The 45,607-nt window shown below is 71.7% G+C and carries 40 protein-coding genes, 3 pseudogenes and 1 riboswitch; of the genes and pseudogenes, 31 read left to right on the top strand and 12 right to left on the bottom strand.

Features of this window, described 5'->3' with window-relative positions:
* The 11 genes and pseudogenes from lepB (ACFXB5_RS14040) to ACFXB5_RS13990 form a co-directional block, all read left to right on the top strand.
* Nucleotides 1–830, top strand: an 830-nt coding sequence (gene lepB, locus ACFXB5_RS14040; RefSeq protein ID WP_385206741.1) for a signal peptidase I, incomplete at its 5' end; no start/stop codon positions are given.
* Nucleotides 823–1,524: pseudogene (lepB, locus tag ACFXB5_RS14035) on the top strand (signal peptidase I); the annotation flags it as partial. The gene lepB (ACFXB5_RS14040) and the pseudogene lepB (ACFXB5_RS14035), both read left to right, overlap by 8 nt.
* Before the next feature lie 277 nt (nt 1,525–1,801).
* A complete protein-coding gene (gene lepB / locus ACFXB5_RS14030) occupies nt 1,802–2,896 on the top strand; it encodes a signal peptidase I (RefSeq protein WP_385206738.1) in 1,095 nt (364 codons plus the stop codon).
* Nucleotides 2,897–2,992: 96 nt separating this feature from the next.
* Nucleotides 2,993–3,763, top strand: a complete 771-nt coding sequence (gene lepB, locus ACFXB5_RS14025; RefSeq protein WP_385206734.1) for a signal peptidase I — start codon at nt 2,993–2,995, stop codon at nt 3,761–3,763.
* Nucleotides 3,756–4,286: an NUDIX hydrolase gene (locus ACFXB5_RS14020; RefSeq protein ID WP_385206732.1), complete on the top strand. Its 531-nt coding sequence runs from the start codon at nt 3,756–3,758 to the stop codon at nt 4,284–4,286. Before lepB (ACFXB5_RS14025) ends, ACFXB5_RS14020 begins: the two co-directional genes overlap by 8 nt.
* A gap of 39 nt (nt 4,287–4,325) precedes the next feature.
* On the top strand, nt 4,326–4,634 hold the full coding sequence (locus ACFXB5_RS14015; RefSeq protein WP_009714730.1) for a DUF2469 domain-containing protein: 309 nt from the start codon (nt 4,326–4,328) through the stop codon (nt 4,632–4,634).
* A gap of 178 nt (nt 4,635–4,812) precedes the next feature.
* Nucleotides 4,813–5,172 carry a YraN family protein gene (locus tag ACFXB5_RS14010; RefSeq protein WP_201850838.1) on the top strand — a complete coding sequence of 120 codons (360 nt, stop codon included), beginning with the start codon at nt 4,813–4,815 and terminating at the stop codon, nt 5,170–5,172.
* Nucleotides 5,172–6,794 carry a YifB family Mg chelatase-like AAA ATPase gene (locus tag ACFXB5_RS14005; protein ID WP_385206728.1) on the top strand — a complete coding sequence of 541 codons (1,623 nt, stop codon included), beginning with the start codon at nt 5,172–5,174 and terminating at the stop codon, nt 6,792–6,794. The genes ACFXB5_RS14010 and ACFXB5_RS14005 overlap by 1 nt, the downstream gene beginning before the upstream one ends.
* Nucleotides 6,794–8,164, top strand: coding sequence for a DNA-processing protein DprA (gene dprA / locus ACFXB5_RS14000; protein WP_385206725.1), 1,371 nt, complete (start codon nt 6,794–6,796; stop codon nt 8,162–8,164). Before ACFXB5_RS14005 ends, dprA begins: the two co-directional genes overlap by 1 nt.
* 129 nt (nt 8,165–8,293) lie before the next feature.
* Nucleotides 8,294–9,127, top strand: coding sequence for an RNA polymerase sigma factor WhiG (gene whiG, locus ACFXB5_RS13995; RefSeq protein WP_020868137.1), 834 nt, complete (start codon nt 8,294–8,296; stop codon nt 9,125–9,127).
* 93 nt (nt 9,128–9,220) lie between these two features.
* Complete coding sequence (locus ACFXB5_RS13990; protein ID WP_385206769.1) at nt 9,221–9,760, top strand: TetR/AcrR family transcriptional regulator; 540 nt, start codon at nt 9,221–9,223, stop codon at nt 9,758–9,760.
* 345 nt (nt 9,761–10,105) lie between these two features.
* On the opposite strand, the pseudogene ACFXB5_RS13985 reads toward ACFXB5_RS13990, so the two are convergent.
* A pseudogene (locus ACFXB5_RS13985) lies at nt 10,106–10,567 on the bottom strand (peptidoglycan DD-metalloendopeptidase family protein); the annotation flags it as partial.
* Between the two features lie 377 nt (nt 10,568–10,944).
* Between ACFXB5_RS13985 and rpsB the strand changes: the two are divergent.
* The 9 genes from rpsB to ACFXB5_RS13940 all read left to right on the top strand — a co-directional run bounded on the left by rpsB (nt 10,945) and on the right by ACFXB5_RS13940 (nt 20,799).
* Complete coding sequence (gene rpsB / locus ACFXB5_RS13980; RefSeq protein ID WP_385206722.1) at nt 10,945–11,907, top strand: 30S ribosomal protein S2; 963 nt, start codon at nt 10,945–10,947, stop codon at nt 11,905–11,907.
* 110 nt (nt 11,908–12,017) lie between these two features.
* Complete coding sequence (tsf, locus tag ACFXB5_RS13975; protein ID WP_385206719.1) at nt 12,018–12,854, top strand: translation elongation factor Ts; 837 nt, start codon at nt 12,018–12,020, stop codon at nt 12,852–12,854.
* A 155-nt stretch (nt 12,855–13,009) separates the two neighbouring features.
* Entirely contained in the window at nt 13,010–13,792 is a 783-nt protein-coding gene (pyrH, locus tag ACFXB5_RS13970) for a UMP kinase (RefSeq protein WP_020868133.1), read from the top strand.
* Between the two features lie 104 nt (nt 13,793–13,896).
* Nucleotides 13,897–14,454: a ribosome recycling factor gene (gene frr / locus ACFXB5_RS13965; RefSeq protein WP_385206715.1), complete on the top strand. Its 558-nt coding sequence runs from the start codon at nt 13,897–13,899 to the stop codon at nt 14,452–14,454.
* Nucleotides 14,454–15,626: a phosphatidate cytidylyltransferase gene (locus ACFXB5_RS13960; protein WP_385206712.1), complete on the top strand. Its 1,173-nt coding sequence runs from the start codon at nt 14,454–14,456 to the stop codon at nt 15,624–15,626. Before frr ends, ACFXB5_RS13960 begins: the two co-directional genes overlap by 1 nt.
* A gap of 72 nt (nt 15,627–15,698) precedes the next feature.
* Complete coding sequence (gene rlmN, locus ACFXB5_RS13955; RefSeq protein ID WP_385206709.1) at nt 15,699–16,805, top strand: 23S rRNA (adenine(2503)-C(2))-methyltransferase RlmN; 1,107 nt, start codon at nt 15,699–15,701, stop codon at nt 16,803–16,805.
* Nucleotides 16,806–16,878: 73 nt separating this feature from the next.
* A riboswitch (TPP riboswitch) is annotated at nt 16,879–16,983 on the top strand.
* On the top strand, nt 16,979–18,052 hold the full coding sequence (locus ACFXB5_RS13950; protein WP_385206707.1) for a thiamine ABC transporter substrate binding subunit: 1,074 nt from the start codon (nt 16,979–16,981) through the stop codon (nt 18,050–18,052). Its footprint overlaps the riboswitch before it by 5 nt.
* A 95-nt stretch (nt 18,053–18,147) precedes the next feature.
* Nucleotides 18,148–19,761: an ABC transporter permease gene (locus tag ACFXB5_RS13945; RefSeq protein WP_385206766.1), complete on the top strand. Its 1,614-nt coding sequence runs from the start codon at nt 18,148–18,150 to the stop codon at nt 19,759–19,761.
* On the top strand, nt 19,762–20,799 hold the full coding sequence (locus tag ACFXB5_RS13940) for an ABC transporter ATP-binding protein (protein WP_385206704.1): 1,038 nt from the start codon (nt 19,762–19,764) through the stop codon (nt 20,797–20,799). It abuts the gene before it with no gap.
* Nucleotides 20,800–20,861: 62 nt separating this feature from the next.
* Here the strand turns inward: ACFXB5_RS13940 and ACFXB5_RS13935 are convergent, their stop codons facing one another.
* From ACFXB5_RS13935 to ACFXB5_RS13915, 5 genes are all read right to left on the bottom strand, one after another.
* On the bottom strand, nt 20,862–21,959 hold the full coding sequence (locus ACFXB5_RS13935; protein WP_385206702.1) for an LOG family protein: 1,098 nt from the start codon (nt 21,957–21,959) through the stop codon (nt 20,862–20,864).
* 105 nt (nt 21,960–22,064) lie between these two features.
* Nucleotides 22,065–23,321 (bottom strand): hypothetical protein, encoded by a 1,257-nt coding sequence (locus ACFXB5_RS13930; protein WP_385206699.1) that lies wholly within the window; start codon nt 23,319–23,321, stop codon nt 22,065–22,067.
* Nucleotides 23,303–24,028: an ABC transporter ATP-binding protein gene (locus ACFXB5_RS13925; RefSeq protein ID WP_385206696.1), complete on the bottom strand. Its 726-nt coding sequence runs from the start codon at nt 24,026–24,028 to the stop codon at nt 23,303–23,305. Before ACFXB5_RS13925 ends, ACFXB5_RS13930 begins: the two co-directional genes overlap by 19 nt.
* A gap of 142 nt (nt 24,029–24,170) precedes the next feature.
* Nucleotides 24,171–25,886, bottom strand: a complete 1,716-nt coding sequence (locus ACFXB5_RS13920) for a thiamine pyrophosphate-binding protein (RefSeq protein ID WP_385206691.1) — start codon at nt 25,884–25,886, stop codon at nt 24,171–24,173.
* A gap of 53 nt (nt 25,887–25,939) precedes the next feature.
* Nucleotides 25,940–27,415: a sodium:solute symporter gene (locus ACFXB5_RS13915; protein ID WP_385206689.1), complete on the bottom strand. Its 1,476-nt coding sequence runs from the start codon at nt 27,413–27,415 to the stop codon at nt 25,940–25,942.
* A gap of 242 nt (nt 27,416–27,657) precedes the next feature.
* Here ACFXB5_RS13915 and ACFXB5_RS13910 point away from each other — a divergent pair, with 242 nt between their 5' ends.
* Nucleotides 27,658–29,298, top strand: coding sequence for a PucR family transcriptional regulator (locus tag ACFXB5_RS13910; RefSeq protein WP_385206686.1), 1,641 nt, complete (start codon nt 27,658–27,660; stop codon nt 29,296–29,298).
* A 106-nt stretch (nt 29,299–29,404) separates the two neighbouring features.
* Here the strand turns inward: ACFXB5_RS13910 and ACFXB5_RS13905 are convergent, their stop codons facing one another.
* Together ACFXB5_RS13905 and ACFXB5_RS13900 are read right to left on the bottom strand one after the other, a co-directional pair.
* On the bottom strand, nt 29,405–30,766 hold the full coding sequence (locus tag ACFXB5_RS13905; protein ID WP_385206683.1) for an aspartate aminotransferase family protein: 1,362 nt from the start codon (nt 30,764–30,766) through the stop codon (nt 29,405–29,407).
* Between the two features lie 2 nt (nt 30,767–30,768).
* On the bottom strand, nt 30,769–31,242 hold the full coding sequence (locus ACFXB5_RS13900; RefSeq protein WP_020868121.1) for an Lrp/AsnC family transcriptional regulator: 474 nt from the start codon (nt 31,240–31,242) through the stop codon (nt 30,769–30,771).
* A gap of 178 nt (nt 31,243–31,420) precedes the next feature.
* Here ACFXB5_RS13900 and ACFXB5_RS13895 point away from each other — a divergent pair, with 178 nt between their 5' ends.
* Nucleotides 31,421–32,872: a gamma-aminobutyraldehyde dehydrogenase gene (locus ACFXB5_RS13895; protein ID WP_385206680.1), complete on the top strand. Its 1,452-nt coding sequence runs from the start codon at nt 31,421–31,423 to the stop codon at nt 32,870–32,872.
* A gap of 121 nt (nt 32,873–32,993) precedes the next feature.
* Here ACFXB5_RS13895 and ACFXB5_RS13890 read toward each other — a convergent pair whose 3' ends face one another.
* Together ACFXB5_RS13890 and ACFXB5_RS13885 are read right to left on the bottom strand one after the other, a co-directional pair.
* On the bottom strand, nt 32,994–33,701 hold the full coding sequence (locus tag ACFXB5_RS13890; protein ID WP_385206678.1) for a glycerophosphodiester phosphodiesterase: 708 nt from the start codon (nt 33,699–33,701) through the stop codon (nt 32,994–32,996).
* Nucleotides 33,698–34,720: an adenosine deaminase gene (locus ACFXB5_RS13885; RefSeq protein ID WP_385206676.1), complete on the bottom strand. Its 1,023-nt coding sequence runs from the start codon at nt 34,718–34,720 to the stop codon at nt 33,698–33,700. The genes ACFXB5_RS13890 and ACFXB5_RS13885 overlap by 4 nt, the downstream gene beginning before the upstream one ends.
* Nucleotides 34,721–34,831: 111 nt before the next feature.
* On the opposite strand from ACFXB5_RS13885, the gene ACFXB5_RS13880 reads away from it, so the two are divergent.
* Entirely contained in the window at nt 34,832–35,944 is a 1,113-nt protein-coding gene (locus ACFXB5_RS13880) for a hypothetical protein (protein WP_385206674.1), read from the top strand.
* On the opposite strand, the gene ACFXB5_RS13875 is transcribed toward ACFXB5_RS13880, so the two are convergent.
* Nucleotides 35,884–36,519, bottom strand: coding sequence for an NADAR family protein (locus tag ACFXB5_RS13875; protein ID WP_385206764.1), 636 nt, complete (start codon nt 36,517–36,519; stop codon nt 35,884–35,886). The two genes, ACFXB5_RS13880 and ACFXB5_RS13875, sit on opposite strands and share 61 nt — an antisense overlap.
* A gap of 137 nt (nt 36,520–36,656) precedes the next feature.
* On the opposite strand from ACFXB5_RS13875, the gene ACFXB5_RS13870 reads away from it, so the two are divergent.
* From ACFXB5_RS13870 to ACFXB5_RS13840, 7 genes are all read left to right on the top strand, one after another.
* Nucleotides 36,657–37,091, top strand: coding sequence for a DUF4190 domain-containing protein (locus tag ACFXB5_RS13870; protein ID WP_385206672.1), 435 nt, complete (start codon nt 36,657–36,659; stop codon nt 37,089–37,091).
* A gap of 275 nt (nt 37,092–37,366) precedes the next feature.
* Nucleotides 37,367–38,887: a gamma-aminobutyraldehyde dehydrogenase gene (locus ACFXB5_RS13865; protein ID WP_385206669.1), complete on the top strand. Its 1,521-nt coding sequence runs from the start codon at nt 37,367–37,369 to the stop codon at nt 38,885–38,887.
* 80 nt (nt 38,888–38,967) lie between these two features.
* Nucleotides 38,968–40,215, top strand: coding sequence for a spermidine/putrescine ABC transporter substrate-binding protein (locus tag ACFXB5_RS13860; RefSeq protein WP_385206666.1), 1,248 nt, complete (start codon nt 38,968–38,970; stop codon nt 40,213–40,215).
* 21 nt (nt 40,216–40,236) lie between these two features.
* Nucleotides 40,237–41,388, top strand: a complete 1,152-nt coding sequence (locus ACFXB5_RS13855) for an ABC transporter ATP-binding protein (RefSeq protein ID WP_385206664.1) — start codon at nt 40,237–40,239, stop codon at nt 41,386–41,388.
* Nucleotides 41,385–42,452, top strand: a complete 1,068-nt coding sequence (locus tag ACFXB5_RS13850) for an ABC transporter permease (protein ID WP_385206661.1) — start codon at nt 41,385–41,387, stop codon at nt 42,450–42,452. Before ACFXB5_RS13855 ends, ACFXB5_RS13850 begins: the two co-directional genes overlap by 4 nt.
* Nucleotides 42,449–43,246 carry an ABC transporter permease gene (locus ACFXB5_RS13845; RefSeq protein ID WP_201850789.1) on the top strand — a complete coding sequence of 266 codons (798 nt, stop codon included), beginning with the start codon at nt 42,449–42,451 and terminating at the stop codon, nt 43,244–43,246. Before ACFXB5_RS13850 ends, ACFXB5_RS13845 begins: the two co-directional genes overlap by 4 nt.
* Nucleotides 43,247–43,251: 5 nt before the next feature.
* On the top strand, nt 43,252–44,700 hold the full coding sequence (locus tag ACFXB5_RS13840) for an NAD(P)/FAD-dependent oxidoreductase (protein WP_385206658.1): 1,449 nt from the start codon (nt 43,252–43,254) through the stop codon (nt 44,698–44,700).
* Between the two features lie 278 nt (nt 44,701–44,978).
* On the opposite strand, the pseudogene ACFXB5_RS13835 reads toward ACFXB5_RS13840, so the two are convergent.
* A pseudogene (locus ACFXB5_RS13835) lies at nt 44,979–45,236 on the bottom strand (phosphatase PAP2 family protein); the annotation flags it as partial.
* Between ACFXB5_RS13835 and ACFXB5_RS13830 the strand changes: the two are divergent.
* Nucleotides 45,202–45,429 (top strand): hypothetical protein, encoded by a 228-nt coding sequence (locus ACFXB5_RS13830; protein WP_385206772.1) that lies wholly within the window; start codon nt 45,202–45,204, stop codon nt 45,427–45,429. The pseudogene ACFXB5_RS13835 and the gene ACFXB5_RS13830 sit on opposite strands and share 35 nt — an antisense overlap.
* Nucleotides 45,430–45,607 lie beyond the last annotated feature (178 nt).

The raw sequence follows: 45,607 nt of genomic DNA, 5'->3' as shown, positions 1-45,607 counted from the left end.
GCGCCCCCCCCCCCCGCCCGCGCCGGCCGCGCCCGCCCCCCCCGCGGCCGCGCTCTTCGCATGCCTCCGCGCGGGCCGGGGAGCCCCCGTCCGCCGGTCGGCTGCCGCGCAGGCCGGCCTGGGGCCGGCTGACCGGTGGCGGGCGGTGGCGGCGGGCTGCGCTGCTCGCGACCGCCTGTGCCGCCTTCGTGCTGCTGGTGAGCGGCTTTGTGCTGCAGCCGTTCCTGATCCCCAGCGGTTCCATGGAGAGCACCCTCCGCCCTGGGGACCGGGTGCTTGTGAACAAGCTCGCCTACCGTTTCGGGGACGATCCGCGCCGCGGCGACGTTGTCGTGTTCGACGGAGCCGGCTCCTTCGGCGAGGAGGAGCCGTCCGGGAATCCGGTGACGGGTCTGCTGCGCAAGGCGGCCGCGGCGGTCGGGCTGGCCGAACCGGCCGAGTCCGACTACGTCAAGCGCGTGGTGGGCATCGGTGGTGACCGGGTCACCTGCTGCGACGAGCGGGGGAGGATCGAGGTGAACGGTCAGCCGGTGGACGAGGACTATCTGCGCCCCGGGGACAGCCCCTCGCGGGTGCGCTTCGACATCGCCGTGCCCGAAGGACGGCTGTGGGTGATGGGCGACCACCGCGACGCCTCCCGGGACTCACGCGACTATCTGGGCGCCCCGGGCGGGGGCACGGTCCCCGTCGACAAGGTGGTCGGCCGCGCCGAATGGATCGGCTGGCCGTTCGGCCGCTGGTCCGGCGTACCCCGGACGGACGCCTTCACGAGCGTGCCCGCGGCGCCCGGCCGCATACCGTCCGCTGCACCCGGTGGTGCCCATGGGTAAGCGTGGGCGTCCTCGTGCCAGGGCGCACCAGGCCGCTCCGCCCGCCGACGTCGACCTGGGCACTCCCCGTCCGCCGGGCGAGCGCCGGGTGGGCGGCCGCGCGGAGCGGCGCAAGATCCAGCGCCGCATCAAGCGCAGGCGGCGCCGTTCGGCCGTCAAGGAGATACCGATCCTGGTGGGCGTTGCGCTGGTGATCGCGCTCGTCCTGAAGACCTTCCTGGTGCAGGCGTTCGTCATTCCGTCCGGCTCGATGGAGCAGACCATCCGGATCGGCGACCGGGTGCTGGTGGACAAGTTCACCCCGTGGTTCGGCTCGAAGCCGGAGCGCGGTGATGTGGTGGTGTTCAAGGACCCCGGGGGGTGGCTGGACGACGAGCGGAAGCCGCCCAAGGACGACCCGCCGGTCATCAAGCAGGGCAAGGAGTTCCTGACCTTCATCGGGCTGCTGCCGTCCTCCGACGAGCAGGACCTGATCAAGCGGGTGGTCGCGGTGGGCGGCGACACGGTGGAGTGCTGCGATACGAACGGTAAGGTCACCGTCAACGGGACGCCGCTGAACGAACCGTATCTGCATCCGGGCAATCCGCCGTCGCAGAAGCAGTTCAAGGTGACGGTCCCTCAGGGGCGGATGTTCGTGATGGGTGATCACCGATCCAACTCGGCGGACTCCCGGGTCCATCTGGACGAGCCGTACCAGGGCACGGTGCCGGACAACATGGTGGTCGGCCGCGCCGTGGTGATCGCTTGGCCGTTCGGGCACATGCGGCGGCTCGAGGAACCGGGCACCTACGCCTCGGTGAAGGACGCGCCGAGTGGGGCGACACAGGCCGAGGGCTCGGCACATAGGCTGTCCCCCATGGATCAGCAAGGAATGGTCCAGCTCCCGACCCCTGCGGAACTCCCGCTCGTTATGGGAGTGGTGATCCTGCGCCGTTCGTGGGGCAGGCGGCAGTCAGTCGTGAGGAGTGGATGTGGGGGATTTGGCGGTCGGCGCACGATCCGGTCACGAAGAGCCCGAGAGGCAGCCCGGGACGGGGGCGGAGCACCCCACGGACGGGGCGGACGAGGCGCCCGCAGCCGGTGCACCCACGAACGGGGCGGCTGCCGCGCCCAGGGCGTCGGAACCGCACGGAGCCGATGGCGGGCCGGAACCCTCCGATCCCCAGGACGGTCCCGGCGCGGCTGATCCGTCCGGGCCCGGGGACGAGGCGTCGAAGCCGGGCCCCGGGAAGCCCGGCGGGCCCAGGAAGCTCGGCAGGCCCAAGAAGGTGCGCTCCTTCTGGAAGGAGCTGCCGATCCTGGTCATCATCGCGCTGGCTCTGGCGCTGCTGATCAAGACCTTCCTGGTGCAGGCGTTCTCGATCCCGTCCGACTCGATGCAGGACACCCTGCAGCGCGGCGACCGGGTGCTGGTGGACAAGCTCACCCCGTGGTTCGGCTCCGAGCCGGAGCGCGGCGAGGTGGTCGTCTTCCACGACCCGGGCGGCTGGCTCGGCGAGTCGCAGACCCAGAGCTCCGGCCCGGTCGCCGAGGGCATCCAGAAGGCGCTCAGCTTCATCGGGCTGATGCCGTCGGCGGAGGAGAAGGACCTGATCAAGCGGGTCATCGCGGTTGGCGGGGACACCGTCTCCTGCAAGCGCGGCGGCAAGGTGATGGTCAATGGCAAGCCGCTGGACGAGCCGTACATCTTCCCCGGGAACACCCCCTGCGACGAGAAGCCGTTCGGCCCGATCAAGGTGCCCGATGGCCGGATCTGGGTGATGGGCGACCACCGGCAGGACTCGCTGGACTCCCGCTACCACCAGAACCTGAACAACGGCACGGTCTCGGTGGACGATGTCGTCGGGCGCGCGATCGTCATCGCCTGGCCGATCAACCGCTGGACCACCCTGCCGGTGCCGAGCACCTTCGACCAGCCGGGTCTGAGCGCGGCCGCCGCGGTGGCCCCCTCGGCCCTGGGGTTCGCTGGTGCGCTGCCGATCGTGCTGTGGCGCCGCCGCCGACTGATCGCCAAGGTCCGTACGGAGGCCGAGAGTCGGCCGGAGCGGTTGACCGCTGACTGCTGACGGGGCCGGTACCGCCGGGTAAGGTGCGGTTCCGTGTGCCCCGGGGCACACGGAACCTGATCTTCTACGTCTGTTGCGTACGGCGGGAGCACTGGAATGAGCGGAGCCCAAGGGGTGGGGGGCGGCAAGCCGCGGCGCACGCCCGGCAGCGTGCTGTCCGGGCTGGCGGTGGCCGTCGGCTGTGTGCTGTTCCTCGGCGGCTTCGTCTGGGGCGCGCTGCTCTACAAGCCGTACACGGTCCCCACCGACTCCATGACGCCGACGATCGGCAAGGGCGCCCGGGTGCTGGCGGAGCGGGTCGACGGCGGCGACGTGCGCCGCGGCGATGTGGTGGTCTTCCGCGACCAGGTGTGGGGCGACCTGCCCATGGTGAAGCGGGTCATCGGGGTCGGCGGCGACCGGGTCGAGTGCTGTGACAAGCAGGGCCGGCTGCGGGTGAACGGCAAGGTCCTCGAGGAACCGTATCTGCGCTCGGAGGAGCAGGCGTCCTCCTCGGTCTTCTCCACCACCGTGCCCAAGAACCGGCTGTTCCTGATGGGCGACCATCGCAGCGACTCCCTGGACTCCCGGGTGCACCTCACCGACGAGGCGGGCGGCGCCGTGGAGCGCGGCGCGGTGGACGCCCGGGTGGACGCCACCGCCTGGCCGCTGGGGTCCTGGGGGACCGTGGGGCGGCCCGATGCCTTCAAGGCGCTGCCGGGCGGGATCTCGCAGCCGGGGCCGCTGGGACCGATCCTGATCGCGGTCATCGTGGGCGCGGTGCTGATCCTGGCGGGCGCGGCCCATGGGCCGATCGCCCGGCGCAGGCCGGGCGGCGGCGCACGGCGGGATCAGGCGGCGAAGGGGAAGGTGACCGCGAGTGGCTGAGGGGCCCGGCGGAGCCGGGCGGACCGGCACGGACGAGCGACGGCTGCGGAAGGTCGCCCGGGTGGTGCTGCTGGACCCGCAGGACCGGATCCTGCTGCTGCACGGCTTCGAGCCGGACGATCCCTCGTCCACCTGGTGGTTCACCCCGGGTGGCGGCCTGGAGGGCGAGGAGAGCCGTGAGGAGGCCGCGCTCCGGGAGCTCGCGGAGGAGACCGGGATCACCGATGTGCGGCTCGGCCCACTGCTGTGGCGGCGGATCTGCTCCTTCCCGTTCGCCGGCCGGCGCTGGGACCAGGACGAGTGGTACTACCTGTGTCGTACCCAACAGACCCCGGCGCGGGCCGGCGGCGGGCTGACGGAGCTGGAGCGGCGGAGCGTGGCCGGTCTGCGCTGGTGGACGGCGGATGAGCTGGCCACGGCCACCGAGCCGGTGTATCCGACACGGCTGGCGGAGCTGTTGCGTACGCTGCTCGTCGAGGGACCCCCGACTGCACCGGTGATCCTGGAGACTGAGCGCGTCTGACGCACAATGGGGGGACGCACGGCTGAAGGGGAACATGCCATGAGCGCCGAGGACCTCGAGAAGTACGAGACCGAGATGGAGCTGAAGCTCTACCGGGAGTACCGCGATGTCGTCGGTCTGTTCAAATATGTGATCGAGACCGAGCGCCGCTTCTATCTCACCAACGACTACGAGATGCAGGTGCACTCGGTCCAGGGTGAGGTCTTCTTCGAGGTGTCGATGGCTGACGCCTGGGTCTGGGACATGTATCGCCCGGCCCGTTTTGTGAAGCAGGTGCGGGTTCTCACGTTCAAGGACGTGAATATCGAGGAGCTGAACAAGAGCGACCTCGATCTCCCGGGCGGCTGACTGCGTCTTCCGGGAGGCTGACCCCGCCTTTCGGGCGACTGACCCCAATCTTTCGGGTGGCTGACTCAACCTTCCGGGTGGCTGAGTTTTCCACAGCCGGACGGCTGTCCACAGGAATGCTCCAAGATCCCTGAGCGGGGCGCGGGGGCGTCACAGTCGGTGCCGGAGGTGGTGCCGAATGAACGCCCGAGGAGCGCTGGGCCGCTACGGCGAGGATGTGGCGGTCCGCACATTGGCGGAAGCCGGGATGACCGTCCTGGAGCGCAATTGGCGATGCCGGGACGGCGAGATCGACATCGTCGCGCTCGACGCCGGAGCGCTGGTGGTGTGCGAGGTCAAGACGCGCCGCGAGGGTGGTTACGAGCATCCGATGGCGGCCGTCGGACCGGACAAGACCGAGCGGCTGCGGTGGCTGGCGGAGCGCTGGCTCGAGCGGCACGGCGGCCCGCCGCCGGGCGGGGTGCGGATCGATGTGGTGGGCGTGGTGCTGCCCCGGCGGGGCGCGCCCGTGGTCGAGCATGTGCGAGGGGTGGCCTGATGGGGTTCGCCCGCACCTGCTCGGTGGCGCTGGTCGGGGTCGAGGGCGTGGTGGTGGAGGTCCAGGCCGATCTGGAGCCGGGAGTGGCCGCCTTCACCCTCGTCGGGCTGCCCGACAAGAGCCTGGTGGAGAGCCGGGACCGGGTCCGCGCGGCCGTGGTCAATTCCGGCGGCGAATGGCCGCAGAGGAAGCTCACGGTCGGACTCAGCCCGGCATCCGTCCCCAAGGGCGGCAGCGGCTTCGACCTGGCCGTGGCCTGCGCGGTGCTCGGCGCGGCCGAGCGCGTGGACCCACGTGAGATCGCCGATCTGATGATGATCGGGGAGCTGGGGCTGGACGGCCGGGTGCGGCCGGTCCGCGGGGTGCTGCCCGCCGTGCTCGCCGCCTCCGAGGCGGGCTACCGCCAGGTCGTGGTCCCCGAGCAGACGGCGGCGGAGGCGGCCCTGGTGCCGGGCGTCTCGGTGCTGGGCGTGCGGAGCCTGCGCCAGCTGATCGCGGTGCTGACGGACGAGCCGGTGCCCGAGGAGGAGGAGCCCCAGGAGCTGGGCCGCCCCGATCCGATGCTGGCGGGGCTCACCGTGCCCGGCGCCGGTATGGGCACCAGTGTCGCCGCGGTGCCCGGGGCCGGGGCGGGGCGGCCCGATCTGGCCGAGGTAGCGGGGCAGCGGGCCGCGCGCACCGCCCTGGAGGTCGCGGCCGCGGGCGGGCACCACCTCTTCCTGAACGGCCCTCCGGGCGCCGGGAAGACCATGCTGGCCGAGCGGCTGCCCGGACTGCTGCCGCCGCTCACCCAGCAGGAGGCCCTGGAGGTCACCGCGGTCCACTCGGTCGCCGGGGTCCTCCCGCCGGGGCAGCCCCTGGTGGAGACCCCGCCGTACTGCGCCCCGCATCACTCGGCGACCATGGCCGCGCTCGTCGGCGGGGGCAACGGCCTGCCCCGCCCCGGCGCGGTCTCGCTCGCCCACCGCGGACTGCTCTTCCTGGACGAGGCTCCCGAGTTCAGCGGGAAGGCGCTGGACGCCCTGCGGCAGCCCCTGGAGTCGGGGCATGTGGTGGTCGCCCGGTCCGCCGGGATGATGCGGATGCCGGCGCGCTTCCTGCTGATGCTGGCGGCCAACCCCTGCCCTTGCGGGCGCCACGGTCTGATGGGCGACGTCTGCGAGTGCTCGCCCGCCACGGTCCGCCGCTATCAGGCACGGCTGTCGGGACCGCTGCTGGACCGGGTGGACCTGCGGGTCCGCGTCGAGGCGGTGAGCCGGACCGAGCTCACCGGGGCGCGTGCCGGGGCGGAGAGCAGCGCGTCCGTCGCGGCCCGGGTCCGGGAGGCCCGGGAGCGGTCCGCCGCCCGACTCCACGGCACGCCCTGGCGGCTGAACAGTGAGGTGCCGGGCCATGAGCTGCGCACCCGCTGGCAGCCGTCCTCCGGGGCGCTGCGCGAGGCCGAGCGCGATATGGAGCGCGGGCTGCTCACCGCCCGGGGCCTCGACCGGGTGCTGAGGGTCGCCTGGACCGTCGCCGACCTGGCCGGGCACGACCGGCCCATGGCACCGGACATCGCCCAGGCGCTGCAGCTGCGCACCGGGATCAGCCGCGGGGTGCCGGTCGCGGCGGGGGAGTGCTGATGTCGGCTCCTTCGACGGGTAGCGGCGGCGCCGTTCCCGCGCTGTTCTCCGAGCCTGGGCAGGGGCAGGGCGGCTGGGATGAGGGACAGGGGCTGACCGAGCGGCCGGGCGCCTGCGACGAAGGGCAGGGGCTCCCCGAGCGGCGGGCCACCCCGGACGAGGGGCAGGAGTTCGCTGAGCGGCGGGGCGTTCCGGACGAGGAGCGGCTGGCGCGGGCGGCGCTCACCCGGCTCGTGGAGCCCGGGGACGAGACCGTGGGGCGCTGGCTGCGCCGTATGGGGCCGGTGGCGCTGTGGCGGGCGCTCACCGGGAAGGGCAAGCCCCCGCCCGGGGCCACCGGGGAGCGGCTGGCCGGATGTGCCCTCCGGGCGGCCGGGGTGGACCCGGTCGGCGACCTCGCGCTGATCGCCCGGTGTGGCGGACGGTTCATCTGCCCCGGGGATCTGGACTGGCCCGGTCAGCTCGACGATCTCGGTGACGCTCGCCCGGTCGGGTTATGGGTGCGCGGCCGGGCCGACTTGCGGATGTGGGCGCTGCGCTCGGTCGCCGTGGTGGGCGCGCGGGCCTGTAGTGACTACGGCGCGCATGTCGCGGCATCCCTCGGCACGGGGCTTGCCGAGCGGGGCTGGGTGGTCGTCTCCGGGGCGGCCCACGGCGTGGACGGCGCGGCTCACCGAGGGGCGCTCGCCGCGGGCGGGGCCACCATCGCGGTGCTCGCCTCCGGTGTGGACGTCCCCTATCCGCGAGCGCACGCCGAGTTGATCGGGCGCATCGCGGAACAGGGCCTGGTGCTGGCCGAGTTACCACCCGGAGCGCATCCGACGCGCCCCAGATTCGTGCTCCGCAACCGGGTCATCGCCGCGCTCACCCGCGGCACGGTCGTGGTCGAGGCCCAGTACCGCAGCGGATCGCTGGTCACCGCGCGCCGGGCACAACAGCTCGGGCGATCCACCATGGGAGTGCCCGGACCGGTGACCAGCGGGCTCTCGGCCGGGGTGCATGAACTGCTGCGCGGCGAGGCCGTTCTGGTCACCGACGCCGCCGAAGTGGCCGAGCTCATCGGCGGCATCGGAGACCTCGCCCCGGAGCGGCGTGGGCCGCTGGTCGAGCGGGACCTGCTCGATCCCGTGACGGCACGGGTGCTGGAAGCGTTGTCGGCACGGGGCGGCAACCACCTGCGGGATGTGGCCCGGGAATCCGGGACCGGCTGCGACGAGGCCCTGGGCCGGCTCCATGAACTGCTCGCCCTGGGCTTTGTCGAACGTCATGGCGATCGATGGGAGTTGGTCCCGCCCGTGCGCCGGACCGACGGTGCACGGCGAGGCGATCCCCCGAATCGGGGCAATCGGGTGAAAGGGTTGAGGCGATGACCGTATCCGCACACCGCCGAGCCGACGCCCTTCGCATACCGCGACGCCCTAGTCACGCTACGCTCACAAGGTTTCCGGCGGAAGCGTACGTCCTCACCCATGTCATGGCAGAACGGCTCAAGGCGACGAATGCCCCAGCACATCTCCGGGTCTGACAGCGCGGCGCCGCCCGCGGCCCGCGGCGCGGTGCACCCTGCCGCGCCCTCATCGCTCGACGAGCTGTGGCGGTCGTACAAGACCACGGGCGACGGCCGGCTGCGGGAGCAGCTGATCCTGCACTACTCACCGCTGGTGAAATATGTGGCCGGCCGGGTCAGCGTCGGGCTGCCCTCCAATGTCGAGCAGGCGGACTTCGTCTCGTCCGGGGTCTTCGGACTCATCGACGCCATCGAGAAGTTCGACCCCGAGCGCGCCATCAAGTTCGAGACCTACGCGATCACCCGGATCCGCGGCGCGATGATCGATGAGCTGCGGGCGTTGGACTGGATCCCGCGGTCGGTCCGCCAGAAGGCCCGGGCCGTGGAGCGGGCGTACGCCACCCTGGAGGCCCAGCTGCGCCGCACCCCCTCGGAGGCCGAGGTGGCCACCGAGATGAGCATCAGCCTCGAGGAACTGCACGGCGTCTTCAGTCAGTTGTCGCTCGCCAATGTGGTCGCCCTGGAAGAACTGCTGCACGTCGGCGGCGAGGGCGGTGACCGGCTCAGCCTCATGGACACCCTTGAGGACACCGCCGCGGACAACCCCGTCGAGGTGGCCGAGGACCGGGAGCTGCGCCGACTGCTCGCTCGGGCGATCAACACCCTCCCGGAGCGGGAGAAGACCGTGGTCACGCTCTACTACTACGAAGGGCTCACGCTCGCCGAGATCGGCCAGGTGCTCGGCGTCACCGAGAGCAGGGTCAGCCAGATCCACACCAAGTCGGTGCTCCAGCTGCGGGCGAAACTCGCCGATGTCGGGCGCTGAATCGTCCCTCCGGCATCGCCCTCCGGGCGGCCTCTTCCGTAGAGTGGCCGGGTGCCCAGGATTCGAGCGGCCTCAGTGGCCGAGCACCGGACGATGCAGCGCGCGGCCTTGCTGGAGGCTGCCCGCACCCTGCTGTCCGAGGGCGGCACGGAGGCGCTGACCTTCCCCGCCCTCGCCGAGCGCACGGGACTCGCACGGTCCTCCGTCTATGAGTACTTCCGCTCCCGCGCCGCCGTGGTCGAGGAGCTGTGCGCCGTGGACTTCCCGGTCTGGGCCGCCGAGGTCGAGGCCGCGATGGAGCGGGCAGACGGGGCAGAGGCGAAGATCGAGGCGTATGTCCGCCGTCAGCTCGCGCTCGTCGGCGACCGTCGGCACCGCGCGGTGGTGGCGATCTCCGCAGGTGAGCTGGACGCGGGCGCGCGGGAGAAGATCCGGGCCGCCCACGGCGGGCTGATCGCCATGGTGGTCGAGGCCCTCGCGACCCTCGGGCATGAGCAGCCCCGGCTCTCGGCCGTGTTGCTCCAGGGCGTCGTGGACGCCGCGGTCCGGCGCATCGAGCTCGGCGCGGCCGAGGACCCCGAGCGGATCACCGAGGCGGCCGTCGCCATGGCCCTGCGCGGCGTCCGGGGCTGACCGCCCGGCCCTTTCACTGTCCGCGTGGGCGCGCACGGGGCGCGGCCCGGACGACCGGGCGGCCACCTGGATCGACCCGGGCGACCCGGGCGACCCGGACCGGCCCTGGCGACCCAGCCGGATCCGGGCCCAGAGGGATGCCGCCATCAGTGCCGCGGCCGCCGGCAGCCGGGTGTCCCCGGCGGGGGAGGCGAGCGCGGAGAGCGTGGGCGCGTCGCGCACCCCGAACACCGGGAGCAGCCGGGACGGCCCACCCCGCAGCATTGACGGCGGCAGCAGCGACAGGGGATCGAGATAGCGGTCCGCGCGCCGCAGCCCCCAGTGCAGACAGCTCGACCGGCAGTGGAAGGGGCCCGGCGCCACCACGCCGACCACCTGCCCGGCGGCCACCCGCTCCCCCTTGGCCACCGTGGCGCGCACCGGTTCGTAGGTGGTGCGCAGGGGAGGGGAGCCGGTCCCGGACACCTCGATCACCAGCACACCACGGCCCGCGACCGGGCCCGCGAAGCTCACCCGCCCCGGGCCCGCCGCCCGGACCCGCTCGCCCGGACGCGCCGCGAGGTCGACCCCGCGGTGCCCCGCCGCCCAGGGTGCCGGAGGCGGCCGCCAGCCCCTCAGCACGGCAGGCCGCACCGCGCCCGGCGCACCGTCGACCGGCCACGACCGCCCCCCGCCCGGCCTCGACTGTCCTCCGCCCGCCCTCGTCCCCGGCTCCGGCGCCGCGCGCGAAGCAGGCGCGGCGCGCGGATCCGCCGCCGCGGCCCGTGCCGCCGAAAGAGGTAACACCGGAAGAGAGGCCGTCGGCATCGACGGCACCGACAGCACGAGAATCACCAGGGCAAGAGCCCACCCCACCACAAGCCTTCGCATGCCCCCCACGATGGCCGGGCGGCCCGAAACGGGTGGATCATGGACGGAATCGGGGGACTACTCACGGGTTGTGGATAACGCCGTCACCCCGCACCGTACCGGTCCCGTACACTTCTTATGGCGATCCGGGTCACCGGATCGACTTCGCACGCCCCGCCACCGGTGCTCCGATCGCGCATCGGTCAGCTCGGTGGCCGCGCCCCTCGGTCCTCGGACGACCCCCGAAAGGGCTCCGTCCGTGGCAGGCGCGCCGGGACGTCAGGAGCGGCGGCCGCCCGGCCGCCGTGGAACCGAGTACCTCAAGGAGTACGGCCATGGCCGTCGTCACGATGCGGGAGCTGCTGGAGAGCGGCGTCCACTTCGGGCACCAGACCCGCCGCTGGAACCCGAAGATGAAGCGCTACATCTTCACCGAGCGCAATGGCATCTACATCATCGACCTGCTCCAGTCGCTGTCGTACATCGACCGCGCCTACGAGTTCGTCAAGGAGACCGTCGCCCACGGCGGCTCCATCATGTTCGTCGGCACCAAGAAGCAGGCGCAGGAGGCCATCGCCGAGCAGGCGACCCGCGTCGGCATGCCGTACGTCAACCAGCGCTGGCTGGGCGGCATGCTCACCAACTTCTCGACCGTCTACAAGCGCCTGCAGCGCCTGAAGGAGCTCGAGCAGATCGACTTCGAGGATGTGGCCGCCTCCGGCCTCACCAAGAAGGAGCTCCTGGTCCTCTCCCGCGAGAAGGCCAAGCTGGAGAAGACCCTCGGCGGTATCCGCGAGATGCAGAAGGTGCCGAGCGCCGTCTGGATCGTGGACACCAAGAAGGAGCACATCGCCGTCGGTGAGGCGCGCAAGCTCCGGATCCCGGTCGTCGCGATCCTCGACACCAACTGCGACCCGGACGAGGTCGACTACAAGATCCCGGGTAACGACGACGCGATCCGCTCCGTCACCCTGCTCACCCGGGTGATCGCCGACGCCGTCGCTGAGGGCCTCATCGCCCGTTCCGGTGTCGCCACCGGTGACGAGAAGGCCGACAAGGCCGCGGGCGAGCCGCTCGCCGAGTGGGAGCGCGACCTGCTCGAGGGCGAGAAGAAGGCCGACGAGGCCGAGGCCAAGCCGGCCGAGGCCGCCGCGGACAAGCCCGCCGAGGACGCCGCCACGCCCGCCGAGGCGGCCGCGGACAAGCCTGCCGAGGACGTCACGCCCGCCGAGGACGTCACGCCCGCCGAGGACGCCACGCCCGCCGAGACCCCCGCCGCGGGCACCGAGCAGGGCTGACCACTCAGACGTCACTCAGACGGTGTATGACGGCGGGGGACGGTGCCAGTGGCGCCGCCCCCGCCGTTCACCCGTAGAGCTTTCGACTTTCGAGAAGAGATTTACAGATCATGGCGAACTTCACCGCCGCTGACGTCAAGAAGCTCCGTGAGCTGACCGGCGCCGGCATGATGGACTGCAAGAAGGCGCTGGACGAGGCCGAGGGCGCCGTCGACAAGGCCGTCGAGATTCTGCGCGTCAAGGGCCAGAAGGGCGTGGCCAAGCGTGAGGGCCGCAGCGCCGAGAACGGTGCCGTCGTCTCCCTCATCGCGGACGACAAGTCCTCCGGCGTGCTGGTCGAGCTGAAGTGCGAGACCGACTTCGTGGCCAAGGGCGAAAAGTTCGTGGTCGTCGCCGACGCCATCGCCGCCCACGTCGCCAAGACCTCCCCGGCCGACTTGGAGGCCCTGCTGGCCTCCGAGATCGAGGCGGGCAAGACCGTTCAGGCGTTCGTCGACGAGGCCAACGCGACCCTCGGCGAGAAGATCGTCCTGGACCGCTTCGCGCAGTTCTCCGGCGGCTTCGTCGCGGCTTACATGCACCGCACCAGCCCGGACCTGCCGCCGCAGGTCGGCGTCCTGGTCGAGCTGGACAAGGAAGACGCCACGGTCGCCAAGGACGTCGCGCAGCACATCGCCGCCTTCGCCCCGAAGTACCTGACCCGCGACGAGATCCCGGCCGAGACGGTCGAGAACGAGCGCCGGGTCGCCGAGGCCACCGCCCGCGAGGAGGGCAAGCCCGAGGGCGCCCTGCCGAAGATCATCGAGGGTCGCGTCACCGGCTTCTTCAAGGAGAACGTGCTGGTGGACCAGCCGTTCGCCAAGGACAACAAGAAGTCCGTCCAGAAGATCCTGGACGAGGCCGGTGTCTCGCTCAAGCACTTCGCCCGTTTCCGCGTCGGCGTCTGAGCCGAGCAGCGAATGACCGGCGACCCCGATAGGGTCGTAGGCAGCCAACCGTCGACCGGTCGGCCGCAGATGTGACGAGGAGGCCATTGCCGCAGAGGTCGTAACAGGACCCGTCCGGCAGTGGCCTTCTTCGTATGTGCACGAGGAGATCTCCAATGAATCACGGCGCGGACGCCAAACAGGCCGCCGATGACAAGAAGGCGCACGGCGCGGCCCCACACGGTCGCTTCCTGCTGAAGCTGTCCGGCGAGGCGTTCGCCGGAGGCGGGGGACTCGGTGTCGATCCCGATGTCGTGCACGCCATCGCCCGCGAGGTCGCTGCCGTGGTCAGGGACGGTGCCGAGATCGCCATCGTCATCGGCGGCGGTAACTTCTTCCGCGGTGCGGAGCTGCAGCAGCGCGGTATGGACCGGGCCCGCTCGGACTACATGGGCATGCTCGGAACCGTCATGAACTGTCTCGCCCTCCAGGACTTCCTGGAAAAGGAGGGCATCGACTCCCGCGTCCAGACCGCCATCACCATGGGCCAGGTCGCGGAGCCGTACATTCCGCTGCGGGCGGTGCGCCATCTCGAGAAGGGGCGTGTGGTCATCTTCGGCGCGGGTATGGGTATGCCGTACTTCTCCACGGACACCACCGCGGCCCAGCGAGCGCTGGAGATCGACGCGCAGGCCCTGCTCATGGGCAAGAACGGCGTGGACGGGGTCTATGACTCCGACCCCGCCCGCAACCCCGACGCGGTGAAGTTCGACGCCTTGGAGTACGGCGAGGTGATCACCCGGGACCTCAAGGTCGCCGACGCCACCGCGATCACCCTCTGCCGGGACAACAAGTTGCCCATCCTCGTCTTCGAGCTCCTGGCCGAAGGAAATATCGCGCGTGCCGTGAAGGGTGAGAAGATCGGCACGCTGGTGAGCGACCAGGGCTCCCGGGCCTGACGGCTCGAACGGGGGATGGACAACGGCCTGCCGGTCGGACACCGTGCAGGAGAAGACGCGCGCAGGGGCGAGGCTCTGCTTACTGATAACACCAGGAGCAAGTGGTGATCGAAGAGATCCTCCTCGAGGCCGAGGAGAAGATGGAGAAAGCCGTTGTGGTCGCCAAGGAGGACTTCGCCGCGATCCGCACCGGGCGTGCGCACCCGGCGATGTTCAACAAGATCGTGGCGGACTACTACGGTGCGCTGACGCCGATCAATCAGCTGGCGTCGTTCTCGGTGCCGGAGCCGCGGATGGCCGTGATCACGCCGTTCGACAAGACCGCGCTCCGCAACATCGAGCAGGCGATCCGGGACTCCGACCTGGGCGTCAACCCGAGCAATGACGGCAACATCATCCGTGTGGTGTTCCCCGAGCTCACCGAGCAGCGCCGTAAGGAGTTCATCAAGGTCGCCAAGGGCAAGGGTGAGGACGCGAAGATCTCGATCCGCAGCGTCCGCCGCAAGGCCAAGGAGTCCATCGACAAGCTGATCAAGGACGGCGAGGTCGGCGAGGACGAGGGGCGCCGCGCGGAGAAGGAGCTCGACGACACCACGGCGAAGTATGTCGCGCAGGTGGATGAGCTGCTCAAGCACAAGGAAGCCGAGCTGCTCGAGGTCTGATGAACGACTCTTCCTGGGGGGCCCCACCAAGCGCCGGACTCCGGGGACCGGGCGGTCAGGGCACCTCCCCTGGCTATGGCTGGGAGGTGCCCACTTCTTCGGCGGGTCCCGCGCACGAGGTGGGTGAGGCGGCGCAAACTCGCCCCATGCCCACCGTGCCCCACGCAGGCGACGACTCCGGCGAGGCCGCCGACCGTGACCGGGGGGCCGCTCGGCTGAGCGGCCCCCTCTTCCGCGACGAGCGGGAGCCGCAGCCCGGCCCCCGGCAGCCCGCCGGGCGCCGGCCGACGCCCCCCGACCCCGCGCCCGACCCGGCCTCCGACGGCGCGCGCGGCGCCGGAGCCGGGCAGGGCAAGAAGAGCGCGGGCCGGAATCTGCGCGCCGCGATAGGGGTGGGCATCGGCCTCGGTGTGATCATCTTGGCCTCGCTCTTCATCTACAAGCCCGTGTTCGTCGGCGTGGTGGCGGTCGCGGTGGTGGTCGGGCTCTGGGAGCTGACCTCGCGGCTGACCGAGCGCAAGGACATCCGGGTCCCCCTGGTGCCGCTCGCCGTCGGCGGGGTCGCCATGGTCGTCGCCGGCTATGTGCGCGGCGCCCAGGGCGCGGTGGTCGCGGTCGCCCTTACGGCGCTCGCGGTGCTGGTCTGGCGGATGACCGAGCCGCCCGACAACTACCTCAGGGATGTCACGGCGGGCGTCTTCGCCGCTTTCTACGTGCCGTTTCTGGCCACTTTCGTGGCGCTCATGCTCGACACCGACGACGGCCCGTGGCGGGTCCTGACCTTCCTGCTGCTGACCGTGGTCAGCGACACGGGTGCGTACGCGGTGGGCTGGCGCTTCGGCAAGCATCCGCTGGCCCCGCGCATCAGCCCCGGCAAGACCCGCGAGGGGCTGCTGGGCGCGGTGGCCTTCGCGATGGTCGCGGGCGCCCTGTGCATGCAGTACCTCATCGACGACGGCGTCTGGTGGCAGGGCCTGCTGCTCGGCCTCGTCGCCGCGGTCAGCGCGACCCTCGGCGACCTCGGCGAATCCATGATCAAGCGCGATCTCGGCATCAAGGACATGGGCAAACTGCTGCCCGGCCATGGCGGGATCATGGACCGGCTCGACTCGCTGCTGCCCACCGCCCCGGTGGTGTGGCTGCTGCTGGTGATCTTCGTGGGTGGCGGCTGACCACGCCCGCCCACGGGCCCCGCGCCCCTCCCGGCGCGGGGCCCTTCGTACGTCTGCGACACTGGGAAAACCATGCCTAAGCCCGGAGAACTCACCTTTGTCGCGCCGCGTGGGGCCAAGAAGCCCCCGCGGCATCTTGCCGACCTCACACCCGCCGAGCGCCGGGAGGCCGTCGCCGCCCTCGAGGAGAAGCCCTTCCGGGCAGGTCAGGTGTCGCGTCACTACTTCGTGCGCTATGCCGACGACCCCGCTCAATGGACCGACATTCCGGCCGCCGCGCGCGAGAAGCTGGCCGCCGGGCTGCTGCCGGATCTGATGAGCGTGGTGCGGCACATCAGCTGTGACGACGACACCACGCGCAAGACGCTGTGGCGACTGTTCGACGGCACGCTCGTGGAGTCCGTTCTGATGCGTTACCCGGACCGGGTCACCATGTGCATCAGCTCACAGGCGGGCTGCGGGATGAACTGCCCGTTCTGTGCCACCGGGCAGGCGGGACTGGACCGCAATCTGTCCACCGCCGAGATCGTGCACCAGATCGTCGACGGGATGCGGGCCCTCCGGGACGGGGAGATCCCCGGCGGCCCGGCCCGGCTGTCCAACATCGTCTTCATGGGCATGGGCGAGCCGCTGGCCAACTACAACCGTGTCGTCGGCGCCATCCGTCGGCTCACCGACCCCGAGCCCGACGGCCTCGGCCTCTCGCAGCGCGGTATCACCGTCTCCACCGTCGGCCTCGTCCCGGCGATGCTGCGGTTCGCCGACGAGGGCTTCAAGTGCCGCCTCGCGGTGTCGCTGCACGCGCCCGACGACGAGCTGCGCGACACGCTCGTGCCGGTCAACACCCGCTGGAAGGTGCGCGAGGTCCTGGACGCCGCGTGGGAGTACGCGGAGAAGTCCGGCCGCCGGATCTCCATCGAGTACGCGCTGATCAAGGACATCAACGACCAGGCATGGCGCGCCGATCTGCTCGGCCGGCTGCTCAAGAGCCACCGGGTGCATGTGAACCTCATCCCGCTCAACCCGACGCCCGGCTCCAAGTGGACGGCGTCCCGGCCCGAGGACGAGAAGGCGTTCGTGGCGGCCCTGGAGGCCCATGGGGTGCCGGTGACCGTCCGGGACACCCGGGGCCAGGAGATCGACGGGGCCTGCGGACAGCTGGCGGCTTCGGAGCGCTGAGCACCGGCTGATACGGTGCCTGGGCATCGTTGCATCATGTGATCGTCATAGAAGTGAACGTCCGTACAAGTGAACATTCCGACAGGGGAGCGCTCAGAGCGCTGAGAGTGCGGCACGGCCGCAGACCCTCGGACCTGATCCGGGTCATACCGGCGTAGGGAGTCAGCATCACCATGAACAGCCAGCTTCGGCGTGCCATCTCGGCCGCCCTCCTCGGCTCACTGGCCCTGAGCGCGCTCGTCGGCTGCGGCGAGGACACCAAGAGCGGCTCGGACTCCAAGACGGTCACCCTGGTCACGCATGACTCGTTCGCGGCCTCCAAGGCGGTCCTCAAGGAGTTCACCAAGGAGACCGGCTACAAGGTGCGCGTGCAGGCCGGGGGCGACGCCGGAGCCGCCGTCAACCAGGCGATCCTGTCCAAGGGCCACCCTCAGGGCGATGTGTTCTTCGGCGTCGACAACACCCTCCTCTCCCGCGCGCTCGACAACGACCTGTTCACCCCCTACACGGCGAAGGGGCTCGACAAGGTCCCGGCGGCCCTTCAGCTCGACCGGGCCGAGCACCGCGTCACCCCCGTCGACTTCGGCGACATCTGCGTCAACTACGACCGGAAGTACTTCGCCGACAAGAAGCTGTCGCCGCCCCGGACGCTGGACGATCTGACCAAGCCCGCCTACAAGAACCTCCTCGTCACCGAGAACGCCGCCACCTCGTCCCCCGGTCTCGGCTTCCTCCTCGCCACGGCCGCGAAGTACGGCGACGACGGCTGGAAGGGCTACTGGAAGAAGCTGCGGGCCAATGGCGTCGAGGTCGTCGACGGCTGGGAGCAGGCGTATTACGACCGGTTCTCCGGCTCGGCCGGCGGCGGCAAGGGCGACCGGCCGCTCGTCGTCTCCTACGCCTCCAGCCCGCCGGCCGAGGTGGCCGATGCCAAGAGCAAGCCCGCGAAAGCCCCCACCGGGGTCGCGACGGGCACCTGCTTCCGGCAGGTGGAGTTCGCCGGACTGCTGAACGGCGCCGGCAACACCAAGGGCGGCAAGGCGCTGCTGGACTTCCTGCTGAGCAAGCGGTTCCAGGAGGACGTCCCGCTGAACATGTACGTCAACCCGGCGCGCGAGGACGCCAAGCTGCCGGAGCTGTTCACCCGATACGGGGTCAGGATCGCCGACTCGGCCACCCTGGCTCCGCAGAAGATCGCCAAGAACCGTGAGCCGTGGGTCAAGACATGGTCCTCGCTGGTCCTGTAGAGCCCCGCGAGAACCGTAAGAAGGCCGACGGCCACCGTAAGGCCGAGAGGGGCGAGGGCGGAGGCCGTCGCGCGATCGCTCTCCGGCTCGCCCTGATGGCGGTGCCGCTCGCCTTCTTCGCGGTCTTCTTCGCCTATCCCGTGGCCGCCATCGTCACCCGGGGGCTGCGCGCCGACGGGCGGTGGCGGTTCGGCCGGATCGCCGAGGTGGTGACCGATCCGGCGACGCTGGACGTCCTGTGGTTCACCTGCTGGCAGGCGGTCGCGTCGACCGCCCTCACGCTCGCGGTGGCGCTGCCCGGTGCCTATGTCGTCGCCCGCTTCGACTTTCCCGGCAAGGGGCTGCTGCGGGCCGTGGTGACCGTGCCGTTCGTCCTGCCGACCGTGGTCGCCGGATCGGCCTTCCTGGCACTGCTCGGCCGGGGCGGGCTGCTGGACGAGCTGTGGGGGGTGCGGCTGGACACCTCCGTCTGGGCGATCCTCCTGGCCCATGTCTTCTTCAACTACGCGGTCGTCGTCAGGACCGTGGGCGGGCTGTGGGCCCAGCTCGACCCGCGCCAGGAGGAGGCCGCGCGGGTGCTCGGCGCGAGCCGGCTGTCGGCCTGGCGCCGGGTGACGCTGCCCGCGCTGGCCCCCGCCGTGGCCGCGGCCGCGCTGATGGTGTTCCTGTTCACCTTCACCTCCTTCGGCGTGATCCAGATCCTGGGCGGCCCCCGCTACGCCACCCTGGAGGTGGCGATCTACCGGGAGACCGCGCAGCTGCTCGACCTCCCCACGGCCGCGGTGCTGACCCTTCTCCAGTTCGCCGCTGTCGCGGCCGTGTTGGCCCTGCACGCGTGGACCGTAAGGCGCCGAGAGAGCGCCCTGCGGCTCGTCGACCCGGGCCGCACCGTGCGCCGCCCGAAGGGCCCGGCCCAGTGGGCGCTGCTGTGGGGCGTGCTGGCGGTGGTCGCGCTGCTGATCGTGACACCGCTCGCGGTGCTGGTGGAGCGCTCGCTGAACGGCCCGGACGGCTACGGCTTCACCTACTACGAGGCGCTGCGGTCGGCCGCCGACAGCGGGGGCACCTTCTTCGTGGCTCCCATGGAGGCCGTCGGGAACTCCCTGTGGTACGCGGCGGTCGCCACCGTCTTCGCCCTGGTCGTGGGCGGTCTCGCCGCCGCGGCGCTCACCCGTAAGGCGGGCATGCTGGTACGGGGCTTCGACGCGCTGCTGATGCTGCCGCTGGGCACCTCGGCCGTCACGGTGGGGTTCGGGTTCCTGATCGCCCTGGACGAGCCCCCGCTGGATCTGCGCGCCTCCTGGATCCTGGTGCCGCTCGCCCAGGCCCTGGTGGGCGTGCCCTTCGTCGTACGGACCATGCTGCCGGTGCTGCGGGCGGTGGACCACCGGCTCCGGGAGGCGGCGGCCGTGCTCGGGGCGTCCCCGTGGCGGGTCTGGCGGGAGGTGGACCTGCCGCTGGTCGGGCGGGCCGTGGCGGTCGCGGCGGGCTTCGCGTTCGCCGTGTCCCTGGGCGAGTTCGGGGCGACCGTCTTCATCGCGCGCCCCGACCATCCGACCCTCCCGGTGGCCATCGCCCGCTTCCTGGGCCGGGCCGGTCAGCTCACCTACGGGCAGGCGATGGCCCTGAGCACGATCCTGATGCTGGTCTGCGCCGGATCGCTGCTGGCGCTCGAGCGCATCCGCACCGACCGTTCCGGAGAGTTCTGAATGACGCTGCTGCGACTGGACGAGGTGACCGTAAGGTTCGGCCGGCGCGACGCGCTGGACGCCGTGGACCTGGAGGTCGCCGAGCACGAGACGGTCTGTGTGCTGGGCCCGAGCGGAAGCGGTAAGTCCACCATGCTGCGTGCGGTGGCCGGGCTGCAGCGCCCCGACGCCGGCCGGGTGTGGCTCGCCGGACGCGACCAGAGCGGGGTGCCCACGCACCGGCGCGGCGTGGGGCTGATGTTCCAGGACCACCAGCTCTTCCCGCAGCGGGACGTGGGCGGCAACGTCGCCTTCGGGCTGCGGATGCGCAAGGTGGGTCGCGCGGAGGCGGATCGCCGGGTCGCCGAACTGCTGGAGCTCGTGGGACTGCCGGGTGCCCAGCGCCGCCCCGTCGACTCACTCTCCGGCGGTGAGCAGCAGCGGGTGGCGCTCGCCCGCGCGCTGGCCCCGCGGCCCAAGCTGCTGATGCTGGACGAGCCGCTGGGCCAGCTCGACCGGGGGCTGCGGGAGCGGCTGGTGGTGGAGCTGCGCGAGCTCTTCGAACGACTGGGGACCACCGTTCTCGCGGTCACCCATGACCAGGGGGAGGCGTTCGCGCTCGCGGACCGGGTGGTGGTGATGGAGAACGGCCGGATCGCCCAGACCGGCACCCCGCTGGAGGTGTGGCAGCGGCCCGCCACCGAGTTCGTCGCCCGCTTCCTCGGCTTCGACAATGTGGTCGAGGCGATCGTGCACGGTGAGGTCGCCGACACCGTATGGGGCAAGCTGCCCGTGCCGTCCGGCTCCCGGCCGGGCCCCGGCAGGCTGCTGGTCCGCCCTGCCGGGGTACGGCTGACGGACCCGGAGGAGGGGCTGGCGTGCACCGTGGTGGCGCGCACCTTCCGTGGCGACCATGTGGCGCTCATCCTGCGGCTGTCGGACCCGGCCGCGCCGCATCTGGAGGCGTCCTGCGGCCTGCGGGACGCCCCGGAGACGGGGGCCCGGGTCGGGGCGGTCATCGACCCGGCCGACGTGGTGCTCCTGGACCCCGAGCCCTGACACCAGGGCCCCTTGCCTCCGCTGGAACGCCTCCTGGTGCCCGGCGCTTCCTTGACGCCGGTTCAGCCCAGCATCGACAGCAGCGCCTCGGGCGCCTCGTCCACCGAGTCCACCAGAGCGATACGGGCCTTCATGGACCGTCCCTCCGCGAGCGCTTCGAGCAGCGGCCAGGTCGGCAGCCGCCGGGTCCAGTGGTCCCGGTCCACCAGCACCATCGGGGTCGGCTCACCGCGCGACTCGTAGTAGTTCGGCGTCGCGTTGTCGAAGATCTCCTGGACGGTCCCGGCGGCGCCGGGCAGGAAGACCACGCCCGCGGTCGAGCGCGCCAGCAGTCCGTCCTCGCGGGTGGCGTTGGCGAAATACTTGGCGATGTGCGAGGCGAACGCGTTCGGCGGCTCATGCCCGTAGAACCAGGTGGGGATGCCGACCGACGCCCCGCCGTCCGGCCAGCGCTCGCGCACCGCGAAGGCGGCCTCGGCCCAAGCCCCGATGGACGGACGGAAGGAGGGTGTCTTGCCGAGTAGTTCGAGTGCCTCGACCAGCACCGCGTCCTCGTGCGGGGCCGTGTAGGCGCCGAGGTTCGCGGCCTCCATCGCGCCCGGTCCGCCGCCCGTCGCGACCGTGAGACCGGTCCGCGCCAGGGCCCGGCCGAGCCGTGCGGCGCCCGCGAATCCGTCGGAGCCGCGCGCCAGCGCGTGGCCGCCCATGACGCCCACCACCCGCGTCCCGACGAGGAATTCGTCGAGCGCGTCGGAGACCGCGTCGTCGTGGATGGAGCGCAGCATCGAGGCGAAGATGTCGCCGTCGGTCTTGGTCCGCTGGAACCAGGCGTAGGCGAGCGCGTCCGGCGTCCGCGCGTAACCGTGTTCGGTGAGGCCCTCGAAGAGCTCCGCGGGGGAGTAGAGGGTGCCGCGGTACGGATCGAACGGCAGATCCGGCACCGGCGGGAACACCAACGCGCCCCCGGCCCGGACCTTCGCCGCCGCCTCGGTCTCCATCGGGCAGCCGAGGAAGACGGACTCGCTGGTGTCGGTGGCGAGGAGCGCGGCCGTACGGCCTGTCAGGTCCACGGACTGGACCCGGAACCCGGCCAGGGTGCCGCGGGCGACGACCTGGTCGAACTCCTCGATGGACTCTATTTCCCGGTCTGGTTCCTGCACGCCGACATGCTAATCACACCGGAGGTGGGGGGCTGTGGATTAGGGCAATCGTGACCGGGCCGCTTCGCCGCACAATCCAGGCATGAACACCGACACCCGGGATTTTCAGCGGTGGAACGGCATCGCCGTGAGATGCGCCACCATCCACACCAGCGGTACCAGGAGCGCCAGCAGGGCCGTCGCGCGCAGCGCGGCCGCCCCGCGGAGCAGCCGGGCCGGGGCGCCGAGGCGGACCAGGGCGGCCGTCGTGCGCTCGCGCGCGCTCCTCGCTTCCACGACCGCGGTCAGGGTCGCGGCCGCGGCGCACAGCGTGACCAGGGCCGCGCCCAGACCGGTGAGCGGGCCGAAGGCATGGGCGCCGGACGGCCCGGAGGCCCTTCCGTACAGTTCGAGGACGGTGAATCCGGCGGCGGCCAGGGCACACAGCGCGCCGATCGGACGTCCGATCAGCCCGGCCTCCTGCTGGAGCATGCGCCCGGCCAGCAGGCGCAGCACGCCAGGCCGCCCGACGGCCAGCAGCCTGCCGCACAGATGGGTGAGGCCGGGCCCGGCCAGCACCAGCCCGAGCGCCGCCAGAGCCCAGCCGCCCACCACACCGGGCGGGTTGCCGCCGAGCCGGCCCGGGACGGCGAGCAGGGCGTCGGGGAGCGGGGGTGCGTTACCGCTCGCGTACGCCTGCAGGGCGAGTCCGGCCGCGGTCAGGGCGATGCCCCAGGGAAGTCCGGAGGTGGCCTGGTGGGGCCCGGGCGCGACCGGCCCCGTCACAACGGTGGGCCGGGCCGGGACCGCCGGGCGGCCGGTGCCCCGTGGTCCGCGGACCGGCTGGTGGACCGCCCTCGGCTGCCGGGGCCACAGCCCGGCCGCGCACGCCGCGCCCACCACCACCGGGACGACGGCGAGCAGCGTGACCGTACCGGCCAAGGGCAGCGGCCGGCCGCCGCCGAGCTGCCGGTCGGCCGCCCCGCTTCCGGCCCAGCCCAGCCAGGAGTCGCCGAGATCGCCGCGCAGATGCAGGAAGACCAGCAGCGCCAGCACACCGCCGAGCGCACAGGCGGCCGCCATCGAGACCGCCGCGAGCAGCGCCGCACGGGCCGGGCCGACTCCGGCCGCCGCGAAACCGGGGCCGGGGCCGGTGCTGGGGTCGGCGCGGCCCACGGCGGTGGCCAGCTGGACGGTCGCGGCCAGCGGTACGAGGCACCACAGCAGCCGCCCCACCGCTCCCTGCGAGTCGTCCGGATGGGCCGAGGCGAACCCGAGGGCGCTCAGCAGCAGAAAGCTCGCGCCCGCCGCCGCGACGGTGACCAGCGCCCGCCGCAGCAGCACGGACGGGCTGGCGCCGCGGGCTAGGCGGAGGCTGAGCACGCGGCCCTGCCTTCCGCCTCGGAGGGGTCCGAGCCCAACCGGCGCCCGTCGAGCAGGGCGACGGTGTGGTCGGCGAGGGTGGCCACCTCCTGGTCGTGCGTCGCGAGGACCACGGTGATGCCGTGGGAGCGGGCCGCCGAGGTGAGGGTGCGCAGCATCTGGGCGCGGTCGGTCTGGTGCAGCGGGGCGGTGGGCTCGTCGGCGAAGAGCACGCTGGGCCCGGCGGCCAGCGCCCGGGCGAGCGCGACCCGCTGGCGCTGCGACTGCAGCAGTGCGGCGGGCCGTGCCCGGGCGCACTCGCCGATGTCGAGCCGGTCCAGCCACTCGCACGCGGCGCTCTTCGCGGCGCGCCGCCCGGTGCCGCGCAGCATCAGGGCGAGCGCGGCGTTCTCCCAGGCGGTGAGCTCGGGGACGAGCTGGGGTTCGGTGCCGATCCAGCCGAAGTGCTCGCGCCGCAGCCGTTCGAGGCCGAGTGGAGGGAGGGAGTGCACGGGGACGCCCTTGAACCACACCTCCCCGCTGTCCGGGACGAGTTGGCCCGCCAGACAGGCGAGGAGGGTGGTCTTGCCACAGCCGCGCGGACCGGTGACGGCGACGATCTCACCCTTCCGGGCGCCGAGGGAGACCCCGATAAGGGCGGGCGAGCCGCCGTAGGCGTACGACACGGCGCGTGCCGCGAGCATCTCGTCGTCCGGCGGAGCCACCATCCCGAGCACCTCGCCTTACCTGCGACCGTCTCATTCCCCCGGTTGGGTGAACGAGCGCGGAGCCAATGGGTCACTGGCACGGTAAGGACTCGCGTGGGGGCCCGCGTCCAGGCTCGGCGCGGGTGGCGCCCATTTCCTCCGATCAGCCCTGATCGGGGTCGGGCTCCGAGCAGCGCTGATCGGGACCGGGGTCGCCGTCGGGGTCGTCATTGGGGCCGCTGTCGGCGAGCCGGTCGAGGTGGGTGGGCGCGAACATCCGCAGCAGTGCGGGCAGTACCACGACCGACGGCCCGGGGGCCGCGAGGGCGCCGGCGAGGTCCGCACGCAGCCGCTCGGGTGTGGTACGGACCGCCGGGACGCCGAAGGACTCGGCCAGCGCGACGAAGTCCGGGCGGGACAGTTCGGTGGCGGTCGCCTCGCCGAACGTGTCCGTCATGTACTCGCGCAGGATGCCGTAGCCGCCGTCGTCCACGATCAGCCAGGTGATGGGGAGTTGATACTGATGGGCGGTCGCGAGTTCGGCGATCGAGTACATGGCGCCGCCGTCGCCCGACACGGCCAGCACCGGCCGGTCGCGGTCCGCGGCGGCGGCCCCGAGGGCGGCCGGGAAGCCGTAACCGAGGCCACCCGCGCCCTGTGCCGAGTGCAGGGCGCCCGCTCGCGGATCGAAGGCGGACCAGGCCCAGTAGGCGAGGATCGTCATGTCCCAGAAGCTGGGGGAGTCATCGGGGAGCGCGTCCCGCACCGCGTCCAGCACCCGCCGCTCCAACTCCAGGCTCTGCGCGTCGATCCGCTCCCGCACCCGGGTGAGCAGCCCGGCCGCGGCCTTGGCCGCCGTGCCCGGCGGGCGGGGCGTGACGGCCTCGGCGAGGGCGGCCAGCGCCTCGCGGGCGTCGGCGTGGATGCCGAGCGCCGGATGGTTGGACTCCAGCTTGCCGAGGTCTGCCTCGATCTGGATGAGGCGGCCTCGCGGGCGGAACGTGTGGTAGTTGGAGGAGAGTTCACCGAGTCCGGAGCCGACGACCAGCAGGACGTCGGCGTCCTCCAGGAACTCGGTGGTGTGCGCGTCCTCCAGCCAGGACTGGAGCGAGAGCGGATGATCCCATGGAAACGCGCCCTTGCCGCCGAAGGTCGTCGCCACGGGCGCGTCCAGCGCCTCGGCCAGCGCCCGCAGCTCCTGCCGAGCCCCGGCGCGCACCACTCCGCCCCCGGCCAGGATCACCGGACGCTCGGCGGCGTTCAGCAGCCTCGCCGCCTCCGCCGTCAGCTCGGGCCGGGGCGGCAGCGGTCGGGGCTCGGCCCGCAGGGAGGTCACCGGCGGCACGGAGACCGGTGCGAGCAGTACATCCTGCGGGATCTCCAGCCACACCGGCCCGGCGGGGGCCTCCAGCGCGGACGCCCAGGCGGCGGCGACCGCGGAGGGGATCTGGGAGGCGGTACGGACCGTGTGGACGGACTTCACGACATCGCGGAACGACGCCTTCTGGTCCACGAGTTCATGGAGATAGCCCTTGCGCCCGCCGCCGAGCCCCGCCGTCGGCACCTGGCTGCCGATGGCGAGGACCGGCGCGGAGGCCGCCGCCGACTCCTGCAGCGCGGCGAGCGTCATGAGCGCCCCCGGCCCGGTGGACACCAGCAGCGGCGCGACCGTGCCGGTGACACGCGCGAAGGCGTCGGCGGCGAACCCGGCGTTGTTCTCCACCCGCAGCCCCACATAGGTGAGCCCGGACCGCCGCAGCGCGTCGAACGCCCCGAGAGCGTGCTGTCCGGGAAGCCCGAACACGGTGCTCGCCCCGAGCGCGGTGAGGGACTCCACGACGAGATCGCCGCCGTGACGCGCGCGCTGTGCGGTGGGCATGGGTTGGTGCCTTTCTGACGATGTGTATCGAAGAGAGCGAGCGTGATGCGGTGTCAGGCGCCCGCGGTGGCCGGACTGGTGGTCTCCGAGGCCGGGGCGGCGGGCTCACCGGCCAGCCGTCGCCGCCAGAGGTCGAGGATCGCCGCGTCCGTCGGCTTGGTGGCGAGGCTGACCGCCACATACGCCACCAGCGAGGCCAGCAGCCCGAAGTAGATGGGCTCGTTGGCGAGGATGCCCTTCCACCCCATCAGCGCGATGACCGTAAGGCCGCCGACACCGACCGAGGCCAGTGCGCCCGCGCCCGTGCCGCGCTTCCACAGCAGCCCGCCCAGGATCGGCACCAGCAACCCGCCGACCAGCATGTTGTAGGCGACGGTCAGTGCCTCGACGACATCGTTGAGCGCCACGGATATGCCGATCACGGCGACGCCCATGATGAGGATGAAGACGCGGTTGCCGCCGATCTCGTCATGGGAGGCGCCGGCCGTACGGAGCGTACGGCCGCGCAGCCGGGCCCAGATGTCGTTGTTGGCCACCGTCGCGCAGGCGATCAGCGCGCCCGAGGAGGTGGACATCACCGCGGACAGCGCGGCGGCCAGCACCAGCCCCTTCACGCCCACCGGGAGGGCGTCCTTGACGATGGTCGCGAACGCGTCGTCCGGGGCGCCCAGCTTGGGGTACAGCACCCTGGCCGCCGTGCCGATGATCGCGCCCGCGACCGCGTAGGCCAGGCAGTACGTACCGGCCGCGGTGCCGCCGAGGCGGGCGACCCGGTCATCGCGGGCGGTGAAGACCCGCTGCCAGATGTCCTGGCCGATCAGCATGCCGAAGGAGTAGATCAGCACATAGGTGAAGATGGTCTGGCCGCCGATGCCCATGGGGGAGAAGTAGCCGTGCGGGAGTTCGGCCTTCATCGCGTCGAAGCCGCCCGCCTTCACCACCGCGATCGGCAGCAGCAGGAGCAGCACGCCCACCGTCTTGACCACGAACTGCACCATGTCGGTGAGGGTGATCGACCACATGCCGCCGAGCGTCGAGTAACAGACCACGATCGCCCCGCCGAGCACGATGGCGACGACCCGGTCCAGCCCGAAGATCACATCGAAGATGGTGGCGTAGGCGATGGTCGAGGTGACCGCCAGCATCAGGGTGTAGCCCCACATCACGATGCCCGAGATCAGCCCGGAGGAGCCGCCGTAGCGCAGGTCCAGCATCTGGCTGACCGTGTAGACCTTGAGCCGGGCGATGCGCGCCGAGAAGAAGACCGACAGCGCCAGCAGCCCGAGGCCGATGGCGATGACCATCCAGGCGCCGGAGAGTCCGTACTGATAGCCGAGGCCGACGCCGCCGATGGTGGACGCGCCGCCGAGCACGATCGCGGCCATCGTCCCGGAGTACATCAGCGGGCCCAGCCGCCGCCCCGCGACCAGGAAGTCGCTGGTGGAGCTGGTGCGGCGCATCCCCCACCAGCCGAGCGCGAGCATGCCCGCGAGATAGACGACGATCACGGTGTAGTCGACAGCGGTCATGGCGGTGCTCCTCGGTCCGGCGGGGGTCGGCTAGCGGTCGGGAGGTCGGGGCGTCGGGCGGGCGGAGACGCACGGGATCGGGGAGGTCCCGGCGGTCCGCGGGGATCGAGCCCCGGGGGAGTGTGGGGAATGTGGGGAGTGACGGAGACCCTAGGTGTCGCCGAAGCGTCCGGGAAGTGTACGTTTCCTCCACTCCCGATCCCCGGGATGTACGAACCATCCCCTCGCGAGGCCCCGCCGTGATGAACGACCGCGTCCCCCCGACGGCCCCCGTCCCGCTCTCCACCCTCCTTCGCCACCCAGCCCTGGGCTTGCGGCAGGTCGCGGGCGGGCGCGAGACGGACACCCCCGTGTACTTCGTCCACACCAGCGAGATGGAGGACCCCGTCCCGTATCTGCTCGGCGGGGAGCTGCTGCTCAGCGCGGGGGTGCACTGCCCGGAGGCGGCGGGCGCGGGCACCTACTGGGACCGCTATGTGGCCCGTACGGTCCAGGCGGGCGCGGCGGCGCTCGGCTTCGGTATCGCGCCGGTGCACGACACGGTGCCCCGCGCGCTGGCCGAGGCGTGCGACCGGCACGGGCTGCCGTTGGTGGAGGTGCCCCGGCAGACGACCTTCACGGCCGTGGCGAGCGCCGTATGGGACGCGATGGCCGAGCGCCGCCACCATGAGCTGCGGAGCCTCACCGAGGCACAGCAGTCACTGGCGACGGCCGCGGCGCGGCCGCACCCCGTACCGGCCGTGCTGCGCCAGCTCGGCCAGCACCTCGGGGCCTGGACGGTGCTCTACGGGCCGGCCGGCCCGGACGCCCCGGACGGCGCGGAACTGGCGGCCGCCGGACCGCGGCCGCCGCGTGAGGCCCGTAAGGCGCTCGGCGCGCTCGCGGCGCGGCTGCGCTCGGGCCCGTCCTCGGCGGCGGGCAGGGCGACCGGCGCGGCCGGTGAGGAACTGCTGCTGACCGCGTACGGGCTGGGCGGCCCGGCGGGGCCGGAGGACCGGCTCGCGCTCGGCGTCTGCGCCCCCCGGCGGGACGGGGCGGACGGGGCGATCGTGGGGGTGGCCGTGGTGCTCCTGTCGCTGCTGACGGCCCGTCGGGTGGTCGGGGCCGAGACCGAGCGCACATCGGCGCTGGTGCGGCTGATGCTCGGCGCCGAACCGGCGCGGGTGGCGGGGCTGCTGAGTCCCTCGCCGGGACAGCAGGGACAGCAGGGACAGCAGGGGGCGCCGGGGCAGTCGGGACAGCAGGGGGCGCCGGGGCAGCAGGCGGCGCCGGGGCAGCCCGGACAGCAGGGGACGTCCCCCGAGCCTCCGGAGGGCGGCGGGCTGTGGACCGTGGTGCACGGGCGGCGGCGCGGCCGCGGCCGGGACGACGGGCTGCTGGCCACGGCGGCGCTCGCGGCCGGGCTCGGAACGCCGCTGGTCGATCTCGACGGGGACGCGCTGAGCGCCCTCGTCCCGGGCGAGGGGGAGGTACGGGCGCAGCCCGGCTGGACCCTCGGCGTCGGGGCGCCCGTACCGGCCGCTGACCTGACGCGCGGCGGCGCCGACGCCGCCCGTGCGCTGCGGCGGGCGGTCGCCGAACGGGTACCGCTGGTGCGGGACGGCCCGGTCCGCGCCGGTGGGGTCGGCTCGCTGGTGGACCCGGCCGAGGCGGGGGCGCACGGCCGGGCCCTGCTCGCGCCGCTCGAGGGCGCCCCCGCGCTGCTGGAGACACTGAGGGTCTGGCTGTCGCTGCACGGCAGCTGGGACCGTACGGCGGTGGCGCTGGAGGTCCACCGCAATACGGTCCGTCAGCGGATCGCCCGCGCCGGGGCCCTGCTGGATGTGGACCTGGGCGACGCGGACGTCCGTATGGAGCTGTGGTTCGCCCTCAAGTGGGCGTGACGCACGTGGCCTTGAGCTGCCGGGGCAGCCGGGCGTGACACATGTGGCCTTGAGCTGCCGAGGCAGCCAGGTGTGACACATGTGGCCTTGAGCCGCCGAGGCAGCCTCAGAGCTTGGTCCACGCCTCCGTCAGCACCGTCCGCAGCACCTGCTCGATCTCGTCGAACACGGCCTGGTCGGCGATCAGCGGCGGGGCCAGCTGGACGACCGGGTCGCCGCGATCGTCGGCCCGGCAGTACAGGCCGTTCTCGAACAGCGCCTTGGAGAGGAAGCCGTAGAGGATCCGCTCGGTCTCCTCCTCGTCGAAGGACTCCTTGGTGGCCTTGTCCTTCACCAGCTCGATGCCGTAGAAGAAACCATTCCCCCGGACATCGCCGACGATCGGCAGATCGTGCAGCCGCTCCAGCGTGGAGCGGAACGCGGTCTCGTTGTCCAGCACATGCTGGTTGAGTCCCTCGCGCTCGAAGATGTCGAAGTTGGCCAGGGCCACCGCGGCCGAGACCGGATGGCCGCCGAAGGTGTAGCCGTGCAGGAAGGTGTTGTCGCCCTGGTAGAAGGGCTCGGCGAGCCGGTCGGAGACGATGCACGCGCCGATCGGGGAGTAGCCGGAGGTCATCCCCTTGGCGCAGGTGATCATGTCCGGAACGTAGCCGAACTTGTCGCAGGCGAACATCGTGCCCACCCGCCCGAAGGCGCAGATGACCTCGTCCGAGACGAGCAGCACGTCATGGCGGTCGCAGATCTCGCGGACCCGCTGGAAGTACCCGGGCGGCGGCGGGAAGCAGCCGCCCGCGTTCTGCACCGGCTCCAGGAAGACCGCGGCCACGGTGTCCGCGCCCTCGAAGAGGATCTGCTGCTCGATCTGGTCGGCGGCCCAGCGGCCGAATGCCTCGGGGTCGTCACCGAAGATCGGGGCGCGGTAGATGTTGGTGTTCGGGACCTTGTGGGCGCCGGGGACCAGCGGTTCGAAGGGGGCCTTGAGCCCCGGCAGACCGGTGATCGACAGGGCGCCCTGCGGAGTGCCGTGGTAGGCCACCGCCCGGGATATGACCTTGTACTTGGTGGGCTTGCCGATCAGCTTGAAGTACTGCTTGGCCAGCTTCCACGCGGTCTCGACGGCCTCGCCGCCGCCGGTGGTGAAGAAGACCTTGTTCAGGTCGCCGGGCGCGTAGCCCGCGATCCGCTCGGCGAGCTCGACGGCCTTGGGGTGGGCGTAGCTCCACACCGGGAAGAAGGCGAGCTCCTGGGCCTGTTTGTAGGCCGTCTCCGCCAGCTCGACCCGGCCGTGGCCCGCGTTGACCACGAACAGGCCGGCCAGACCGTCGATGTACCGCTTGCCCTTGTCGTCGTAGATGTACGTGCCCTCACCGCGCACGATCGTCGGCACGGGGGAGTTCTCGTACGACGACATGCGGGTGAAATGCATCCACAGGTGGTCGTACGCCGTCTTGGAGAGGTCGGCGCTCATTGCTATCTCGTTCCCCAGGTATAGGTCTGCTTCCGGAGCTTGAGGTAGACGAAGCTCTCGGTGGAGCGCACACCGGGCAGCGTGCGGATCCGCTTGTTGATCATTTCGAGGAGGTGATCGTCGTCCTCGCAGACGATTTCGATCAGGAGATCGAAGGAGCCCGCGGTGACGACCACGTACTCGACCTCGTCCATGGCGGTCAGCGCGTCCGCGACCGGGTCGAGATCGCCCTCGACGTTGATGCCGACCATCGCCTGCCGCCGGAACCCCACGGTGAGAGGATCGGTGACGGCGACGATTTGCATCACGCCCTGGTCGAGCAGCTTCTGTACACGCTGCCGTACGGCGGCCTCGGAGAGCCCGACGGCCTTTCCGATGGCGGCGTACGGCCGGCGACCGTCCTCCTGGAGCTGCTCGATGATCGCCAGGGACACGGAGTCGAGGGTCGGCGTGCCGTTCTTGTCAGGTGTGGCCACGACCCTCACTGTGCACGAGCCTCGCCCGTGTCGCAACCCTTCTTCGATGAATTTCGTCGTTGAGGGGCCTCGAAAACACTGATTCCGTCGTTCTGGTGTGGCGGGTATGTTGAAAACGCAGCACCGGCGACTACTGTGGGTGTCTCACCCATCGGACAGCTGACAGGAGGGGTGGCACGTGACCACCGAACTGCGTCGTCTGCGCAACTACATCGACGGTGAGTTCCGGGACGCCGCGGACGGGCGGACCACGGAGGTGGTCAACCCGGCCACGGGCGAGCCCTACGCCACCGCGCCGCTGTCGGGCGCCACGGACGTGGACGCGGCGATGGCCGCCGCCGAGGCCGCCTTCCCGGCCTGGCGCGACCTGGTGCCCGGCGAGCGGCAGAAGGCCCTGCTCAAGATCGCCGACGCCTTCGAGGCGCGGGCGGAGGAGCTGATCGCCACCGAGTCCGAGAACACCGGCAAGCCGATCGGTCTCACGCGGGACGAGGAGATCCCGCCGATGATCGACCAGATCCGCTTCTTCGCGGGCGCGGCCCGGATGCTGGAGGGCCGCTCGGCCGGTGAGTACATGGAGGGGCTCACCTCGATCATCCGGCGCGAGCCGGTCGGGGTGTGCGCCCAGGTCGCACCGTGGAACTACCCGATGATGATGGCCGTATGGAAGTTCGCCCCGGCGCTGGCGGCGGGCAATACGGTCGTCATCAAGCCCTCGGACACCACGCCCGCCTCCACCGTGCTGTTCGCCGAGATCATCGGCGGGGTGCTGGCGGAACTGGGCCATCCGCAGGGCGTCTTCAACGTGATCTGCGGCGACCGCGAGACCGGCCGGCTGATGGTCGAGCACTCCGTGCCCGCCATGGCGTCCATCACCGGCTCGGTGCGGGCCGGGAAGCAGGTCGCCGAGAGCGCCTCGAAGGACATCAAGCGGGTGCACCTGGAGCTCGGCGGCAAGGCCCCCGTCGTGGTCTTCGAGGACACCGACATCCCCAAGGCGGTCGAGGACATCTCGGTCGCGGGCTTCTTCAACGCGGGCCAGGACTGCACGGCCGCCACCCGGGTGCTGGTCCATGAGTCGATCCACGACGAGTTCGTGAGCGCGCTCGCCAAGGCCGCCGCCGAGACCAAGACCGGCGCGCCGGACGACGAGGACGTGCTGTACGGCCCGTTGAACAACGCCAACCAGCTGGCCCAGGTCACCGGCTTCATCGACCGGCTCCCCGCGCACGCCAAGGTCGAGGCGGGCGGCCACCGGGTCGGCGAGAAGGGCTTCTTCTACGCGCCCACCGTGGTCTCCGGGCTCAAGCAGGACGACGAGATCGTCCAGAACGAGGTCTTCGGCCCGGTCATCACCGTGCAGACCTTCTCGGACGAGGAGCAGGCCATCTCCTACGCCAACGGTGTGGAGTACGCCCTCGCCTCGTCGGTGTGGACCAAGGACCACGCCCGCGCGATGCGGATGTCCAAGGCCCTCGACTTCGGCTGCGTCTGGATCAACACCCACATCCCGCTGGTGGCCGAGATGCCGCACGGCGGCTTCAAGAAGTCCGGCTACGGCAAGGATCTGTCCGCGTACGGCTTCGAGGACTACACCCGCATCAAGCACGTCATGACGTCGCTGGGCTGATGCGGGGCTGACGCGGGGCTGACTCCCGCGCGGGGCGGGCCGATGTCCGCCCCGGGCGGGGTGGTTCCCGTGCGGCGCGGGCCGATTCCCGCGCCCGGCTTGTCACTTGGTCATGGCAGGGTCACCTGTCATGACCAAGGGGGGACATCCGGACCAGGGCCGCCAGGGCGGCGACGCGGTTGGTGGTGATCGCGTCGACGCCCGCCCGCAGCAGCCGGGACATCGATCGGCGGGTGTCGGCGGTCCAAGCGGAGACCAGCAGCCCGTCGGCGTGATGGCGGGCGACCAGCTCGCGGGAGACCAGTCCGAAGCGGTAGTTGAGCCACCGCGGGCGCAGCGCGGTCAGCAGCGCCGGACGCGGCGGGGCCAGCGTGGTCCAGGTCAGCGCGATCTCGGCGTCCGGGTCCGCGCGGCGCACGGCGTGCAGGGCCGCCAGGGCGCCGCAGTAGTACACCCGGCCGGCCGCCCCGCTCTCCCGCACCTGGGCGACGGCGGCGGGCGCGGCCGACGCGTCCGGCAGGTCGATCAGCAGCCGGGTGGAGCCGGTGCGGGCGAGGGCCTCGCGCAGGGTCGGCACGCCCCCGCCGGTCAGCTGCCGCACCTCGTCGGCGGTCAACCCGGACAGCGGCCGGTCCTCGCCCCACAGCCGCTTCAGCGTGGCGTCGTGGAGCAGCACCGGCACACCGTCCCGGGTCAGCCGTACGTCGATCTCGACCGCGCCCGCCCCCGCGCGCACCGCGGAGCGGATCGAGGGCAGGGTGTTCTCACGGCACACATAGGGGTCGCCGCGGTGGCCGACCGGGACGCATCCCGCCCCCGCCGGTCTCATCGGCCCGCGACCACCGTGTAGGCGTCGATCTCCGCCGAGAGCCGCGCCTTGCCCTCGGCGTCCAGGAAGGACGCCTCGACCGCGTTCTTGGCGAGGGCCGCGACGCCCGCCGCGTCCAGATCCAGCAGCTGGGCCGCGACCTGGTACTCGGTGTTGAGGTCGGTGCCGAACATCGGCGGGTCGTCGCTGTTGATCGTGACCAGCACCCCGGCGTCGACCATCTGCTTCAGGGGGTGCTCGGCGAGCGTGGCGACGGCGCGGGTGGCGATGTTGGAGGTCGGGCAGACCTCCAGCGGAATGCGGTGCTCCGCGAGATGGGCGAGCAGCTTCGGGTCCTGGACGGCGCTGGTGCCATGGCCGATGCGCTCCGCCCGCAACTCGATCAGGGCGTCCCAGATCGTCTGCGGCCCGGTGGTCTCGCCCGCGTGCGGCACGCTGCGCAGCCCGGCGGCGATGGCCCGGTCGAAGTACGGCTTGAACTGCGGGCGCGGCACCCCTATCTCCGGACCGCCGAGACCGAACCCGACCAGCCCCTCGGGGTTCAGCTCACAGGCGATCCGGGTGGTCTCCTCGGCGGCCTCGAGACCGGCCTCGCCGGGGATGTCGAAGCACCAGCGCAGCACCGTGCCGAAATCCGACTCGGCGGCCTTACGTGCGTCCTCGATCGCCTCGACGAAGGCGGTGTCCGGGATGCCGCGCCGGGTCGAGCTGTAGGGCGTGACGGTCAGCTCGGCGTAGCGGATGTTCTGCCGGGCCATGTCGCGGGCGATCTCGTAGGTCAGCAGCCGGACGTCCTCGGCGTCGCGGATCAGGTCCACCACGGAGAGATAGATCTCGATGAAGTGCGCGAAGTCCCGGAAGACGAAGTACTCGGCGAGGGCCTCGGGATCGGTGGGCACCTTGGAGTCGGGGTGACGGGCGGCCAGTTCGGCCACGATGCGCGGCGAGGCGGATCCCACGTGGTGCACATGGAGCTCCGCCTTGGGCAGCCCGGCGATGAAGGTGGTCAGATCGGTCAACAAAACCTCCGGGAGACGCCCGCCGGCGGCGGGTTCCGGTCATCGTATTGTGTGGCGCCGACGGGCTCGCCACAGGCCGTAGCATGGGCGGACGTCTTTGTGGGGAGCTCCATGGCCGACCAGCACGACCCGTCCGAGCCGCAGGATGAGCGGCGGCCATCCGGACTGCCGAGGCAGCCCGAGCCGCTCGACCGCGACCCCTGGGCTCCGCCGGCGCGGCGGGTCGCGATGGACAAGGCCGCTGGGGAGACAGGCGCGGCGGACGGCGGCGCGGCCGACGCGGGTGTGGCGGACAACGCGGTGGGCGCGGGTGTGGCGGACAACGCGGTGGGCGCGGGTGTGGCGGACAACGCGGTGGGCGCGGGCGAGCAGGACATACCCGCTCCCCGGCCCCCGGCGGCCCCCGTTCCCCGGCCCAGGGTGGCCGAGCAGCCGACCCTCACCTCCCAACGCGCCATGCCGGGCCCCCCGCCCCCGCCGCCGCCCCCGCCTCCGCCGCCGAGCGCGGCGCGGTCACGGGGCCCGGTGACCCCGCCGGGCGCGGTGCCCCCACCGCCGCCCGCGCCGACCGGCCCGGGTACGCCCAGTGCCTACCCGGCCGGACCGTACGGCCCCGCCGGCTACGCGACGAACGGATACGGCCAGAGCGGGTACGCCCAGCCCGGGTACGCCCAGCCCGGGTACGCCCAGCCCGGGTACGGGCAGCAGGCGCCGTACGAGCAGTCCCCGTACGGCGGGGCGCAGGGCCAGGGCCATCCCGGCTACGCCTACCCGGGCACGGGTTACCCCGGCACCACTCACCCCGGCACGGGTTACCCCGACTCCGGCTACCTCGGCGCCGCCTACCCCGGAGGGGCGTACGGCCAGGGCTGGCCGGGTGGGACGTATGTGCCGAACAACGGCCACGGCACGGCCGCCCTGGTGCTCGGCATCATCGGCCTGGTGCTCTTCGCGAGCATCGTGCTCGGCATCATCCTCGGTGTGCTCGCGATCATCTTCGGGGTGCTCGGCCGCTCCAGGGCGGCGAGCGGCGAGGCGACCAACGGCGGCTCCGCGCTGGCCGGGGTGATCCTCGGGGTGATCGCCGTGGTGGCGAGCGTCGTCATGATCTTCGTCTACATAGCCGCCGAGGACGACGACTCGGGCAGCGATGACGACCCGGGCTATGCCAGGGTCTCGGCCCCGGCGGTGCTCCCGCCCGTGCTCGCCGATATCAGCCGCTGACGCGCCTCCATCAGCGCGAACCCCAGCAGATTGAGCCCCCGCCAGCGGGCCGGGTCCGCCGCCCGCTCGTCGTCCGCCGCCAGGCCGATGCCCCACACCCGGTCCACCGGACTGGCCTCCACCAGCACCCTCGCCCCGGTGCCCAGCAGATAGTCGCGCAGCGCGGGGTGGCGGCCGAACTTGTGCACACTGCCCTCCACCACGAGCCCGAGGCGATGGCGCCGCCAGGTCTCCTCGTCGAAGCCGCGCACCGCGCGGCCCGCGTCCTTGGCCTGCTTGGGGTGGGAGGCGCCGAGCGCCGAGCGCTCGGCCTCCGCGTCGCCGAACAGCCGCGCCTTGCCCGCCATCATCCAGTGCTCGGCCGTCGCGTAGGTGACCCCGTCCACGGTGAACGGCGACGGCCACCACTGGCTGAAGCACCCCGAACCCACGCTTCCGTCCGGCCTGGGCCGATGCCCCCAGAACCACAGGTACTTCAGGCGCTCACCGCGCGCCGCCCGCTCGACCAGCTCCTCGACCGACCGAGGGCCCCCGTCCGCCGAAACCGGGGGGGCTCCCTTCCGCCGAAACCGAATCCCCCACCCCGTTCGTCTTCATGCCCAGGATTCTCGCACCCGCCACCGACAGCCCCGCCGACCTGCGCAATCGAGCTGTCCAGGCATGAGTCCTGCCCATAACATTGCCGGACGTTAACCAGGAGGGGAGACCGACGATGTCCAGCAACACACCCGGCCCACAGCAGGGACCGTACGACCCACAGGCCAATCCCTACGCCGCGCCACCGCCGCCGGCGCAGCCCCCGGCCCAGCCGCCGCAGTACCCCGGGGCCGGCTACCCGGCCGCGCCGCCCATCTACCCGGGGGCGGCCGGGATGCCGATGCAGCTGAGCAATGGCATGGGCACGGCCGCGCTGGTCTGCGGCATCGTCGGTCTGGTCTGCGGGATCACCTACTTCCTGTGGGTCTTCGCGGTCATCCTCGGCATCCTGGCGATCATCTTCGGCGCCGTCGGCAGGGGGAAGGTCAGCCGAGGCGAGGCGAACAACGGGGGCTCGGCCACCGCCGGTCTGGTCTGCGGCATCATCGGCATGGTGCTCCCGGCGATCTACCTCGCCGCGCTGGACGCCGCCATCGACTCCGTCTTCTAGACGGCGCCCGGTCCGGGGCCCCCGCCGGACCCCGGACCGGCGCCCCCGCCGGCGTCCCAACCGGCCTCCGGACCGGCTGCTCAATCCGTCGTCCGGACCGGGGTCCGGCTCGGAAACGGTGATGCCGGACCCACTCTGATCACTGAATCCGTCGCGAAACCAAAAAGCAACAACGGAATCCCTTGTTGAAGCGCTGCTCCTCTGTCAGGATCGGCCATCAATTCCGGTTGGAGCTACGCCGTGCCCCTATGGGCGGATCGGCGGAGGAGAGCGCGATGGATCAGCGGTTCGACGTGACGGAGCGATTCGCCGACGGTGCCCAGTACATCGCGGGCCGTCTGGGCGAGGGCGGCTCCGAGGGCACGCACGCGGTCGTCGACCCGGCCACCGGCGAGCAGGTGTTCAGCTACCGGCTCGCCGGTGCGGCCGATGTCGACGCCGCCGTGGCCGCCGCCGAGGCCGCCTTCCCCGAGTGGGCGGGCGCCACCCCCGGCGAGCGGTCCGACGCGATGCACCGCTTCGCCGCGGCGCTCACCGAGCGGGCGGACGACCTCGCCCACGCCGAGTCGCTGCAGTGCGGGAAGCCCATCAAGCTCAGCACCGAGTTCGATGTGCCCGGCTCCATAGACAACACCGCCTTCTTCGCGGGCGCCGCCCGCCACCTGGAGGGCAAGGCCGCCGGTGAGTACAGCGGCGACCACACCTCGTACATCCGCCGCGAGCCCATTGGCGTCATCGGCTCCATCGCCCCCTGGAACTACCCCCTCCAGATGGCGGCGTGGAAGGTCCTCCCGGCCATCGCCGCGGGCAACACCATCGTGCTGAAGCCCGCCGAGCTGACGCCCCTGACCTCGCTGATGTTCGCCCAGGCGGCCACGGAGGCGGGCCTCCCGGACGGCGTCGTCAACGTGGTGAGCGGCACCGGCCGCGAGGCGGGCGAGCGCCTGGTCTCCCACCCCGGCGTGGCGATGACCTCCTTCACCGGCTCCACGGCGGTCGGCAAGCGGGTCGCCGAGCTCGCCACCGCCACCGTCAAGCGGATCCATCTCGAACTCGGCGGTAAGGCGCCCTTCGTCGTCTTCGACGACGCCGACCTGGAGGCCGCCGCGCACGGCGCCGTCGCGGGCGCGCTGATCAACACCGGACAGGACTGCACCGCGGCCACCCGCGCGTATGTGCAGCGCCCGCTGTACGACGCGTTCGTCGCCGCCGTCGCCGATCTCATGGCGACCGTAAGGCTGGGCGATCCCTTCGATCCGCACACCGACCTCGGCCCGCTGATCTCCCACGCCCAGCGCGACCGCGTGGCGGGCTTCGTGGCGCGGGCCCGCGGCTACGCCACCGTCGTCACCGGCGGCGAGGCCCCGGGCGGCGACCTCGCCAAGGGCGCCTACTACCGGCCCACGCTCATCACCGGCGCGCCCCAGGACAGCGAGATCGTCCAGTCCGAGATCTTCGGCCCGGTCCTGGTCGTCCTTCCCTTCGACAGCGACGACGAGGGCATCGCGCTCGCCAACGACACCCCTTACGGTCTCGCCGCCTCCGCCTGGAGCCGCGATGTCTACCGTACGGGCCGCGCGTCCCGCGAGATCCGGGCCGGCTGCGTCTGGATCAACGACCACATCCCGATCATCAGCGAGATGCCGCACGGCGGGGTGCGGGCATCCGGCTTCGGCAAGGACATGTCGGCGTACTCCTTCGAGGAGTACACGCAGGTCAAGCATGTGATGTCCGACAACACCGCGGTGGTCCGCAAGGACTGGCACCGCACGGTCTTCGGGGACCGACAGACCTGACCGTCAGACCTGAATGTGCGGCCACCTCCGCGTGGCCTCGGCCGGCCGCCACCGGCCGACACCCTCGAAAGGCACAGCTTATGGAAGCACGGCACGGGCCCGAGAGCCTGTCCCCACCGCAGATCGCCGCGATGCGGCGGTCCATGACCAGCGGCCGTATGGCGCTCACCCGCCGTTCCCTGCTGCGTGCGGGAGGCGCCGGGGCGATCGCCGTCGGCGGGCTCGGGGCGCTCGGCGGTTGCGGTATCCCGCCCGCGGGGCGCACGGAGTCGGACAACGCCTCCGACGACCACTCGGCCGAGGAGAAGCGGCTCGCCTTCTCCAACTGGACCGAGTACATGGACGTCGGCAAGGGCGGCCGCCATCCGACCCTGGACGCGTTCCAGCGCCGTACCGGCATCAAGGTCAAGTACACCGAGGACATCAACGACAACGTCGAGTTCTTCGGCAAGATCAAGCCGCAGCTCGCGGCGGGCCAGGACACCGGCCGCGACCTGATCTGCGTCACCGACTGGCTGGCCGCCCGGATGATCCGGCTGGGCTGGATCCAGCCGCTGGACCCCGCCCAACTGCCCCACGCCTACACCAACCTGGCGAAACCTTTTCGCACTCCGGACTGGGACCCGGGCCGCGCCCACTCCTACCCGTGGACCGGCATCCCCGCCGTCATCGCGTACAACAAGAAGGCCACCGGCGGCCGTAAGGTCACCTCGGTCTCGCAGCTGCTGGACGACCCCAAGCTCAAGGGCCGGGTCGGGCTGCTGACCGAGATGCGCGACACCGTCGGGCTGACCCTCCTGGACATGGGCAAGAACCCGGAGACGGTCACCGCCGACGACTACGACGCCGCGATCGCCCGCCTCCAGAAGGCGTGCGACCGTGGCCAGGTCCGCCGCTTCACCGGCAACGACTACACCGGCGACCTCACCAAGGGCGACATCGCCGCCTGTATGGCCTGGGCCGGGGATCTGATCCAGCTCCAGTCGGACAACCCCGAGATCGAGTTCGCCATCCCCGACGCCGGCTATATGACGGCCACGGACAACCTCCTGGTCCCCGACAAGGCGCGCCACAAGAGGAACGCCGAACGGCTCATCGACTACTTCTACGAGCCCAAGGTCGCCGCGAAGATCGCCGCCTACATCAACTACGTCTGCCCGGTCGACGGGGTGCGCGAGGAGCTCGCGAAGATCGACAAGGCGCTGGCGGACAATCCGCTGATCCTCCCGGACGAGGAGATGGCCGCCAAGTCCCACTCCTTCCGCTCGCTCTCCAGCAAGGAAGAGGCGGCATTCGAGGACAAGTTCGCCAAGCTCACCGGCGCCTGACAAGCGAGGAAGCGCACCCCCATGACCCAGCCCACCTCCGGCGGCGACGTCCGTCTCACCGGGATCAGCAAGACCTACGGGTCCTTCACCGCCGTCCACCCGCTCGATCTGCACATACCCGCCGGCTCCTTCTTCGCCCTGCTCGGCGCCTCCGGCTGCGGCAAGACCACCACCCTGCGCATGATCGCGGGCCTGGAGGACCCCACCACCGGGGCCGTCCAGCTGGCCGGTGAGGACATCACCGTCCTCCCGCCCCACAAGCGGCCCGTCAACACGGTCTTCCAGAGCTACGCCCTCTTCCCGCACCTCGACATCTTCGAGAACGTCGCCTTCGGACTGCGCCGGCGCGGCGTCAAATCGGTGAAGAAGCAGGTCGAGGAGATGCTGGAGCTGGTCCAGCTCGGTGACTTCGCGCGCCGCAAACCGCAGCGGCTCTCCGGCGGCCAGCAGCAGCGCGTCGCCGTCGCCCGCGCCCTGATCAACCACCCCAGGGTGCTGCTGCTCGACGAGCCGCTGGGCGCGCTCGACCTCAAGCTGCGCCGGCAGATGCAGCTGGAGCTCAAGCGCATCCAGACCGAGGTCGGCATCACCTTCATCCATGTCACCCACGACCAGGAGGAGGCCATGACCATGGCCGACACGGTCGCGGTGATGAACGGCGGCCGGGTCGAGCAGCGCGGCGCCCCCGCCGAGCTCTACGAGAACCCCGGCACCACCTTCGTCGCCAACTTCCTCGGCACCTCCAACCTCATCGAGGCCGAGATCACCGACAAGAGCGGCGGCGACCTCGTCCTCACCGCAGCCGGCGGCAAGCTCGCCCTGCCCGCCGACCGATGTGGCGCGCCCGTCCGCACGGGTGGGAAACTGCTGGTGGGGGTGCGTCCCGAGAAGATCACCCTGGCCCATGCCGAGGACGCCGGGACCGTTCCCGAGGGGCGCAACCGGATCACCGGGCGGATCGTCGACTCCAGCTTCATCGGCGTCTCCACCCAGTACCTCATCACCACCCCGGACTGCCCCGAGATCACCGTCTACGAGCAGAACATCGAGCGCGACGCCAGGCTCGTCACCGGCGCCGAGGTCGTCCTGCACTGGAACCCCGCCCACACCTTCGGCCTCGACGCGGCCCAGGACATCGACGCCGGTACGGAGTTGGACGAGGAGGCCCCATGAGCGTGTCCCGGCGCGCTGCGCGGGCTGGACTGAGGAGCCGCGCAGCGACGAAGGAGCGAGCAGTGACGAGGGAAGCCCGCGCATCGGAGCGCGCCGGGACTGAGCGGGGAGGGGGGTTGGTCACGGCCACTCCCGACGCCACTCCCGAAGTCGCGCCGGACGCCGGGCCGGTGCGGAAGCCACCCCTCCTCAAGCCGGCCGTTTGCAAGCGGCTGGTGCCCTACTGGCTGCTGCTCCCCGGCATCCTCTGGCTGCTGATCTTCTTCGCCGCGCCGCTGATCTACCAGGCGTCGACCTCCGTCCAGACCGGCTCCCTCGAAGAGGGCTTCAAGGTCACCTGGCACTTCCAGACCTACTGGGACGCGCTCACCGAGTACTACCCGCACTTCCTGCGGTCGGTGCTCTACGCCGCCACCGCCACCGCGCTGTGTCTGCTGCTCGGCTATCCGCTCGCGTACCTCATCGCCTTCCGGGCGGGCCGCTGGCGCAATCTGGTGATGATCCTGGTCATCGCGCCGTTCTTCACCAGCTTCCTGATCCGCACCCTCGCCTGGAAGACGATCCTGGCCGACAGCGGCCCGGTGGTGGGCGCGCTCAACTCGCTGCACATCCTGGACGTCACCAGCTATCTGGGGATCACCGAGGGGCAGCGGGTGCTGGCCACCCCGCTCGCGGTGGTCTGCGGGCTGACGTACAACTTCCTGCCCTTCATGATCCTTCCGCTCTACACCTCCCTGGAGCGCATCGACCCCCGGCTCCACGAGGCCGCCGGAGATCTCTACGCCCGCCCCATCACCATCTTCCGGAAGGTGACCTTCCCGCTGTCCATGCCGGGCGTCGTCGCGGGCACGCTGCTCACCTTCATCCCCGCCGCGGGCGACTACATCAACGCCGAACTGCTGGGCTCCACCGACCAGAAGATGATCGGCAACGTCATCCAGTCGCAGTTCCTGCGGGTGCTGGACTATCCGACGGCGGCGGCGCTGTCCTTCATCCTCATGGCGGCCATCCTCACGATGGTCACCGTCTACATCCGCAAGTCCGGGACGGAGGACCTGGTGTGACGGCCCTGACGCGCTGGATACGGCGGAACCTGGTGATCATCGCGGGGCTCGGCACCCTCGCGTATCTGATCCTGCCCAACGTCGTCGTCCTGGTCTTCTCCTTCAACAAGCCCAACGGCCGGTTCAACTACGAATGGCAGCGGTTCTCCACCGACGCCTGGACCGATCCGTGCGGCGTCGCCGACCTGTGCGGCTCGCTCTCGCTCAGCCTGAAGATCGCGGTATGGGCGACGATCGGCGCGACCGTCCTCGGCACGATGATCTCCTTCGCGCTGGCCCGCTACCGCTTCCGGGCCCGCCCCGCGGTCAACAGCCTGATCTTCCTGCCGATGGCGATGCCCGAGGTCGTGATGGCCGCCTCGCTGGCCACCCTCTTCCTCAACATGGGCGTCGACTTCGGCTTCTGGACGATCCTCATCGCCCACATCATGTTCTGCCTGAGCTTCGTGGTGACGGCCGTCAAGGCGCGGGTGATGTCCATGGACCCCCGGCTGGAGCAGGCCGCTCAGGACCTCTACGCCTCCCCGGCGCAGACCTTCCTGCGCGTCACCCTGCCGATCGCCGCGCCGGGTATCGCCGCGGGCGCGCTGCTGTCCTTCGCCCTCTCCTTTGACGACTTCATCATCACCAACTTCAACGCAGGCTCGACCGTGACCTTCCCCATGTTCGTCTGGGGATCCGCACAGCGCGGCACACCCGTGCAGATCAATGTGATCGGAACAGCGATGTTCGCCGTCGCGGTGCTGTGCGTTCTCGTCGGCCAACTGGCCGGCACCCGCCGCAAGAGGAGCTGAAACCCATGGCTACGGACGCCATGACCCGCTCGTCCGGGGACGACGACGTCCCCACCCCGTCCGCACTCAAGGCACTGGCCGGCACCGCGTACCGGCCGTACTGGCTGGACGACCCCGGCAGGCCCGGCCCCCGCCCCGCCCTCGTCGGGGAGGAGCAGTGCGATCTGCTCGTCGTCGGCGGCGGCTACAGCGGACTGTGGACCGCCCTGATCGCCAAGGAGCGCGACCCCGGCCGCGAGGTGGTCCTGGTCGAGGGCCAGGAGATCGGCTGGGCCGCCTCCGGGCGCAACGGCGGCTTCTGCGCCGCCTCGCTCACCCACGGGCTCGGCAACGGCGCCGCCCGCTGGCCCGATGAGCTGGCCGAACTCGAGCGGCTCGGCCACCACAACCTCGACGCCATCGAGTCCGCCGTCGAGCGCTACGGCATCGACTGCGACTTCGAGCGCACCGGCGAGATCGATGTGGCCACCGAGCCGTACCAGGTGGCGGAGTTGCGCGAGGCCGCCGAGCTGGCGGCCGAACTCGGCGTCGGCGAGCAGGAGTTCCTCGACCGCGACGCGGTGCGTGCCGAGGTCGACTCGCCCACCTTCCTGGCCGGGCTGTGGGACCGCCGCGGCGTCGCCATGCTGCACCCCGCCAAGCTCGCCTGGGGCCTGGCGCGGGCCTGCGCCGAGCTGGGCGTACGGATCTACGAACACACCCCGGCCGAACGGCTGGCGAGCGACGGGGCGGGGATGGCCGTCCGCACCCCGTACGGCCGGGTCCGCGCCCGCCGGGTGGCGCTCGCCACCAACGCCTTCCCCGCGCTGGTGCGCCGCGTCCGCCCGTACATCACCCCGGTCTACGATCACGCGCTGATGACCGAGCCGCTCACCGAGGAGCAGCTCGACGCGATCGGCTGGCGGGGCAGGCAGGGACTCAGCGACACCGCCAACCACTTCCACTACTTCCGGCTCACCGCCGACCAGCGCGTCCTGTGGGGCGGCTACGACATCATCTACCGCTACGGCGGCCGGGTGCGCGCCGAATACGACCACCACCCCGCCACCTACCGCACCCTCGCCCGGCACTTCTTCCGCTGCTTCCCGCAGCTGGAGGGCGTGCGCTTCAGCCACGCGTGGGGCGGCGCCATCGACACCTGCTCGCGCTTCTCCGCGTTCTTCGGCAGCGCGCACGGCGGGAGGGTGGCGTACGCGCTCGGCTATACGGGCCTGGGCGTCGGGGCGACCCGCTTCGGCGCCGAGGTGATGCTCGATCTGCTCGCCGGTGAGCGCACCGAGCGCACCCGCCTGGAGATGGTCAGCAGCAAGCCTTTGCCCTTCCCGCCGGAGCCGGTGCGGTGGGCGGGGATCGGCATCACCCAGTGGTCCATGACCCGGGCCGACGAGAACGGTGGGCGCCGCAATCTGTGGCTGAAGGCGATGGACAAGGTGGGGCTGGGGTTCGACAGCTGAGGGCGGAGCCCTGTCGCTGATACACATCTCCGAGCCCCCGATACCTTCTGGCATCTCGGTTGGAGGGGTGGGGGTTGAGGAGGTTGGGTGTGCGGGTGGCCCCGCGCCGGGCGCCCCCGCCCCCCGGGGCGCCCCCGCGGGGCGCGCCGGCCCGCCCGGCCCCCCCCCCCGGGTTTCCGCGGGCCGGGACCGGACTCTCTACCGTTGTGGCTCAATCGGCTGACCCTGAGCACCGTCCACAGCAGTAGACCGGACAGACACCAGCTCGCGACGGTGTCCAGCGGCCAGTGGTAGCCGCGCCGGACCAGTCCGGCGGCCACGGCGAGGTTCAGCACCGCGATGGCCACCAGGAGGAGCCGCCGGAGCCGCGGGCGCAGAAGAGGGTGGAGCAGCAGCGCCGACGCGCCGTAGGCGACGGCGGCCGTCGCGGCATGGCCGGAGGGGAAGAACCCGGTCTCGTCCGCCAGCGGCCCGGGCGGGCCGGGGCGGTCGATCAGCGCCTTGAACGGAACCACCAGCGCCGGAACCGCCGCCATCGCCACCGCGGCGGCCAGCGGCGGCAGCCACCAGCGCGGCGCTTCCGCGCGCCGGGCGCACCACGCCGCCCAGCCGAGGGCGACGGCCAGGACGGGGACCGCCACCGCCGTATTGCCGAGGTCGGCGAGGGACTCGGCGACGGGCGAGGGGAGCGCCGAGCCGGCGATCGCGCGGCCGAGCCGTTCGTCGTAGGTGCGCAGGGGGCCGTGGGCGGCGATCTGCCAGGTGCACAGCGCGAGCAGCGCGATCAGTGCGAGGGGCGTGAGCAGCGCGAGAAAGAGCGCCCGGGGCGCGGAAGGGAAGTGAACAGTCGGGGGGCGCGGGCCTGCGGGGGGGGGGCGGGGGCGGCGCCGGCGCGCCGGGTGGCGCG

The sequence above is a fragment of the Streptomyces sp. NPDC059455 genome (assembly GCF_042750115.1).
GTDB classification, from domain to species: Bacteria; Actinomycetota; Actinomycetes; order Streptomycetales; family Streptomycetaceae; genus Streptomyces; species Streptomyces endocoffeicus.
This window is presented reverse-complemented; position numbering and strand designations above follow the sequence as displayed.

What these genes read in the sequence shown, in the direction of transcription:
- ACFXB5_RS14010 (WP_201850838.1), top strand. Translation starts at nt 4,813, where the DNA reads ATGAACGCCCGAGGAGCGCTGGGCCGCTACGGCGAGGATGTGGCGGTC.
- ACFXB5_RS13865 (WP_385206669.1), top strand. Translation starts at nt 37,367, where the DNA reads ATGGATCAGCGGTTCGACGTGACGGAGCGATTCGCCGACGGTGCCCAG.
- ACFXB5_RS13880 (WP_385206674.1), top strand. Translation starts at nt 34,832, where the DNA reads ATGGCCGACCAGCACGACCCGTCCGAGCCGCAGGATGAGCGGCGGCCA.
- ACFXB5_RS13950 (WP_385206707.1), top strand. Translation starts at nt 16,979, where the DNA reads ATGAACAGCCAGCTTCGGCGTGCCATCTCGGCCGCCCTCCTCGGCTCA.
- ACFXB5_RS13910 (WP_385206686.1), top strand. Translation starts at nt 27,658, where the DNA reads ATGAACGACCGCGTCCCCCCGACGGCCCCCGTCCCGCTCTCCACCCTC.
- ACFXB5_RS13870 (WP_385206672.1), top strand. Translation starts at nt 36,657, where the DNA reads ATGTCCAGCAACACACCCGGCCCACAGCAGGGACCGTACGACCCACAG.
- lepB (WP_385206734.1), top strand. Translation starts at nt 2,993, where the DNA reads ATGAGCGGAGCCCAAGGGGTGGGGGGCGGCAAGCCGCGGCGCACGCCC.
- ACFXB5_RS13915 (WP_385206689.1), bottom strand. Translation starts at nt 27,415, where the DNA reads ATGACCGCTGTCGACTACACCGTGATCGTCGTCTATCTCGCGGGCATG.
- tsf (WP_385206719.1), top strand. Translation starts at nt 12,018, where the DNA reads ATGGCGAACTTCACCGCCGCTGACGTCAAGAAGCTCCGTGAGCTGACC.
- rlmN (WP_385206709.1), top strand. Translation starts at nt 15,699, where the DNA reads ATGCCTAAGCCCGGAGAACTCACCTTTGTCGCGCCGCGTGGGGCCAAG.
- ACFXB5_RS13905 (WP_385206683.1), bottom strand. Translation starts at nt 30,766, where the DNA reads ATGAGCGCCGACCTCTCCAAGACGGCGTACGACCACCTGTGGATGCAT.
- ACFXB5_RS13990 (WP_385206769.1), top strand. Translation starts at nt 9,221, where the DNA reads ATGCAGCGCGCGGCCTTGCTGGAGGCTGCCCGCACCCTGCTGTCCGAG.
- ACFXB5_RS14005 (WP_385206728.1), top strand. Translation starts at nt 5,172, where the DNA reads ATGGGGTTCGCCCGCACCTGCTCGGTGGCGCTGGTCGGGGTCGAGGGC.
- ACFXB5_RS13850 (WP_385206661.1), top strand. Translation starts at nt 41,385, where the DNA reads ATGAGCGTGTCCCGGCGCGCTGCGCGGGCTGGACTGAGGAGCCGCGCA.
- ACFXB5_RS13920 (WP_385206691.1), bottom strand. Translation starts at nt 25,886, where the DNA reads ATGCCCACCGCACAGCGCGCGCGTCACGGCGGCGATCTCGTCGTGGAG.
- ACFXB5_RS13945 (WP_385206766.1), top strand. Translation starts at nt 18,148, where the DNA reads ATGGCGGTGCCGCTCGCCTTCTTCGCGGTCTTCTTCGCCTATCCCGTG.
- ACFXB5_RS14015 (WP_009714730.1), top strand. Translation starts at nt 4,326, where the DNA reads ATGAGCGCCGAGGACCTCGAGAAGTACGAGACCGAGATGGAGCTGAAG.
- rpsB (WP_385206722.1), top strand. Translation starts at nt 10,945, where the DNA reads ATGGCCGTCGTCACGATGCGGGAGCTGCTGGAGAGCGGCGTCCACTTC.
- pyrH (WP_020868133.1), top strand. Translation starts at nt 13,010, where the DNA reads ATGAATCACGGCGCGGACGCCAAACAGGCCGCCGATGACAAGAAGGCG.
- ACFXB5_RS13940 (WP_385206704.1), top strand. Translation starts at nt 19,762, where the DNA reads ATGACGCTGCTGCGACTGGACGAGGTGACCGTAAGGTTCGGCCGGCGC.
- ACFXB5_RS13855 (WP_385206664.1), top strand. Translation starts at nt 40,237, where the DNA reads ATGACCCAGCCCACCTCCGGCGGCGACGTCCGTCTCACCGGGATCAGC.
- ACFXB5_RS13860 (WP_385206666.1), top strand. Translation starts at nt 38,968, where the DNA reads ATGGAAGCACGGCACGGGCCCGAGAGCCTGTCCCCACCGCAGATCGCC.
- ACFXB5_RS13840 (WP_385206658.1), top strand. Translation starts at nt 43,252, where the DNA reads ATGGCTACGGACGCCATGACCCGCTCGTCCGGGGACGACGACGTCCCC.
- ACFXB5_RS13925 (WP_385206696.1), bottom strand. Translation starts at nt 24,028, where the DNA reads ATGGTGGCTCCGCCGGACGACGAGATGCTCGCGGCACGCGCCGTGTCG.
- ACFXB5_RS13960 (WP_385206712.1), top strand. Translation starts at nt 14,454, where the DNA reads ATGAACGACTCTTCCTGGGGGGCCCCACCAAGCGCCGGACTCCGGGGA.
- ACFXB5_RS13890 (WP_385206678.1), bottom strand. Translation starts at nt 33,701, where the DNA reads ATGAGACCGGCGGGGGCGGGATGCGTCCCGGTCGGCCACCGCGGCGAC.
- whiG (WP_020868137.1), top strand. Translation starts at nt 8,294, where the DNA reads ATGCCCCAGCACATCTCCGGGTCTGACAGCGCGGCGCCGCCCGCGGCC.
- dprA (WP_385206725.1), top strand. Translation starts at nt 6,794, where the DNA reads ATGTCGGCTCCTTCGACGGGTAGCGGCGGCGCCGTTCCCGCGCTGTTC.